Below are 57,671 nucleotides of genomic sequence, written 5' to 3' on the forward strand. Positions count from 1 at the left end.
ATGTGGACCTCAACGATGACGACACTATCGGCCATGTGACGACTCCGATCGAATCTGATGGTGCGACCACGTTGGCGGTTTCGACCGCAAGCGGCTATCTGATCAATGGCAGTGTTGGCGTGACCGAAGGGGGCAGCGCTGTTGGACCAGACAGGATTGAAGGCTGGAGCGCGATCCATGTCGAAGAGACCAATGAGGGCGGATATCGTCTGCTGTGGAAAACTGATGTAGGTGAAACGTACTATGAGTGGATCCTGAACGATCAGGGGGCCGTGGTGGGCGGGAACGCCGTCGACAACGTTGCAGGTATCGAAGCGTTCTACGATGTGGACCTCAACGATGACGACACTATCGGCCATGTGACGACTCCGATCGAATCCGACGGTGCGACCACGTTGGCGGTTTCGACCGCAAGCGGCTATCTGATCAATGGCAGTGTTGGCGTGACCGAAGGGGGCAGCGCTGTTGGACCAGACAGGATTGAAGGCTGGAGCGCGATCCATGTCGAAGAGACCAATGAGGGCGGATATCGTCTGCTGTGGAAAACTGATGTAGGTGAAACGTATTATGAGTGGATCCTGAACGATCAGGGGGCCGTGGTGGGCGGGAACGCCGTCGACAACGTTGCCGATGTCGAAATCTTCTATGGTGACGATATCGACGGCAGCGGCACGACTGGTCCGGGCGAGCCCAGAATTGCCGCTCAGCCCCAGGAAAGCGTTGCTTTTGTCGACACCCGTGACTGGGATATGTTCGAGTTCACAGACGAAACCGATGCCGATGAGCTGACCCAAGAAGACGAAGCCGAGCTTTTGGTTTTGAACGGGGCTCAGACCGAAGCGCTGGATACAGCTGACCAGCTTTTGGATCTGACCGTCGCTGATCTGCTGGAGCATTTGCTACCGGACGACGATCAGTTCCTTCTGTAAGGCCGGTCTGACAAGTAAAATTAGGGGGCTGCCGATACCGGCGGCCCCTTTTTTGCGCCCTTCCTGAACGAAGCGTGACGTTGCCAATAGGACTGCCAAGGCCAAAAAACTGAGGCTTAAGCGGCATGGCGCTTAACCCGCTGTTCTTTCCACACGAAGACCACACCTGAACGTGAAGGCGAAAACGGATTTGTGGTGAATAATCCTCTACCCCTGCGTGTCAGCCATTTTAGGTGATTACGAAACAAGCGATTGATCAGGGGCGTTGAAGATGGCCGTCAGACATCGAGAGATCAAAGCCAACGGGCGAGGAACCGTGACTCAGCAGGCCCGGTTGTGGTCGGGGCTGGTGCTGTTGGCCTATGCAACGGGGCATTTTATCAACCACGGTCTGGGGCTGGTATCGCTGGAGTGGATGGACCGGATGCTGGCCGTTATGTCCGCGATCTGGAGCTCGGTCCCCGGAACGGTTCTGCTCTATGGCGCCCTGGCGGTGCATGTGCTGTTGGGCGCGGTCACGATCCTCAGCATCCGAAGCTTGAAAATGCCGTTCTGGCGCTGGTTTCAGATCATTCTGGGGCTGGCCATTCCCTATTGGCTTGTCAGCCATATCATCGTCACCCGCGGGTCCGAGTTGCTGACCGGCGTGCCCGTCAGCTATTTGCAGGAACTGTCGCTGCTATGGCCGGTTGCGGCGATCAAACAGAATGCGCTGATGTTGCTGGTCTGGGGGCACGGGCTGATTGGCGTGCATTTCTGGCTTCGACCGAAGCATTGGTACAAGGACGGCTTGTTGGTGCTTTTGCCGCTGGCGGTGGCCGTACCGATCGTGGCGATGGCCGGATGGATGACAGCGGCCAAGCGCGAGGTGTTGCGCCTCAGCCTTGATCCGGACGGGGCAGAGGCGACAGAACTGGCCTTGCGCTTGACCGAGGTGCGCGCTGCCGTTTCCGAATATCAGGCGATTGCGCAGGGCTGGGTGGTGATCATTCTGTGCGCGCTGCTGTCCCTGTTCGTTCTGTTTTTGCTGGGCCAGAACCTGCGCCGCAAGGTGCGCGTGACTTATGGCGAAGGGCTGACCGTGGATGCGGCCCCAGGAAAGACTATTCTGGATGTAAGCCGCGACAACGGGATTGATCACCTGTCGGTCTGTGGCGGGCGGGCGCGGTGTTCAACCTGCCGGGTAGTGGTTCTGTCCGAGCAGGATGGCCTCAGCCCGATCGGCCCGGCCGAACGCAAACTTCTCGACAAAATCAACGCGGAACCGAACATGCGCCTTGCCTGTCAGGCGCGCGTGAACGGAGATGTCAGCCTCCGCCCAATCATCCAGCCTCAGCGCGCCGCATCGACGCCGTTGAAATCCGATCCGTTCGGCTGGGGGGTCGAGCGTGAGGTCAGCGTGTTGAACCTCAAGATCAAGGATTTCCGCCCATTCGTGGACAAGTCACTGCCCTATGACGTCATTTTTGTTCTCAACCAGCTTTTGGACATGGTGGTCGAACAGATCGAAGAGCAGAATGGCCATATCGACAAGTTCACCAATGACGGGCTGACGGCTGTTTTCGGACTTGAGACGCACAAAACCCAGGCCGCGCGCTCTGCGCTTTATGCAGCGGCCAAGTGCCAGTTGCTGGTTCAAGAGACGCAAGGCAGCCTTAGTCAGCATCTTGTTGAGCCGCTGAAGATCGGGATTGGGGTGCACTCGGGCCGGGCCATTATCGGACGGGTGGGCAAGACCTCGGACCAAGCAGCACCCAGCCCGGTGACGGCGATTGGCAATGTGTCGATCATTGCCGAGGCTTTCGAGACTGTCACCAATAAAATCGAGGCCGGGATCGTCTATTCAACCTATATGCATGAAATGTGCGGCCTGGGTATTCCTGACATGCTGGGTAAGACCGGCGGCATCACGATCCAGGGCGTGTCCGAACCGGTGCAGGCCGTCATTGTCAAAAACAGTGGCCCGTTGAAGAAAAAACTGGAACTGACCTGAGGGGGCGATCACATCCATCGCTCCACATACCCGTTAAAAAGTGGGCCGAGATGGTGCGGGAGCGGGTGTTTTTGCCCATGCGGGAACCAATTGATTCGGGAGTGAGTCATCGTTTCCAAAAAGCGAACAATAAGTTTCCCCAAGAATCGTGGACACAATTTTGCCACAATGTCATCCTGCTTGGGTGGGCGGCATGTTTATTTTAGCACATACTGGTTTTTCTGACTGGCTTTGAAGGGGTATTGAGTGCCACATGCCGCCCCACGAACTTTCCCATCTACCGACAAACAAGGGCCTAGGCCGTTTGGACTGTGTCTCCGCTCAATAAGATTTCAGACACATCGGACAGCACTTGCCGTCTGTGTGCCATCCCATCTGATTCCGGCAGGCCCAGCTTTTCAAGAATTTGCGCCCAACGGTGCAGCCAATCGTGTTTGTTCAGGGCTTGGGCCATGTTAACCCGCCGCATCTGATCGAGCTTACCCGGCGTTTCTAACAACCCGACGATCTGGTCAATGGCCTCGTCGGGATCCTCGGACAGGCGGAACACGGATTCCGGCCAATCGAAAAACTGTCGGTAGTCTTCCGAGTCCGGCGCATAGCCGATCTGAGCGGCCCCGCCAGCAATGCCCTCAACATGGCGGGGCCCCCAGGCAATATTGCCTTTTTTTTGATCGGCATGGCCGATCTTGGCGATATCCACCATGAACAGTTTGGAATGCTGAACCAGATTAGCCAGCAAATCCCGATGCACTGCATGTTGTGCCGTGGTCGGAGGTTTTGTAGCGGAATCATATAGATAGAACCCCGCGCGATCCTTGATGACCTTGAGCAAACGGTCATGCAGCTCGGGCCGTCTGCGTCCCATGCAATAGATATCTATTGGTCGCTCTGCGGAAAGAGAGGTTGGCGCAAACCGGACCATATCCGCAGCACCAGGCAGGTGAATCACCGGTTTGCCGGTGATGCTGTGCAGGGTGTCACAAGCCTCGGCAAAAGCGCAGGCGATCAGGTCGAACTTAGCCAGAGATCGGATCAGAGGCAGGTGGACGTGCAGGTCCTTGCTCCAGACCTCTTCCAGCACACAGACGGCCAGACCGCAGTGTTCGCGCCAGTTCGGGATCGCATCCAGCGTCAGCAGCTCCTGCGGTTTCTGGACGTCGCAAACAAAGATGTCATAGTCCTTTTGCAGCGTCACTTTCTGCGCACCAGACGGCCAGTGCCGGAACAGATCTGTTCGTTTGGACAGCCAGCGTTTGGGATCATAAGGCAGCGACCGGTCCCGTTTTCGGGCTGGGGCCACGATGTCGACCGCTTCTATTTCGGTCAGAACGTCTTCGAATTCGAACCCCGAACAGCGCGAAACGTTGTCGTTCAATCTGCGTTGAGAGAAGATCAGCACATCGCGCGAGGCGGTGGTGGAAACTGAGGAACTGGTCAACCGCTTGATCCTTTAACACAAAATAAGGCCAAACTATCTCATATGGCGGCCAAGCTTCCAAAGGTTTTTTCCGAACCTGCGCTTGCACACTTGTTCAGCGTCACCGGCAAACACCCCAAGGAAAGTCTGAAAATTGTGGAAAATCAGGCTGTCTGTGTTTAAGTTTTTGGGGGCCGGCCTAGGTTGCAGAATCCCAGGCAAGGTGGATTTTGTTTGATTTCTGACCACGTGTCGTGCGGGTTTTTTTTTGTTTGGGTGCCGTTGATGAAGGCGGGTGTTTAATGATTTTCACGGATTGTCCCTTGCGGCCTGCCGGCGTTGTTTCCCACAGGACGATTTGGCTTTGCGTGCGGGGTCCAATACTGACGTTTGCGCAGGCGTTTAGTTCCTCCACCACATTCAAAAGCACGGAGCTTGGCCGAGGGATTCGAATTGACGCCCCTGCACCGGGTGCACAATGTCCATTTTTTGCATTTACTGTTTCTGAAACAGATGCGACCCGGCCGCTCAATCCAGTCTGATTTCCTGAAAGCTCCGCAAGATAGTATCCCCAGCCATGATGAGTTCGAAACAGCAAAAACCAACGGTTCTGGTCACGGGTGCAGCGGGATTTATCGGACGCGCTTGCGTTCGTCAGCTCGCCACCGCCGGGTGCCGAGTCATCGCCACATATCGAAGTGGTCCACCCCCGCAAGTCTCCGGCGACGTGACCTGGATTAACGCAGATACGACTGACGCCGCGGAGATCCAAGCGGTGTTGGACCAGCACCGACCCAGCCATCTATTAGCGTTGGCCTGGTATATGGGGCCGGGAAACCAGCAAGCGTTGGAGAATTTCCTCTGGGTGCAGCACTCGATCGACCTGTTATTCGCCTTTGCACAGGCGGGCGGGCAGCGGGTTACATTTTGCGGGTCGAGCATGGAATATGACTGGTCCAAGCCGATCAAGCTGCATGAGCGCGAGACACCCCTGACACCGGCAACTGAATACGGCGCGGCCAAGGCGGGGTTGGCTACCGCTTTTGAAAAGATGTGTGGCGCGCTGGATCTGTCGGGGGCCTGGGCGCGACCCTTCTTTCTGTACGGGCCGGGTGAGAATCCACGGCGATTGGCGGCGGATGTAGTGATCTCATTGTTGCAAGGGCGCGAAGCCCTGTGCACTCATGGGCGGCAGAAACGAGATTTCCTGCATGTCGACGATGTTGCCAGCGCGATAGTGGCCCTGCTGAACAGCGACCTTGAAGGTCCGGTCAATATCGGCAGCGGCACGGCCATCCCGCTGTCTGATCTGATCCTTGAAATCGCCCGTCAGATTGGTGCCGAAGACCTGGTGCGTCTTGGTGCGCGCGAGGCCCGGCCGGGCGACCCGCCTCTGGTCGAGGCCGACAATACCCGATTGCGGACCGAGCTAGGCTGGTCCCCGAAATTCACTTTGGAAACCGGAGTTGCGGACACCATAGCCTGGTGGCGCCGCGAGATTGCGAAAGAAACCTGATATGAGTGACGAGAACATCATTATCCTTGGGTCCGGCATGGCTGGTCTGGGCGCGGCCCATCATCTGCATGGCGCGGGCGTTTCAAGCCGGATGTACGACAAAAACGCTTTTCCCGGCGGTCATACGGCAACCTTTGCCCATGACAGCGGCTTCATCTTCGACGACGGTCCGCATATTTCCTTCTCGAAAGACCCGCGTATTCAAGATCTGTTTGCCAGTAACGTGGATGGCAAATACGAAAAACTGCAGGCTTACGTGAACAACTATTACCACGGGGCCTGGGTCAAGCACCCGGCGCAGGCCAATCTGCACAACTTGCCTGATGAGCTGAAAACCCAGTGCATTCTGGATTTCATCGAGGCGTCCAAACAGGAAGTGGTCGAGAAGCCTGCGAATTATCTGGAATGGCTGATCTCGGTCTTTGGGGAAACCTTCGGTACGCATTTCCCGGCGGTTTACGGCAAGAAATATCACACCGTGGACGCCGATCAGATGAGCACCGTCTGGATGGGCCCGCGCCTATATCGCCCCTCGATGGAAGAAGTGATTCGAGGCGCGGTTTTCGCCGAAACGCCGGATGTCCACTATATCACCGACTTCCGGTATCCGACCGAGGGGGGCTTTATCTCATACCTCAAGCCCTTCATGGAAAAAACCGATCTGCATCTGGATCACAAGGTGGTGGCGATTGATCCGGTGGCCAAAACGGTTCGGTTCGAAAATGGTGTGACCGAGAGTTATGACAAGCTGATCTCCTCCATCCCGTTGCCGGACCTGATCCCGATGGTCAAAGGCGCCCCGCAATCGGTTCTGGACGCGGCTGCCAAGCTGGCCTGCACCACTTGTGTGACGGTGAATATCGGCCTTGCGCGCGATGATTTTACTCCCGCTACCTGGACCTATATCTACGACGAGGACATCGTCTTTACCCGCCTCAGCTTCCCGCACAAAATGTCCACCAAGACCTGCCCGCCGGGATGTGGTTCCGTTCAGGCAGAATGCTATTATTCCAACAAATACAGACCGCTGGATGTCGCGCCCGAGGATCTGATTCAGCCGGTGATTGACGATCTGGTCAAGATCGGGTTGATCACCGAGGATGAAGAAATCCTGCACAAGGATGCGCGTCTGATTACGCACGCCAACATCATCTTCGATCTGGACCGGGAAGAGGCGCTGCCGATCGTCCACAAATGGCTGGACGAGGTCGGCATCACCTATGTCGGACGGTTCGGCGAGTGGGGTTATCAGTGGACAGATGAGGCGTTCAAATCCGGTGAACGCGGTGCCCGGACCGTTCTTGAGACGCTCCAGGCAGTTTAATTCGAAACGCTTACAGGGACTTGTAGCGGACCCAGTCCCCCGGATTTCCGCCTCGGCCAATGCCGGGGCGATGACCGTCGCCGGTCAGGCGGGTCGAGCCGTTCGTCGGCCCGTTGCCTTGTTCCCACGTGGCCCAGGGGCGATTGCCGTTCTTCCACATATCTTCCAAACGGCGTTTGTCGGCGAGGTGGTCCATGCAGTACCAGAAGCCGGGATGGCGATAGGCCATCAGCTCTCCCAGCTCCATCAGCTTGGGCAAGGGGCCTTCTTCCCACATGATTTCGTCGCCATTTACACTGGCGACGGCGTCGAACACTTCCGGCTCTAGAACAAAGAAGCCGCCATTGATCCAATCTGCGGCGGTTTCGGGCTTTTCCATGAACCCTTCGACCAGACCATCCTCGCGCACCTGAAGATGCCCGAACGTGGTCAGGGGACGCACCATAGTGATCGTAGCCAGCTTGCCGTGCGACCGGTGAAAGGCCAGCAGCGCGTCCAGATCTACGTTTGACACGCCGTCCCCATAGGTCAGCATGAAGGTCTCGTTCCCCAGATAGGGCTGTAGCCGAGCCAGACGCCCGCCTGTCATCGTGTCGACGCCAGTGTCGATCAAATCCACGGTCCAAGGCGGCATTTGAGCGTCCAGCGCGGGGTTCCGGTATTCAGGTTCGCCAAACAACTCGCGCTTGGCAAAGTCGATCCTCAGGTTCCCGTCATGTTGACACAGATCGGACATGTACTGCTTGATCAGATCGCCCATATACCCAAGGGCCAGCACGAATTCATGATGACCATAGGTCGAATAATGCTGCATGATGTGCCAGAGGATTGGCCGGTTGGCGATTTCCACCAATGGCTTGGGACGAATGCGGGTTTCTTCTATCAGGCGAGAGCCCTTACCGCCTGCGAATATTGCTGTCTTCAACTGGGCCTCCCCCAAATACCTTTGAATCGAAATTGATCTCGATACGCGAATGGCCAGAGTCCACACCACCCACCGTGCGCCTGTCAATCTTTCTGCAACTGCATAGGGTCCGAAATTACCCTTTGCTTAGAAAAAAGTCGCAACATTCACGTGGGTTTTGACACGAATTGGGAAGCGCGGCGCGTTCTGTTCCGGAGCTCATAGTGGGCCCGTGCATCGGCCCGCAGCGCGCGGGCGACCAGATTCATTTTGGTCGTGTAGGCCAGGAAGAAAATCCAACTGGAACTCATCCGACTAAGAAGCGTGCTCTCGGTGATGTTCGAGAACAGGTACATCATACCCAGAACAAACACGAATACGAACGGATCGCGCTGCGGGATGTGGCGCATGCAGTAGAAAACCGAGAAAAAGAACCTCATTAGACCCAAAAATAGAAGGGCCACGCCGATAAAACCGGCATTCAAGAAGGTCTCAAGCAACCCGTTATGCGAATAATGCGGCAGGAACCCCAGCTCTCCCTTGCTGGCGTAGAACCGCAGGTGTGGTGCGTTTTCATTCCAATGGGCTAGATAACCCCAGCCCAACCAGAACCGCTCTTTAACATTGGGCCAGACCAGCTCCCAGATCGGGATGCGTTCGGACAGGGTGGGCTTGCGTCCGATCAGCGCAAACAAAGGCTCGGCAACCGGTGAGGCCAATAGGAAGGCAATCGTACCGACAAAGAGAATTGCAAACAAAATGAAGCCTATGGCCCAAATTGTTTCCAATCGCGGAACGATCTGACTGATCAAAAGCGCCGACATCGTGATCAGCCCGATGACCTGAGAGGTGCGCGATTCTGAGGCGATCAGCAAAAAGACACCCAGCAGGGCGCCGATCATAAAGACGGTTTTCAGCCGCCCTGTGAATTGTCGCGACGCATAGTAGCACGTCAGCATCGCCGTCATTGCCGCCAGTCCCAGCCCGTTTTTGTGGGCATAGATCCCGTTCCAGGTGTCCCCCCAGGGCGGGATACCACGTGCTTGCGGCAGGGTCATGATTGCGCCCATCGACAGGACCATCGAGCTCCCGAAATAGATGGCGAGAAAGATCAAAAGCCCACGCATGGACATCATGCTACCCAAAGCGATGGCAAACCCGGACGTCACGATCAAGGGAACGAGACGCTCGATTGAATAGGCGGGAAAATCGCTCCAGGTGATTGATAAGACAGTCAAACAGATCAACAGCGTGATCTCGGGTGAGGCCGTCATGCCCCGGATCAAGTGGCGATAATACAGCAACGTGATGCCCATGATCGGTATCAGCAGAACGATTTCAATCTTCTTGGCCAGCCCCATTTGCCACAGCACGATCGAGACCACATCGGTGCCAACCAACAGCATGATCACCAGACAGGCGGCCAGAATCCAATGATGGAAGGCTGCGCCGGATTGTTGCTGGTATTGTGTCTGTCGGGTCAGGGGCGTCATCGCTGCGTAAGGTTTATCCAAAGAATTTGCGGTAGGAATTGGCGCGCCTCATCGGGTCGACAGCTTGAATCTTTCCACCGGCTTTAATCACTCGGTAAAGTTTGCCACGGCCGCGGTGGACCCGGCAAATGAATTATGTGCGCGGCGTATGATCCAAAAACCATCTGTACATTCGACGGGCGGGTGTCACAGTAGCCAGACAGGCGAAAGGTCGGCGGATGTGCGGCGTGTCGACCGGGCGATTGGGATTGTTTATGAGTTTTCATCTGTCGTTTCTAAGGTCCGACCTGCGATGACGTGGTTTTTCGTGCCCAGAATGATGTCTGCGGTGATTGCGATTGCGATCCTTGTCGTGATGACCCGCGTTCTGGGGCCTGCGGATTTCGGACGTTATACGCTGACCCTGTTGCTTGGGAATCTGATGTTTTCGTTCACCTTCCATTGGTTGGCGATTGCGATCGGACGATTCCACCACACGCCGGAATTCGAAGGCAAAACCATCGCCATGTCCCTGTCGACGGCTGCTATCCTGGCTGTGGTGCTGTTCGTTCTGGCAGCTCTGGTGTCGGTCATCCTGCCTGGTGGATGGATCGACGGCCTTTTCTTTGCGGCGATCTATTGCATCAGCCACGCGATGCACGAACTGGGAACCGCCTGCCTGCGCCAGTACCACGAGGGGCCGAAATACGCAGCCGTTACCTTGCTGCGCCATGGGCTGGGCGTTTCGCTTGCGGTCGGATTTGTTCTGACCGGTGGCGGTTACAAAAGCGCGCTGATTGGCATGTCCCTGGGCGCAGCACTGACCGGGGCCTATGCACTGGCGGTAACGCTGCGCCGCTCGGGCGTGGCGCGGCCAAAAGGGGCGGTGCTGAAAACCTATCTTCTATTCGGGTTTCCCGTGGCTGTCGTCTCCTCCACCGCCACATTCTTTGCGATGTCAACGCAATCCTTGCTGGCCGTCTTTGCGGGGATGGACTACGCGGGCTATTTCGCGGCGGCGCAAACCTTGGCCTCCCGAACTGTGCGCCTTCCGATGGAGACCCTGTCCCGCGTATGGGGTCCTTCGATATTCGAGGCGCTAGAAAAACGCGGCGCGCAATCGTCAGACGCGGTGCTAGAGCGGTATTTCTCGTTTCTGATGCTGATTGCGGTGCCCATCGTGGCCGCGCTGATCTGTGCGGCAAGCGTTTTTGCCAATCTGCTGTTCGACCCTGAATTTGCGGACCGAACCACAGGGTATCTGCGGGTTCTGGCGATAGCCTCATTTACGTTCGGGTTGCAGGGGGCGTATTTTAGCTTTGCCTTCTCGCGCGCCAAAAAGACTGGGCTGCAATTGACCATTACCTTGTGTTCGCTGGCTGTGCATGTCGCGCTATCTTTCGTCTTCATCTACCTTCTGGGCCCACCGGGTGCCGCCGTTGCCTTTTTGATCAGCGGATTGCTGAGTTTTCTGGCCTACTACCATATTGGCCGCCGCATCGACCCCATTGCGGTGCCCGTGCCAGAGATATTCAAAGCCGTTGCTGGAGCTGTTGCTTTCGCGCCTCTGGCGGTTCTCGCAGCTGAGTCGGGTGGAATCGTGTTACAATTTGCGCTGCTTTCGCTTTCAGCTGTCGTGATGTTCGTGGTTTTCGCATGCCTGCATCAGACGGCAGCTGCTGCAGCATGGCGGAAGATACGTGGCTGGGCGTCCGCAAGCGGATTTCCCTCTTCGAAGTAATTCAGCGTTAACAACTTCTTAACTGAAGACCGACAAATTCGAGTGGGCGGGGTGGCGCAAATTTGCCCACTGGCACAATGAATTTTGAATCCTGGCTAAAGGGATATCGTGGTCCTGAAAATATGATGATATGATGAACTTGAGATCAATTTGATGTGTTACCCCGCGACTGTTTTACTTTGGGAAACTATATTTTCCAACAGTTGCCCCAAAAAACACACATTCTGGTTTCAGGGTAGGCAGACGCAGAAACGACGCATAAACCAAGAGCAAAACCGATGGTCATATTGTATTTACTGTCAGGTCCGCTGGTTGCCGCAATGTGTTTTGTGGCATTTCTTCTAACGGGCACAGGCCTAATTCAGGCCGTGATCTTCAGCTTGCTGATCGGATGCAGTGCTCCGGCTCTGATCGCCGGACTTCATTTTCTATTCAACGGAAGGTTGCGCGTGAAGATCGCTGAGAAATCCGCCGTTAAAACTGGAAACTGACAAAATCCCTGCTCAGCGCAGGGACAATACGCGAAGGGTGGCAAGGCTTGTTTGGACTGGCCTCAGCGGTTTGTTTTGGGTCAAGTTCAGCCCATTTTTAAGGCAGCGTGTCAATTTACTTAGCATGTTCACGAAATTGTGGTCGTTTTGTTAACAGGTGGTTAACAAAATCGTTGTCACATCAGACCATTAGTGCGAGTATCTAGCGGGGTAAAAATCCTGACCGCACATCATGTGTGAGTCGGGAGAAAACAAAGGGTGGGTTGTCGCGTTCGTGTGCGGCGTTCCCCAAATCTATTGAGCGGATAGTAGTCAATCGTTGGGTCTTTGCCTTGTTTTTTGGGGCAGATTCCCAAGCGGGTGTGTTGCGCGGCTGGAAGACTTGTTGGCGTGATTTTAGTCCGTTGTGTTAGTTTTTGGGGGTTATTATGAACCAAATACGAGGTTCTTTCCAATTAGAAGAATCGGAAATTTATAAACCAAACCAAAGTTCTATTAAGGTCTGTGACGAGTTCTCCAATTTGCGGAGCTTCTACGCCGTCAAAGGCAAGCGTTTGCTGGATATTTTGTTGGTTCTAATCGGTCTGCCGTTTGTGCTGCCGGTCATGTTGGTGATTGCCGTCTTGGTGAAGTTGGATGGCGGACCTGCCATCTATCGCCAAAGCCGTGTTGGAATCGGCGGTCGCGAGTTCGACTTCCTCAAGTTCCGGTCGATGGTTTCTGACGCAGAGTTTCAACTTCAGAAACATTTGGCCGAAAATCCAATCGCTGCGTCCGAATGGGAAACAAAACAAAAGCTGGACAACGATCCGAGGGTCACAAAATTCGGTCGTTTCATCCGTATGACCTCGTTGGATGAGTTGCCTCAGCTTTGGAATGTTCTGATCGGCGACATGAGCCTTGTCGGCCCACGTCCGATGATGCCTCAGCAGCAGGAATTGTATCCGGGGCGCGAATACACGCTGATGAAGCCAGGGATCACCGGCTTGTGGCAGGTGTCCGAACGTAACGAGGTTGAGTTCTCGCATAGGGCGATCTTCGACAGCGATTATGCGCGAAATCTGGGCTTCTGGTACGATCTGAAAATCCTGTTCCGCACGATCGGTGCCGTTTGCAACGGAACCGGCTGCTGATCCCGAACTGACCGACGATAGGATGATGGCTTATGAAACGCAGATTTAGAAACCCAGCGTTGCGCCTGTCCACCGCGTACCGCGCGCTCGGATTGTGCACCCTGCTAGCGATGCCAATGTCGGCGGCGGCGGATTTCAACCTTGAGCCAGGTGACAAGGTCCGTGTGACTTTGACGGGTTTGCAAGATCTGTCCTTCGAAGCGGCGATTGATGCCCATGGCGAGGTCAACCTGCAATGGCTGGGCCAGTTCCAAGCGCAAGGTCTGTCGACGGATGCGCTGGAGCAGTTGGTACGTCAGGACGCAGCGGGCAAGATCGTCAAGCAATATGACCAGAATGGCGAGATCTATATCATCCAGTTGGACGGAGATGAGATCGAGATCGCCCGCAATGGATACCGCCCGATTATCATCGGCGGCGATGTTGCACGCACCGGTCAGATCGACTTTCGCCCCGCCATCACTGCGCGCGAGGCGGTTGCCTTGGCCGGGGGGGTTAGGAGCCGGCTACTGGCCGATGATGTCACCATTGACCCGATCCAACTGCTGCGCTGGCAGACCACCTATGGTCAGGCTGCGTTGCAACACGCACAGGGGCTGGTGACTGCATGGCGCGCCTCATCCGAGTTGGCGCAAGATATGGATCTGGCGCCGCCCAGTCAGACCAGTGTTTCTATATCTCCCAGGGTCTTGAAGGAATTGGTGGCAGAACATGTCCGGATTCGCACCATCAATCAGGAAAACGAAGCAGGTGAGCGCGCCTATTTCGAAGATGCCCAATTTCAGGCGGCCGAGCGGATCCGGATTCTTGAAGAACAGAAAGTAGAGCTTGCCAAGGCTGTCGCGGCCGATGAAGAGGAAGAGGCGCGGGTCGTCGCGCTGGTCCAAAAGGGCCTCGCGCCGGGGTCCCGTATGGCTGATACGCGCCGTACAACCGTTTTGTCTGCAACCCGTTTGCTGGAGGTTGAAGAGGATCTGGCAGCCACAAGCCTGATCCTGACCCGCTTGAAACGCGATCAAGAACAATATGATCAAGAACGGTCGCTGCGGTTGTTGCAAGAGCGTCGCGCCGCCAGCCTGTCCGTCCGTGATGCGCGGCATCAGATGGATACGATCTCGAAATATCTGGCGGGCGCGTCGGATGAGATCGGAACCGAAAACCTGATTACGGATATTGACTACTCGGTCACGATCTTTCGGGTGGTAGACGGACAACTGCAACAGTTGGGTGCAGACAAACTGACCCAGTTGTTGCCCGGTGACAGCGTAGAAGTCTCGGTGCAGGAGATCACGCAAGAGGTCCCTCTGACCGAATAACACCAAAATGCAGCTGGCTTACAACGGGCGCGAGGTCTTTGACCCGCGCCCGCTTCGTTTTGCGAGGTCGGAGTGCCGCCCCTTTGCTTTGGACTGGTCTTTTATCCTAGGATCGGGTCGCCGTAGTGTCGGACCTGTTTCATATCGACCCGCGTCGCCACCAGGGCCGAGGGGCGAACGCCCGCATTTTCCAATTCGCGCATTGCCTGCAGGACCGTGTTCTTATGCGTGCTGTTCCAGCGCGCAAAAAGGATCACCCGGTGCGAGATTTGCGACAGGTAAGCCGACTCGACCGCGCGCAACAACGGCGGTGTATCCAGAAGGATCACTTCATACATGTCGGACAGCGAATAGAGCAGGTTCAGGAAGGCCGGAGAACACAGGAACTCACCCACTTCTTTGGCCTGAGCCTCGTCTTCCAACGGTCCGATCAACGGCAGGATATCCAGTCCGTCTTGCGGGGTGCTGACAATGTTGTCCTGAAACGACGCTGGGTGCTTTGCCCCGTGTTTCAACCCTTCGACGGACAGTTGCGACAGGTCGCGATAGGTGGAAGTGACCGTGTCGCAGTCAATGATCAACGTGCGATACCCGGCTTGCGCGCAGACCGACCCGATCAGCAGTAGGCCGGACGTTTTCCCCTCATCTGGTACCGCTGACGCGCCAGAGAAGATCATGCACCCATTCTCGGCAAAGCGCTGGCCGTGTTTGCTATCGACATTCTTGGTAAAGAACTCGGCCGCTTGAGAGGTGGTCAGCTCACTCTCGTTGCGTAGGGTGCGCAGACCAATATCGCTGCTGGCCAGAAGCTTACGCCCGAAATGCAGCAACTCTGGGTCCAGCTTTCCGTCATTGGTAAAGAAGGTTTCAAAGGGGGGGTCCTTTCGAACTTCGGGAATGATTGCCGAAAGTTTGACGCCCGTGGTGTTTTCAAGTTCATAGGTGGTTCTGAGGCGCGTTTGGAACAGTTCGCGGATCACGGCAAAACCCAGGCCGCCAAAGATCATTGCAATCATGACCCCGATCGCCATTTGCGCCCGTTTCGGCTCTGATGGATCGACCGAAGCGCGTGCAGTTTCGATAATGTGGGCCCCTGCATCCAGGTAATCACCCTGTTCGGCCCGACGCCCCAGTTGCGAAACAAAGTCACGATAGATTGCTTCTGCCACAAGAATCTCATTCTCGATCCGCTTGGTGACCGAGTCATGCTGAACCTGGCGTACCTGCTGGTCCTTGAACGTGTTGATGCTGATATTCAGCGTGGCTAGCTGTCCGTTCAGAATTTCCGTTTTGCGCTGTGCTGCTTCCAACGCACTGTCCAGAACCGCTTGCGCGTCATCTGAATTATTGGCCGTGCTCTGCGGTACCAGCGCCGATTGAACGGCGAATTCTACCGCTTCGGCGACATTGCCATTGTCCCTGAGCAGTTGGATGGTGTTGGTCTGTTCATCCAGCACAAACAGTTCTTCATTCACCAGCCGGGCGCGTTTCTCGGCCTTGATGCGCTGTGCCTTGATGGTGGCGTATTCCTCCGGTGAATACGGCGTTTCGACCGAATGTGCCTCAAGATCCGAGATGAGCTTGTTCAGGTCTTCGCGAATCTGACCGATCCGCGTTGCCAACCATTCCTGCGACTGGCTTAGATCATCGCGTTTCATGCGCGTCAGGACAAATAGGTACTCATTGGCCAGGCTGTTGGCGATGACGGCTGCTTTTTGCGGCGTTTTCGCAGAGACGCGAATTTCGTACACGGCTGAGGTTTCGCCAATCTGTTCGATGCGGCGTGCCTCCAGCAATTTCTCGATGGTCGCTTCGCGCTGCATCTCTTCCAGGGTTTGACCACTGTCGCCACCCTCGTCCGCGTCATCCCCCCCGCTGAGTGCACTGACCAGCCCGTTTTTCAAACGGCGCGCCAAGGCAATAGGAGAAAGGGTAAAGCCAGTTTCAGCACCCGAGAATTCCGGATCCGTATGCAGTTCAAGACGATCCACGACATTTTCGATCAGATCGGTCGAGCGCAGAAGTTGCAACTCACTCTCAAGCGATGTCAGGGAAAGGGGCAGGCCCGATACCTGCGGCGTAAACTGAGTTTCGGTCTGAACGCGGGTCTCGATCATGACCTTCGCGCTTGAGGTGTATTTCGTGTCCGACAGGTAGGACAGCAGATAGGCGGTCACCCCGCCCAGAAATCCGATCAGCAATATCCACAGGATCGAACGTCGGATCGCCCACGCGATATTCGACAACACCCTAAGTTCGGGATCGCCGGCCGGAGCCTGGCCGAAACCCGTCAATTCAACATCCAATCCTCGGCGATACTGATCAGTCATAACTAATTAACAATCTGAAACACGGACTACAGAAAACATAGGCCCACAAACCTGTATTCAACAGAGAAAACCGCATATGTCGTAAACAATGTGCTAAGTTTCGGAGGATTGATGACTAATTCGGTGCGGCTTGCCTGCAATTGGTGCGAAGTAGGGTCAATTTCCAAGATGAACGGAAGATAAACTCTAATTTAATAGTAAGAATCGCTGCGGCTGTTACTTTGAGTCCAGCGTCGAGTGTTACCTGGTGAATTTGGAACGAGTATTGATGAACAAGACGGTCGAAATGCGCTTGCCGCACATATTGGTCGGAGGGGTACCCGTCGCGCAAGCCGGGGATGAAGACCTGACCAAAGCAATGGCGGAAGATGTGCTCAAACGGCGATCTGGCGCGTTGACACGTGCGGTGACTGTGTTCAGCTCGAATGCGCATGCCATATCCACCTATGCCACGGACGAAGGATTTGCCCGTGTGATGGATTCGGCCGATATCATCCATGCGGATGGCCAGATCGTCGTCTGGGCGTCTCGTATGGCGCACGGAGAGGGCGGGGTGCCCGAACGTACCGCAACCACAGATTTTATCCACTCGGCGGCTAAGGTCGCTGCTAAAAACGGTCTCAGCTTTTACCTGCTGGGCGCGACCGAAGAGATCAACCGAGATTGCGCAGCGCGCCTGCAAGAGATGTATCCCGGTCTTGTCATTGCCGGGCGCCGCAACGGGTATTTTGATCCCGCCGATGAAGAGGCGGTGATTGCCGATATCAATGCGAGCGGTGCGGATATCTTGTGGGTGGGGCTCGGCAAGCCGAAAGAACAGTATTTTGCCGCCCGTATCGCGCCGAAGCTGACGCAATGCGCCTGGGTGGTGACCTGTGGAGGGTGCTATCACTACGTGGTTGGGGACTACGCCCGAGCACCGCGATGGATGCAGTCCATGGGATTGGAGTGGTTGCACCGTATCGCGACAGGTCCGGGCTACCTGCTCAAGCGATACTTGCATACACTACCGCATGCGTTGAGTATCGTTGTCAGGAAGGACGTGTTTACAAAGTTTTTACGCCGGTGACGGCATGGGTAAAGTTGTCAAGCCATAGGGCCTGTTTTTCGAAGGTATGAGTAAGTGACGAAGACAAATTTCATCGGGATTGGTGTCCAAAAAGCAGCCACCACGTGGTTGCATCACGTGCTTTCCGAGCACCCTTCGGTGCGGACCAGCGAAACGAAAGAGCTCAATTTTTTCAATGCCCGTTACGATTTGGGGTTTCAATGGTATGAATCCCGCTTCGACCCGGCTGAGCCGGGCGTTATCCGGGGCGAATGCTCGCCCAATTACTTCTACAGCCGTGATGCCGCACAACGGGCGTGGGATTATAACCCCGACTTCAAGTTGATCTGTATTCTGCGGGATCCGGTCGAGCGGGCGTTTTCAAATCATCTGCACGAGATCCGCAAAGGTCACATTCCGCCCGATACGTCGTTTGAAGATGCGCTGCCGCTGAACCCAGCCTACACGCTGCAAAGCCACTACAAGGCAAACCTGCAAAACTGGTTGGACCACTTCAACAAAGGCGCACTGCTTGTCCTGCTGTCCGAAGACGTGGCGAAAGATCCTCAGGGAACCTATCGGCGCATTTGCGCACATTTGGGTGTCGCGCCCGAGGAAAACCCCTCTGCGATCACTGAACGTCATCACGAAACTATCGTATACAAAAACCAGGCCGTTCAGAATGCATTGCGCAAGGGTGGTTCAGTTCTGCGTTCGCTTGGGTTGGCAGATTTGGTCAAAGGGTTGAAGAAGGCACCTGGCTTGAAGCAGGCTCTGGCTATGAATAAACAACATCTGAAAACAAAAGTGTCGCCGCCCACACCCGAAACTCGCGTGATGTTGGCCGAGCAATTCCGCGACGACATGGAGTTTGTCGCGCAGTTTCTCGGGCGCGACAATCTACCTTGGCCCACTTGGCAACTTTTGCCACCGATCAAGACGGGAACGCACGGGTAAGATATGGGCGTCCGGGATACAGCACGGATTTTTGGGGACCTGCGCATCAACCAGATCACGCGTATGACCCGCCGCATTTTGGGGGCCCGGTTTCTGGATGGCCGGGATTTCATGCCGCAAGTCTCTGCCGAACAGGGCGCACATCTTGCCGCCCTTGCGCGCAGGGCGCGCGGTGACATCCGTACTCCGATCCTGATTTTTGGCGTTTTGCCCCGTTCGGGGACGAATTTTGTGCATGATCTGGTGGGAATGCACCCTGACGTCACCGCCGATCCCGGCAGGCTCTATGAGTTTCCGCTGCTTCACGCGGCTGGCGACGCAGCGGCCTTTTCGCGTGATTTCCTGCGGTACTTCCCGCGCAATGAGGAAGTGCTGGGGCATTATGACATGCTGGCCATGCTGGCTGGGGCATGGTTCCGCGAGTTGCAGGCGCAGGCCGAGGGGCAGCACATACTACTAAAATGCCCGCATGTGCAGGACCTGTCGCTGGCACGCTATATCTTTCCCGACGCCAAGATAATTCTGTGTCTCAGGGACGGGCGGGACGTGCTGGACTCCTCGCTCAGAACGTTCTCGCGGTTTTCCCTGCGCAGCAAAAATTTCCGCCAATTGGCCGATGAATGGCGTTTGGGGGCCGAGGCGATTCTGAGTTTCAGCAGCGGCGGCCCTAATGAAAACGCTGATACGATGGTTGTCCGATACGAGGATATCGTCGGCAATACGCCCAGCCACGTGCAGCAGATGCTGGACCATATCGGGCTGGAGGCCCCGCGCTTTCCTTGGGCCGAGATCGACAAGATGCCGGTGCGGGGGTCCTCGCGTTCAACCGCTGCGAACGAACAGCGTTGGCAACCGCAGGCAAAGACCGCGGATTTCAACCCGGTAAAGCGCTGGGCCGAGTGGCCGGACAGCAAGAAAGCCCGGTTCGACAAGTTGGCCGGACAGGCGCTGGAGCAGGCGGGTTATGAGCGCTGATGCCTACCATAGCACGCGACCTCATGTTGCCATTTGTATCGCAACCTACCTGCGGCCTCATGGGCTGAAGGCGCTGATCGACAGTCTGAACGCGCAAAAGCTTGAGGATCGGGATGTGCGCGTGACGCTCGTGATTGCCGACAACGCGCCCGAAGCCACGGCGCAAGCAGAGTTAGGGGATATTCACGCCCTTTCGCGTTGGCCGGTTATCTATGTGATTGAACCCGCACGCGGCATTGTTTCGGCCCGGAACCGGACGCTGGCCGAGGCGCCGTCCGACGCGGACTATGTCGCGTTTCTGGATGATGATGAGGCGGTCTCGGACCAATGGCTTCTGCAGATGCTGGACACGATGCAACTGCCGGACACGATTGCTGCGCAGGGCCCGGTCGAGCCGAGGTTCAGAACCCCTCCGCCGGGCTGGGTCGAAGCGCTGAACCTGTTTCGAATGGGGCCGTATGAGCAGGGCGCTGCGCTGGTGTCAGCGGCGACGAATAACTCGATGGCCGATGCACGCGTCATTCGCGACCGCAACATGCGCTTTGATCCCCGGTTCAATATCACCGGCGGCGAGGACGAAGAGTTTTTTTCGCGCATGCGCCAATCAGGCGGTGTGATCCGGGCGGCGGCGCAGGCAATGGTCTGGGACGACGTGCCTGAAAACCGCGCGACGCTGAAATGGCTGGGACGGCGCTGGTTTCGCAAGGGCAACACGCTGGGGCGCATAGCCCTGATCCGGCGCAAAGGCGTCGCAATGCGTGCGGTCAAAGGGGTGGGTGCCATCGGATGGGGCTGTGTGATGTGTCTGTGCCTGGGGTTCGGCTCGAAACCCAGATGGTATCGGGGCTTGTTGGAGATCTGTCGTGGCGCCGGGATGCTGGCTGCCCTGATGCGGGTGGAGTTTGCCGAATACAGCGCTTCAGCCGTGCAGGTCGACCGGGTCGGAGGCGGCTAAAATGACCGACCCCGTGCCCGAGTTTTCAATCATCATCCCCGCCCGCAACATGGAACGGTTCGTGACGCCGACGCTCGACAGCGTCAGCAGCCAAACCCTAACCGCGTTCGAGGTGATCTGTATCGACGACGGCTCAACCGACGGCACACGACGCATCTTCGATGCTTACGCACAGAAGGATGCCCGGTTTCGGCCAGTGTCAGGCCCGGCAAAGGGCGTCAGCGCCGCCCGCAATCTAGGGCTCGAACAAGCCAGTGGCGCGTTTGTTCTGTTTCTGGATGCGGATGATCTGCTGCATTCTGAGGCGTTGCAGCGGTTCCACGCATCGCTATCGAACAGCGACGCCGTTGGTGCCGTTGCGGGCGTTCAGCGGATCAACGTCGACGGCGAAGATTTGCGCGGCGCGGATAATCGCGCGCTGATCCCCGAACAGGATCAATTGGCGGCACTGTTGCGCAAGAACTATGTGGTCAATGGTGGCGCGCTGGCTCTCAGAACGCAAGCAGCGCGACAGGCCGGGGGCTATGACACCAGCCTAAAAAACGGCGAGGATTGGGAGTTCTGGAGTCGCGTCGCGCTGGAAGGTCGGTTTGAGGTGGTGCCGGGCCCTGCGCTGTTGCTGTATCGGCAGGTGGCCACCGGGGCGAATTTTCAGACCCGCGACACGGGGTTTACCCAGATGGCGCCTTGCATCGAAAAGATCGCCAAGAATCCCGCAATGCAGCAGAAATTCGGCGCGCAGCTGCGGCGTCTGCTGCGCGCGCGTGAGATTGACCGCTATTGGTCCAATGTCCGCAATCAGTTCCAATATGGCCGCAAACCTGTGGCCTTGTTGGAAGGGCTGCGCGGAGTGATTATGTATCCTGACAGCCTGTTTCGCCCAAAATTGATCTGGCGCTTTGTTCGCAGTCTTGATCGTAGGGTGTAAAACAGTCGCATCGAAGCAAGGAATACAGCCAATGGGACTCACACGGCGCGCAGTATTGCTGCAAGGAACGGCTCTGGCCTTGTCTGCGCCCTTTGCCCACACGCTGGTTTCCAGTGTCGCAGCAGGCGAGCTACCAGACCCTGTTGTGGGTTTTTTGGGCGATAGCGTGGTCCAACTGACGGTGATGGATACGATGTTCGACCTGCCGCAACCCATTGTCGTGACGGCGCAGGACCGGGCTAATTGGACCCTAGATACGGGCAATGCCTTTGGCGCGCGTGGTAAGCTGAACGGGGAAAAGGGCAATTTCTCGGGTCGTCAAAGCGAAACACAGCCGCAGTTTTTTACTCCATGGCCACAGATAACCAAGGGCAGCCGCAAAGGCGGTTTTCGCCAAGGCCCTCAAGAGGCGCCGACCGCCGCCTTGGCCGACCAGCCCGCGCAATGGCAGGTTCAGGTCGACGGCCAGCCCGCGACGATCCGGTCGCTTTTTCGAAAAACCACCCCTGTTGCGACGCGCGCCATTGGTGTCAGGCGATGGGAAAGCACCAAGCGGCACCAACTGACCTTTGTGCTGGACCGCGTTATTCCCGACGGTGCGACGGTCTCGTTGAACGGGCCGTCTGTGACCAAAACCGCGGCGCGAAAACAGGCCGAGACTTTCAGCGAATCCATCCATCTCTGCCAGCAAGGCTATCCAATACTAGGCCCTAAAAAGGCCTATGTCGGAAGCTGGTGGGGTCATGACATGAACAATCAGGGCGGCAATACCGATGCGCTGTTGTCTGAACAGACGGTTTGGCGCCTGATCTCGACTGAGGACGGGGCCGAACTGCGATCGGGGCGATTGCGACTGGCCAAACCGGGGTCCGAGCCGCATGGGCAGGACCTTAACTATAATGGCTGCGATGTATATGAGGCCGATTTCTCGGACCTTGATCACATCGGATCGTACTACATTCAGGTCGACGGGGTCGGGCAGTCGTTTCCGTTCAATGTGACGCAAAGGGTTTATGACGGGGCGTTGCGGCTGGCGGCGCGGTGGTATTTCCACCAAAGATCAGGCTGCGCGATCACAGATCCATATGGCGAAGGCCGCACCCGCCCGCGCAACGGTCATCCCGAAGATGGGCTGACCGTCTGGCAGACCGGCGTCAAACTGGGTGACACGCGCGAAGGGTATGGCAAGGCCTCGGCCGCGAAATCCCTGGCGCAACAGGCCGAGGCCTTGGGGGTCGAAGACTACCCCGACGCGTCCCAGATGACTGCGAACCCGGAGGCGTGGGGCGGTTGGCACGATGCGGGTGACTGGGATCGCCGTATCCAGCATATGAACGTGGTCTATCACATGGCCGATCTGGTCGAGACCTACCCCCATATCCGCGCTTTGGCACTGAACCTGCCAGAAAGCGGAAAACCTTTCGCGCATGGTGATGTTGCAGCTCGAAAGAATGACCTGGACCGGGGGGATGGCGAAACCGTACTGCCAGATCTGATCCACGAAGCGCTGTGGGGGGCCTCGATCTGGCGGCGCACGCAGCAGCCGGATGGCGGGATCATCGGTGGCGTTGAATATTCCAGCAGCGGGATTTTGGGCTCGGTCTCGTGGAACCCGGTTCAGGTGACGTATGCCTATGCGCCAGAGGACTGGGCTGCGTATCGGTTTGCCCATGGGGCCGCTAAGCTGGGCCATGTGATCAAGACGGTTTGCGGGGACGCAGCCCTTGGAGATGCGCTGATCGACGAAGCACTTCGCGCCTGGCTATGGGCAGAACAACAGCCGGTGCCTGAAAATGAGGACGGGCAGGGCGATCCGCGCGCCGATGTCTCGCGGGCGCGCATCGCCTCGGCCTCGGTCTTATACCGTGCAACAGGCCATGCCGCCACGCGGCAGGTTTTCGAGGATTTCAACCCGTTCGAACCCCGTGCAGAGACCCCGCTGGAGGGCGTGCGACCCGAGTTTTTTGCCAATTCTTTTCTGGACTACGTCAAGGCGGGGCGCGAAGGGCGGGCCACGGATGCCAAGCTGGTTGCCGCGATCGAAAACTGGATCAAATACCGCGCCCTGAACGGCAAGCGGATGGGTCAGGATTTCGGGCTTCACAACACGGATTCGTATGTTTGGGGGCGGGGATGGCTGCGGTTTGGCCCCGGCTCGAACTGGCGGGCGGGGCAGATTGCGCTGCAATACGCGGCAACGGGCAAAATCCCTGCGGAATTATACGAAGCGGCTGTCGAGGGGATGTGGTTCGGGATGGGTTGCAACCCGGCCAATGTCAGTTTCGTGCAGGGGCTGGGTCAGCGCAGCTTTGCCGACCCTTTGCTGACTGACCACTATGGTGATGAAACCATTCCCGGTCAGATCAGCTTTGGCGTGGCGGGTGGCAAGCTTAACGAATGGGAACTTAAAAAGGTCGAGGGTGCAATTTATCCATTCAATCAGGACGACTGGCCAATATATGGGCAGATATTCGAAAGCCGCAGCATCGCCATAACGGCTGAACACGGGATGAAATCCAATGCGCTGGAATGGCTGCTGGCTTGCGCCCTGGTCACATCGCAGTAACTCGAGCGGCGCGGTGGCGGAACTTTGCGTCAAATCACAAAGCTGTCGGGATGGCTTTCACCTACGGACTGTGTTGGATATGTGTAACTGAATGTCGGCGGAACGTCGCAGGCCTTCGGACCGCAAGAAACAAATCAGGAGCACGCGCATGTTGTTTCTCCGTCGGACAGTTGCCGCTGTTCTGATCGGCACTTTGCCTTTTGCAGCGATGGCGCAATCTGATCAGGCCCAAACGGGCGGATTGCAGATCGAACTCAACACTATGCAAGATACTGGTGAGGCCTGTCGGCTGACCTTTGTGGTGCAAAACGACACCGGCACCGCGATTGAGACGGCCAGCTTTCAGACCGTGATCTTCGATGCGGAAGGTACGGTCGAGCGTCTGACGCTGTTTTCATTCCGCGATATGCCAAAGGATCGCGTGCGGGTGCGTCAGTTCGATCTGACCGGTATCACCTGCGCCGGGGTGGGGCAGGTGCTGTTCAATGGCACAAGCTCTTGTCTTGTAGATGGTGCCGACAGCCCGATCTGTGACGCGGCCCTGACGCTGAGCAGCCGGACCGATACAGAGGTGTTGGGATGATACAGGCAATAGAACAGATCCTTGAACTCGGCGGGCCGGTTGTTGCGATCCTGATTGCGATGTCCGTGGTGACGCTGGCGGTGACCCTTTACAAACTCTGGCAATTTGCAGCCTCGGGCGTGGGGCGGCACCGGGTGTTGTCGCAGGCGCTGGCGGCATGGGATGATGGCGACATACAAACCGCCCGCGCGCGTCTGGCCAAAAGCCGCAGCTATCTGGCCCCGCTGGTCGAGGTGGCCATGGACGCGCCAGAAACCCCCGGCCTGGATCAGCGTCTGGATGCCGAGGCCGGTCTGGCCCTGGCCGGGTTGGAACGTGGGTTTCGCTTGCTGGACACCGTGGCGCAGTTGGCTCCGCTTTTGGGTCTGTTTGGGACGGTTCTGGGCATGATCGAAGCGTTTCAGAGCCTGCAATCTGCGGGCTCGTCCGTTGACCCGTCGTTGCTTGCAGGCGGGATCTGGGTGGCGCTGATTACCACTGCTGTCGGCCTGGCGGTGGCGATGCCCACCTCGATGGTGCTGTCCTGGTTCGAAAGCCGCACCGCGCGGGAACGGGTGTTTGCCGACAAGGCGCTGCGGACCATTCTTGTGCCTGGTCAAGCAATTCCACTGCCTGACGCACCTCAGACCATGGCTGCCGCGCCCGGACATGCGTAACCGCGCGCCCTTTGTCCGGCGGCCCCTGTCGATGACCCCCCTCATCGACGTGATCTTTCTGTTGCTGCTGTTCTTCATGCTGACCTCGACCTTTTCGAAATTTGCCGAGGTCGAGCTGAGCAATGCGACTGGCGGCAGCCAGCCCTCGGACACACAGACCGAGCGGTTGTTCGTTCAGCTTGGCCCCGACCGTCTGACGCTGAACGGGGCCGAGGTCACGTTGGACCAACTGACCGAACAGATTGAGACCGGGCAGGTGCTGGTCAGCCTTGATCCCGACACCACTTCGCAACGTTTGGTCGATTTGCTGGTGCGTCTGCGCGGGCGCGAAGACCTCAGCGTGTTGGTGCTGGAATGATCCGCTCAGGTACTCCGCGTCGCAAGCGCGACTCCACGATTCCTTTGATCAATGTCGTGTTCCTGATGTTGATCTTCTTTCTGATCACGGGAACGATCGCTACGCCTCTGGACCCCGACCTAGAACTTGTGAACACCTCGGAACTGGAAGGGCGAGAGCCGCCGGATGCACTGGTGCTGCATAAGGACGGAACGCTCAGCTTTCGCGGCAACGCCATTCTGCCCGAGCTTTATATGGAAGGGCGCGAACCCGGTGCCGTCCGCATCGTACCGGACCGCGAGGCCCCCGGCGCGCGGCTTATTGAAATCACCGGCCAGCTTCGCCGCCTTGGGGCAAGTTCTGTCTTTGTCGTGACGGAAAAGGCGCTGCAATGATCCGGGGTTCGGTGGTCATCGCCGTCGTAGCCATTCTGGTGTCGTTGATCCTGCACCTGATGGGGTTGCTCTATACTGCGCCGCGACTGGCCGAAGACGGCAGCGAAGCGGCTGCGCAGAACTCAGTTGAGCTGGGCAGTAGTTTCGAAGACCTCGCCGAGGAGGCTGAAGAAGCCGTTGAGCCGGAACAGGCTGAAGCGCCGGAGCCCCCCGCCGAGGAAGAGCCGGTCGAAGAAGAGATTCCCGAAACCCCCGAGGTTCCCATCAGCGAGGCGCTGGTCGCGTCGGACAACCCCGAAGAAAGTTTTGCCCCTGATCTGGGAGAGGCCGAAGTCGTGCAGCCCGAGGCCACTGAACCAGTCGAGCCAAACGTGGCTGAAAGTGTAGACGGGACCGATGGCGATCAGTCCGCCAGCGAAGAGGCCGACGAAACTCCGCCTGTTGAGGTGGCCGAACGTGCCGAAACGCCCGAGGGCGATCCGGATGCTGCGGCAGAATCGACTGAATCTCTGGAAGAGGCGCAGCCTGTCGAGCCGGCGCAGGAACAACTGGCTGCTTTGCCCCCGACTGAAGCTGCGCCAGTTCCCGAGGCGACGGCGATTCCGGTTGTTCCGTTGGAAAGTGAGGCGATTGAACCTGACTTGCCCGAAACGGCGCTGGAGCCGGTTGAAAACGACGCGCCGACCGAATTGGCTGTCACAACCTCGATCCGCCCGCAGCGCCCGGAACGTCAGCCTGTTCCTCAACGACGGGGTATCGCCAACGGCGCACGTGATTTCAGCAACCTGCGCTTCCCTGCACAAGAGATCGAGTCGCCTTTGACGGCCTATCGTCGCCGGGGCGTCGACGCGTTCACATCCGGCAATAGCGGTACGCGATCAGGCGGTCGCGGGCCGGGCAATGCGAATGAAACCAATTACGAAGGGCAGGTACTGGTGCATCTGAACCGAGCACCGCTTGTCTTTGTGTCGGCCCGAGGGTTCGCGCAGGTGTTTTTCCAGATCAACCCCGACGGCACGCTGGAATTTGTCGAAGTGGTCGACAGCTCGGGCTCGCGCGAAGTGGACCGCGCTGCCCGCGAACAGGTACGCGCCGCTGAACCTTTCCCCCGACCGCCGGGAGGCGTAAGCCGTAAGCTGTCTTTCTTCTACACCAGCAATTGACGCCTTGCCCAATCGTCGATTCGGATTTCCGTCGCAAGGCAGGTCAAACATCCAAGGTGCCAGGTTGATTTTTCCAACATGGGTGACGCGATTGATTTGCAAGAAGTCAGGAAGATTTTTGTGGATCACAGCTGCGTTATCAGTCTGGAGAATGCGCAAAACCATCATAAATAGGGGACACCCGCTGCATCGCCAGAAGCAGATGGATGCATAGATGCAACAGAGCACGATATGCTGGTATTTGGACAAAAATTACATATTGCGTATTTTTTGTAAATCCACGAAAGGAGCGTCGGGCGCAGCTTTGCGGCCATCCTCCTCTCGAAATTTATGGATTTACCATGAAAAAACTCCTCATCGCATCGACTGCACTGATTGCGGCCACAGGTGCCGCCTCGGCGGAAATAAAGTTCAGCGGCTTCGCCCGCTTTGGTATCGGCTACGAAGAAGATCGCTCTGGCGACGTTACCAATTTCAACACCGCTGGTGGCGTCGTTACCTCGACGGACACTGCAAATGTTGACACTGACGACACGATCCTGATCTCGCGGTTCCGTCTGAACATCGACGGGATTGTCGAAACGGACAGCGGCGTTGAATTTCAGGCACGCGTCCGGTTGCAAGCCGACGAAGACAACGGCAATGGCGAAGCCACTGAGGCGGGCCTGAACGGCGCGCGTTTCTCAGTTCTCTACGGTGGGCTGCGTGTCGATGCCGGAAACGTGGCAGGTTCGTTTGACAACCTGGATGACTACTTCGGCAATGAACCGGGCCTAGAAGAATTCCTGGGTCAGTATGTTGGCGTCAACTACGAGTTCCTCGAATACAGTTCGACGGGTTCGGGCGCGAACGCGGTGTTCGCTCAGTACCAGCTTGGCGACCTGAGCTTTGGCGGTTCATATGATCAGGAAACTGTTGCTCTGAACGGGTCTGATGAAAGCACCGACCGCTGGGATATTTTTGCGTCATACTCGTTTGACGCCTTTACCGCTTCGGTCGCCTATGGTGAAAAAGATCTGGCGAATGGCGACGACGAAAGCCTTACTGTTCTGACACTTGGTGCAGAATTGGGTGATTTCTACGGTACTTTGTTCCTGGCTGACGATGACGTCGCGGACGATGCCGAGAATGGCACCGCCTATGGTTTCTCGGCCTCGTATAACGTTGGAGCCGCGACAACGCTGTTGGTCGCTTATGGTGACGGCAACGCGGATGATGACGAGCGCAACATCGGTGTTGGCGCAATCTACGATCTGGGCAACGGCGCATCGCTGCGCGGCGGTATCGGCGAGATCAAAGAAGGCGACGAAGATGGCTTTATCCGTGCCGATTTTGGTGCGCGCTTCAACTTCTAAGTCGACCTAGGCAATTCTGATTTTGGGGCGGGCCCTTGCGCCTGCCCTTTTTCTATTTCTTTTCGAAGAACAGTACGACTTCGCCCAGGCGCACACCATAGCGCGAGACATAGGCGCGGTTCAGCAACCGGTCATCGGTCAGCAACCACATCCAGTCGTTGAAATTCACCCGCATGGTGCCGTCCTTGATCGGCAGATCGATCTTGTATTTCCAATTGAACGTATCGCCGCGTTCAATCCCGCTAGCCGTACCCAGCACACCCGGAGCCGTGCCCGTCCAAGTATCCTCGCCGGTTTTGGTCAGGGTCCAGATGCGCTGCTCGGTCGCGCCGTCATCATAGACGAAATCTTCGACCAGAGTCAGGGTTGTGCCGTCCCATGTTCCGTCGATATCCACCGTGAATCGGCGTGGGACATTGCCCAGAACATCCTGAAATTGGCCATAGGCGACGGTTTTACCCTCAAAGAACTCTTCCAGGTTCAACTGTCGGTCTGACAGGAACGACTTGGGCACGCGCGGTTTGGCCGAGCATGACGCCAGCGCAGCGACGCCAGCGATGGCAAGTAAGGTGATCAGAAACCGGCGCAGGGTCATTGCAGGGGCCTTGCTTCGCTGTCTGAGTCATACCCGTTGGCCCCGTTCAGATGCGCGGCTTTGACCTCAGGCGCGGGGCGCATTGTGGCGACGAGTTCAGCGACTTTGATGCCAAATTTGCGCATTTCCGAGCGATTCATTATCACGCCGCTTTCGGTCAGGTACATCCAATCTGTAACGTCCAGTGTATGCCCGCCCGAGTCCTCGGGCAGGATAATCCGATAGGTCAGTTTGACGGTCGAACCCGAAATCGTGCCTTGCCCTTCGCCTACGATATCGTCGGCTGTGGCCGTGAATGTGTTGCCGGCACCCAGTGTTAGATACCATTTACGTGTCATCTGTTTGCCGTTGGAATAGGTAAAGTACTCGGTCAGCGTCCCGGTGTTGCCGTCCCATTCCCCAATCATGCGGGCGACGAAGCTGTTGGTCATCTTGCCGTTGGGGCCATAGATCAGACCTTCGGACAGGATCTCTCCGTTCAGGTTCTCTTTCATTTTGAATGCAGGGCCGGTTCCAGCGTAATCGGCGGGGGATTGCGATCGGAAGCTCAGAAATCGACCCTTTGCGACGAACAGAGCCAAGACGGCTAAAAGCAGAACAACAAGCAGTTTCATTTGGCAGAGACCTCAGTAGGCAGCGTCAGAACCAGTCCGAACGCGCCGAGTTTCAGGATGCAGGGAAGAACGGCATAGGCGAGGGTGAGCGTTTTCAGCGCCTCGGTCGTGTTCTCCTGACCAGGAGTGAACCCGCTGCGTTCCAGCAGCGGCAGGGTGAAAAAAGCAGCCAGCGCAAGGCCCAGCTTGCCCGCAAAGGACCAGATGCCAAAGGCGGTTGAGGCATTCAGCCCTGCACGCGTCAGCACAACCGAGAACATGGCAGGCAGCACCACCATATCGGCACCCAACGCCGCGCCCGAAGCTATGCAGATCGCAGCGAAACCAGTTAGGTTTCCAGCCGACAGCATGGCCGCCCCAATAAAGCCCGCGATAGACAGGGGCATGGCTATGATCAGAGTCTGTTTCGGGCCAATTCGCTTGCTCAGTCGCGCCCAAAGCGGAACGCTGACGCCTGCGCTGAGGAAAAACAGGATCAGCAGTGGGCCCGCTTTGCCCGGCAGTTGCAGCTTGTCTTCAACAAAGAACAGAAACAGGGTCGAGGTGATGGCCACAGGAAGGCTGTTCACCAGCGCCAGAACCAAAAGACGCAACGCACCAGCTTGTCCAAGCCCCGCCAGAGATATCCCTTGTCCGGTGATCGGCGCGCGCCGCCAGATTGGAATGGTCATCGCAAGGGCGAGAAGGGCCAGCACCCCCAGAAACAGCCCAAAAGCGGGATAGCCTTGCGCCCCGGCGCCAAGCGCTACGAACACAGCCGGGGCGATGGCTGCCAGAATGACGCCCGTCAGTTGCCCGCCCTCGCGCCACGCAGCCAGGGTCATCAATTCCTGGGCGTCGGCTCGCTTGGCAAGCGTAGCGCTGCGCCCATAGAGGAGAATCGTGCCTAGGCTGTAGGCAGAGAATAGAAGGATTAACACAGACACTAATGCAGGGATACTTGCCCCTTCGGGTAGACCGAACAGCAAGGGAAACCCGATGGCCAACCCAAGCGCGGCGGCAGCGGCGAATGCAAGCTGCGCCCCCGGCCAGCGGTCGATGGCCCATCCGATCAGCGGATCCTGCACCAGATCAATCAGGCGGATCAGCAATAGAACCGTCCCGATCACCCCCAACCCTATACCCAGATTGACGGCAGCAAAGCGCGGCAGGTGGATGTAAAGCGGGATGCCCGCCGCCGCGAGCATCAGCGCATAGAGGCTGACCCTCGGATACAGCATTACTGACCTTTGAGCTTCTGCGTGAACGCGGCCGAGCGGCTTTTCTCGCCCAGAAACACCGACATGAAACTGCGCTTGATGCCCGGATGGCGCATGGTGCAGGTTTTTGCGCCGTTCAGCCAGAAGGACACCTCATTTGGCCCATCCGAAACTGCCAGATACCGATCGCCCTTTTTTACGGCCTTGAAGCAGACCTCAAGCTGATCACGCACAGGGGCGGGACGCCCGATGCGGTCCATCTCGTCCAGGGTCGAGTTGATCAGCACCTTTTTCGACACGTTACGACGGTATTGCAGTTCCAGCGCGAAGTCCTTGTTCCAGTCGAACGCCCCGCCGCCCGGCGTGAAAAGCCGCCCGTTGTAAAGCGGCAGCCCAAGATAGCGATAGGTAGCCGTGCCGCGCAGTTGCGGATCGTCAAGCTCATTCAGTCCGGTAGCGGCCAGCAGGCCGCCCGGCACCAGCAGGGCCAAGGACAAGAGCGTCGCCCGACAGAAGTCAGACGCTTGCCGAGGCCACGATGGCTGCGTTTTCTGCATCAGTCTCATTGTCAGCTCCGAAAGTGTGTTGGGTGCCGTTCAAGCGCTCGACCACATGCATCGCGCTGGCAATCCCATCTTCGTGAAAGCCGTGCCTGTTATAGGCGCCGGCAAACCAAGTTCGGTTCTGTCCCTGCATCGCGCGGATTTGCCCTTGTGCCTTAAGGGCCGCTTTGTCGAAGACCGGGTGCGCAAATTCCACCTGATCATAGATTTTATCCGCGGGAATTTCCGATGAAGCGTTCAGCGACACGAACAGCGGATCGCTGTCGGGAATGTTCTGCAGACGGTTCATCCAATAGGTTACGCCTACGTTTCCGGCTTGCGACCGATAGGTCCAACTGGACCAGCAGGCACGGCGACGGGGCATCTGGCGTTCGTCGCAATGCAGGATCGCTGTGTTCGGTTGATACCGGATTGCACCAAGTGCGGCGCGTTCGCCTTCGGTCGCGCTGTCACCCAGAATAGCCAGCGATTGATCGGAGTGGGTCGCCAGGATGATCTCGTCAAACTGGTCCGCATGCCCTTGGCTGTGGACGGTAACGCCGTCGCCATCGCGTTTCACGTGATCCACCGGCGCGGCCAGTCGGATCTCGCACCCGCGCGCGCGCAGCGCGGCGTCGATGCGACGCACGTATTCGATGCTGCCGCCTTTTACGGTATACCATTGATGTTGCTTGGCGCGGCCACTGGCCAGCAGCGCATGGTTGCGAAAGAACTGTACCAGCGAGCGGGCGGGGAACTGATCCACAAACTCAACCGGAGTCGACCAGATCGCGCCGCACATGGGCATCAGGTAATTGTGGCGGAACCAATGGCCAAGGCGCAGCTGATCCACCAGCTCTCCGATCGTGGTGTCGTCGTCTTGTGCGGCCTCGGGGGCCTCTTTGCCGAACCGCAGAATGTCGGCGATCATCTTGTAATATGCGGGGCGCGCAAGATTGCGTTTCTGCGCGGTCAGGGTGCGCAGATTGTTCAGCCCGTATTCGATGCGGCCATTGTCGATGGTGGCTCCAAAGCTCATTTCCGACTTGATAACCGGCACGTTCAGTTCATCAAACAAGGCGGTCAGATAAGGATAGGTCACGTAGTTGAATACGATGAAACCCGTATCGACCGGCTGATCGCCGTTCTTTCCCGCCATAACCGTGCGCGCGTGACCGCCCAGCCGGGGTTCGGCCTCAAACACGGTTACGTCATTGTTTTCTGACAGGTAGTAAGCTGCGGAGAGACCCGAGATGCCTGCGCCTATTACTGCGATTTTTTTCCGACCGCTCCGGGTTTCGTCGAACATTCAAGCCTCGTTCTGTAACGTATTACAATAAGATACGCAGAATAGGCTTGGGTGGATCAATCGGGTTAGAAGAATTTCGAAAATGCACTAGGTTGTGACATCGGGTTACAAGATGCGTTATCTGTCCCGCCTGTGATCCGGCACCCCTCGGCGGTCGTAAAACAGAAAAGCATATGAAACGGTCCCGGAATGAGCAGCTTTGACGGAAAGACATATTGGATCATCGGCGCCAGTGAAGGGCTGGGGCGGGCTCTGGCCGAGACCCTCAGCCGCCAGGGCGCGCATCTGATCCTGTCCGCCCGCAACGCAGAGCGTCTGGCCGAGATTTGCGATACCCTGCCCAACGCCCGCGCGATTGCGATGGATGTGACTGATTTAGAGTCTGTTTGTGCGGCAGCGGCCGAGGCCGGCTCAGTCGATGGGCTGGTCTATAACGCTGGTGCCTATGATCCCATGCGGAGTGGTGACTGGAATACGGAACGCGCGCTGAGGATGGTCGATGTTAACTATCTTGGGGCCATGCGGGTGCTGGGGGAAACCGTGCCGGGGTTCGTCCAGACAGGGCGCGGGGATATCACCCTGATCGGGTCTTTGGCTGGTTATCACGGTCTGCCAGCGGCGATTGGGTATGCGTCCAGCAAGGCGGCGCTGGTGTCGCTGGCCGAGACGATGCGACATGATTTGGCCGGATCGGGTGTAACCGTACGGATCGTCAATCCGGGGTTCATCAAGACCCGGCTGACCGAGAAGAACAGTTTCAAAATGCCCATGCTGATGACGCCCGAGGACGCGGCGGATCGCGTGGCCAAAGCCATGGCGCGTCGCCGGTTCCGCACCGATTTCCCTGCGCCGTTTTCCTGGGTGATCCGGCTGATTGATTACCTGCCGGATTTGTTGGTGTATCGCGGTAAGTAGACTCTAATCAGGGGTTTATCCAAACTGACCATGGCAAAACCAGCCCGCCGACATGGTGCCGCCGTGGCCGTAAAACAGCCACAGCCGCTCGCCCTGTTCGGTCACAACCACCCAGTAATCGCGCACGCCGCTGCGCCAGTTAGGGTCATCCAGCCACCATTCCGGTGCGATCCGTTCCGGCCCGGTGGCTTGTGTCAGTTGCCAGTTTCGCCCGCGCCAGCGAAATGTGTCTGGCACGTCTGGGGTATCTGGAGCGGCTACTGGCTCGGGTTGCCACATCTGCAAGGGACGCGGACGCGGTGGTGCAGGCCAGTCTTGCGCGGGTTCGGACCACGCAGCAGCCAGCACCTGTGCGGTTTTCTCGGGGATATGCGAGGCCGCCGGGTGCCGCCTTGTGATCGCCTCCAGCCCGACCCGCGCACCTAGTTTTCCGATCAGGTCTTCGACAGCGGTGTTACCGTCCAATCGGTTGCGGGCGACGCGGCGCGCCTCGGCATGACCGGCCATGGTGCGGGCGTGGATGGGTTCCGTCTGCACCGCCTCAAGTCGTAGCATGTCGATGCCATAGCCCGCATCGATTTGGTCGATTTTCATCTCTAACAAAGGGCGAATGCGGTGTTTATCATAGGTTGGACGGGCCAGCCCGACCTCGATGATCTCAGCCGCCTGATCGGCGCGATGGGCTTCCAGCCGCAGAGTCCGCACCCCGCGCGCTTTCTCCTCTAGCTTGGTGCAGAGCGTCGGTAGAACGCGGTCGATGGCGGCCATGACGTCTTCGGTCAGACCGATCGGGTTGGGCAGGGTCATCCGCACCGCAAAGTGATGCGGCGGTCGGGCGGGCGAGACCGGCTCGGGCGCGCTGCCCATCGCCTGATCCAGCCGTAGCACCAGTCCCCGCCCAAATCGCCGCGCCAGCGACGCGCGCGGCTGCCCCAGTAGGTCGCCGATCCTGCGCAGGCCCAGACGGTTCAGCTGTGCGACCACCTGATCCTCAAGCCGCAGCGCTGCAATGGGAAGCGAGCTGAGCGCGCCATAGGATTGCCCCGGCGCTGTGATCCGCGCGCCACTGCCCACAGCCACCATTTGCGGTGCGGCCCCGCCCTTGGTCCAGTGCCGCCGCTTGGTGGCGCGGGCGCGGGTGGCGCGGGCCTCTTGGCTGATGGCGTCGCCATTGCGGTCGGAGGTGGCCTCTTGCCCCGCGTAGCGTGCCAGCGCCCAGGCCGCACCCAGCGTGTCGGCGATGCCCATCTGCACGCTGAGCCCCATATCGGCGCAGTCGGTTTCGATCACGTTCAACAACGCTTCTTCCCCGCCGAACAGATGCGCGCAGCCTGACAGGTCCACGATCAATCCGTCTGGCGCTTCTTCAGCCACCCATGGGCTGAATTTGCCCACCCACCGGCGCAGGGCGGTCAGAAACGCAGCCTCGGCCGGGGCGTTGCGGGGGCGTGTCACCAGATTGGCGCACATGGCATGAGCGTCGCGCACTGGTTGGCCCACGCGCAGACCAGCGGTCTGCGCATCCGCGTTCAGGGATGTGATCACCTGCATGTTCGACTGCTCAGTCACCACAGCCAAAGGCCCATCTTGCAGCCCCCGCGCAGCGCGGATCAGCCGTTCAGCCCCCAGACGGGGAAACCAGAGCGAGAGTATTCGGCGTTTTGGCATTGGCAGGCATCAAAATGTTCCCATTTTGTTCTTATCGTAGAATCGCCCGCCGAGTCCACGCTTACCCGCAGGTCAGGCGTTGGATGATCCCGGTCTCATCTACAAAAACATTCAGCCGGTCGATGCGGTAATCCTGCGTGGCCAGATCACCCGGCCCCAGAACGCGGGACCGTTCGGGCAACTGGGCCTGAATGGTCGAAACCGGTTGACCGACAGAGCCTGCAACAGCTTCGCCCTGACAAAAGGCCAGATCGACCGGGGCGGGTTCGGGCGACAGGGGCGCATCCTCGGGCGCGGGGGGCTGGGCACAGGCGGTCAGCAGGGCCAGCGTGGGAATAAAACGGTGCATTGGCGTTCCTCTTTCCGGCAATGTCGTTTCTGCAATATCAGATGTTTAGCAAAGCTGGCATCAAAGCGCAGTTGAAAACGCCCGGCAATTGACGCAGGGTCGAGGCAAAAGTGACAGGGAGACACCGAATATGCGCACCCGTGCCGCCGTCGCCGTTCAGGCAGGCAAACCTTTGGAAGTGATGGATGTGAACCTCGAAGGCCCCAAGGCGGGTGAGGTTCTGGTGGAAATCAAGGCCACCGGCATCTGCCACACCGATGAATTCACCCTGTCGGGCGCGGATCCCGAGGGGCTGTTCCCCGCGATTCTGGGCCATGAAGGCGCAGGCATCGTGGTCGAGGTCGGCCCCGGTGTGACCAGCCTGAAACCGGGCGACCACGTGATCCCGCTCTACACCCCGGAATGCCGGGAGTGCGAATACTGTCTGCACCCCAAGACCAATCTGTGCCAGGCGATCCGTGAAACGCAGGGGCAGGGCCTGATGCCGGATGGGACCTCGCGCTTTTCGACTTTGGATGGTGATCCAATCCTGCACTACATGGGCTGCTCGACTTTCTCGAACCACACGGTTCTGCCGGAAATTGCGCTGGCCAAGGTGCGTGAGGATGCGCCCTTCGACAAGATCTGTTATATCGGATGCGGTGTGACCACAGGGATCGGCGCTGTGATCAACACTGCCAAGGTGGAAATCGGCAGCCGCGCCATCGTGTTCGGTCTGGGCGGTATCGGGTTGAACGTCATTCAGGGCCTGCGTCTGGCCGGGGCCGATCAAATCGTTGGCGTTGACCTGAACCCCGCCAAGGTCGAGATGGCGACCAAGTTTGGCATGACCGATTTCGTGAACCCGACCGAAGTTGAAGGCGACCTGGTGCCTTATCTGGTCAACCTGACCAAAGGTGGCGCGGATTACACCTTTGACGCCACTGGCAATGTGGGCGTGATGCGTGCCGCATTGGAATCGGCGCATAAGGGCTGGGGTGAATCGATCATCATCGGCGTGGCGCCTGCGGGAGCCGAAATCTCGACCCGTCCGTTCCAGCTGGTCACGGGCCGCTCGTGGCGCGGTACGGCCTTTGGCGGTGCGCGGGGCCGGACCGATGTGCCGAAAATTGTCGACTGGTACATGGAAGGCAAGATCGAGATCGACCCGATGATCACCCACACCATGGGTCTGGACGACATTAACCACGGTTTCGACCTGATGCATAAGGGCGAAAGCATCCGCTCGGTCGTGGTTTACTAAGGCCCTCAACCTGCGATTTTGAGGACGGCGCGCTGTGAACGGCGCGCCGTTTTTATTTGCCGGGACGGCTTGCGCCGGTGTCAGAGCGTGGCGAGCGGACCCGCAGAACCGGGGTATTGACCGACGAGGTGTTCGCCCGGCTTTCGCGCCAGACCACATAGACGCCTGAGGCGATGATGATGCTGGCCCCAACGGCGACCCAGCCATCGGGCCGCTCGTTGAAAAAGACCATGCCGAACAATGTGGCCCAGATGATCTGACTGTATTGGCTGGGGGCGACGACCCCAGCGGGCGCGGCTCGATAGGCAAGGATGATCAAGTGTTGTGCGACGACCGAGAACACGCCCACCAGCGCCATCATCGCCAGATGCAGCAGCGAGGGAGGTTGGTAAACGGCGGGTTGCATCAAGCTCATGACCACAATGGCCAGCAGCATCGGATATAGGATCAGCACGGCCGAGCGTTCCTCATTCCCGATCTTGCGCACCAAAACAGACCCTAACGCGCTGGAAAACGCTGCAGTCAGGGCCGCGAGGTGGCCCAGAGTGATGTCCGTTGCACCGGGGCGCAGGACGATCAGAACTCCGATCAGGCCACAGCCGACGGCGGCCCAACGCTGTGCGCGCACGACTTCCCCCAGGATTGGGATCGACAGGACAGTGACGAACAGAGGGAAGGCGAATAGCAGCGAATAGACCTCGGCCAGCGGCAGCGCCGAGAAAGCGTAGAAGGCGCAGACCATGGACGTCACCATCAGGGCCGAGCGCAGCAGGACCAGCCACGGATGATGTGGTCGGAAATTGCCCGTGGTCCGGTCGGTCAGGATCGTCACCGCCATCGGCACAAAGGAAAACAGCGTTGCGAAAAAGATGATCTGCATCACCGAATAGGTGCTACCCAGCACTTTGATCAGCACATCATGGCTGGCAAAAACCGCAAAGCCCGCAAACGCATAGCCAAGCCCCCGAAGGGTGGTGTTCTGAGTGCTCATGAGGCGGCCTCGGGTGATGTGTCGGTGTAGGGGCGCAGCGCATTGGGGCTGTCGTACCCCTGAGTAAACCCATTTGGCCGACCCGCATAGCCCCTATTTTACCGCTAACATGGCAAAACCGCCATGTCCTGGGATCAACGCAGGATGGGAGGTGCGTCTTTGGGTTGGCGTGCAGATTGCACACCGGCCTTCATCCCCACACCGATCCGCCGGGCCAGAGCAACCCAAGGAGTCGCGGTTTCAGACGGCAAGGTCTGGATTGCGACCTCTTCGAACAGGTCCAGCCAATGCGCGAACATGTCGGGCTGCACGTCGGGCCGTTCAATATGGACCCGCTGCGGATTGCCGTCATAGCTGCGCTCATACAGGATGGCGTTGCGCCAGAAGGCGGCGATCTTTTCCTCATGCGTGGACCAGTCTTGGACATGTGTGTTGAAGACCGGCCCCAGCACGGCGTCCTCGCGCACGCGGGCGTAAAAGGCGGCGACCTGAGCATTGATCTGATCTGGGGTCGCGGGAAAGCGCGGCGGCAGCGTGGGGCGGGTCATGTTTGGTCCGTTTTCGACTCTGTTCTGGGCCGATACCCGGTTTGGGCGTCACGCAACAGGTGTGGTTTTGTCGCGCGGCTCGGGCGTCAGCAGATGCCGGATCAGGGCCACTGGATGCGCCTTGAGGCTGAGGCGGGTGGCCACGTAATCTTCGACTACCTGCTCGCCTAGCGTCATCTGTGGCAGATAGGCTGCGGGCTCGTCCAGCGCCTCGCCCTCCAGATCCTGCGAGAACAGCGGCAAGGGCTTCGCGGTGGCAATCGCTTTGGCCTGCCACAACGCCTCGCGCCTTGTCAGATCGCAGGCGGAGAAGGCATCGGCCTCAGCCAACCGTTCGATTACCGAGGGGCCAAGTCCGGCACGACGCCACACATCATCCACCTGATGGTAGCCATTACCGCGCGCGGCGGTCAGCCAGCTGGCATCTTCCTCGCTCAGGCCCTTGATCTGGCGGAACCCCAGCCGCAGAGCCAACCCGCCGTGACCGTCGGGTTCCATCACATTGTCCCAGAAACTGGCATTGATACAGACGGGGTGCACCTGAACCCCATGTTCACGCGCGTCGCGCACGATTTGCGCTGGGGCATAAAATCCCATGGGCTGTGAATTCAGCAGCGCGCAGGCGAAAATCCCCGGATGGTGGCATTTGATCCAGGCCGAGGCATAGACCAGCAGCGCAAAGCTGGCCGCGTGACTTTCGGGGAAACCGTAAGAGCCGAAGCCTTCGATCTGCGAAAAACAGCGTTCGGCGAAATCCTGTTCATAGCCGTTCCGCTCCATCCCGCGCAGGAACAAGGACCGGAATTCGCTGACATTACCATGTTTCTTGAACGTCGCCAGCGACCGCCGCAGCCGGTCCGCCTGTTCGGGGGTGAAGCCCGCGCCGACGATGGCGATCTGCATCGCCTGTTCCTGAAACAGCGGCACGCCCAGCGTTTTGCCCAGCACCTCACCCAGCGCGTCCGAAGGGAAGCTGACCTCCTCCTCGCCATTCCGGCGGCGGATGTACGGATGAACCATGTCGCCCTGAATGGGGCCGGGGCGGATGATGGCGACCTCGATCACCAGATCATAGAAATTGCGCGGACGCATTCGTGGCAGAAAGTTCATCTGCGCGCGCGATTCCACCTGAAACACCCCGACCGAGTCCGCCTTGCACAGCATGTCATACACCGCCGGGTCCTCGGGCGGCAGGGTGGCAAGGGTATAGCCGGTTTGGTGGTGCTGCGTGATCAGGTCGAACGCCTTGCGGATGCACGTCAGCATGCCAAGGCTGAGGACATCGACCTTCAGAATACCAAGACTGTCGATATCGTCCTTGTCCCAGCAGATGACCGTACGGTCCTCCATCGTGGCGTTTTCGATGGGGACGAGTTCATCCAGCCGCCCCTCGGTAATGATGAATCCGCCGACGTGTTGCGAGAGGTGGCGGGGGAAGCCGTCGATCTCATAAACCAATGTTAGAGTCTGTTTTAAGCGGCGATCTTCGGGATCAAGGCCGATTTCGCGCATCCGTTCCGCCTCGAGCCCCTTGGCCGAGAAGAACCCCCATAGCTGTGAGGACAGAGCCGAGATCGTGTCTTCGGTCAGGCCCATCGCCCGGCCCACTTCGCGGATGGCGCGCTTGCCGCGATAGTGGATCACGGTTGCGCAGAGGCCCGCGCGGTGGCGGCCATAGCGGTCATAGATGTGCTGGATCACCTCTTCGCGGCGTTCATGTTCGAAATCGACATCGATATCGGGCGGCTCGTCCCGCGCCTCGGACACAAAGCGCTCAAAGACCATCGTGCCCAGTTCTGGACTGACCTCGGTGATGCCAAGGCAGTAGCAGACCACCGAATTGGCCGCCGAGCCGCGCCCCTGACACAGGATATCGCGGGATCGGGCGAAGGTGACGATGTCACGGACGGTCAGGAAATAGGGTTCATATTTCAGCTTGCCGATCAGGGTCAGTTCATGCGCCAGCATTTTCTTGGCCTTCTCGGACGCGCCCGCCGGATAACGCCAGTTCAACCCCTCATGGGCCAGACGGTGCAGGCGCTGGGTCGGGGTTTCCTGGTCGCTGCCTTCGTTGGGGTATTCATAGCGTAGCTCATCCAGCGAGAATTGTAGCTGCTCGCTGACCATATGGGCGCGGGTGACAGCGCCTTCATGGCCTTTGAAAATGCGCAGCATCTCGGTTTCCGAGCGCAGGCGCTGCTCTCCATTGGCCAGAGCGTCGCGGCCCAGATCGTCGACCTTGCGGCGCAGTCGGATGGCGGTCAGTACATCGGCCAGTTTGCGACGGGTACCATGGTGCATTATCGGCGCAGCGCTGGCGAGGGTGGGGAGGTTGAGTTGTTGTGATTCAGTCTCTAATACAGAGAAATACTCACTGTCTGCGCCATCATATCTGGGGTGCATCACCAGATGCATCCGCCCGGAAAAGCGGCGCGTCAGCTTTTGCGCCTGTGTCCGCCAAGCACTCGCGCCGCCCTGCGGCCGGGTCGCTTGTGGCCAGAGCAGCAGGTGCAGACCGTCGGAGAATTCCATCAGGTCGGACAGGTGCAGGATACAGTCACCTTTCTCGGCCCGTAGGCGACCCGCCGACAGGATACGGCACAGGTTGCCCCAGCCCTGCCGGTTGAGAGGCAGGGCGGTGACGGTGGGCGCGTCGGTGAAGATCAGCCGTGCCGCAGGGATCAGGCGTGGCACCGCGTGGATTGGGTAGGAGGGCGGTTTGGGAATGTGATCGGGGCAGGGCGGGCCGATGGGCGTGTTCTGCCCCTCCCATTCCACACGTTCGCGCACCTTTCGGGCGATCTCGCGCGCCTGGGTATGGGCGCGCACGATCCCGGCGACCGAGTTGTGATCGGCAATCGCGATGGCGGGCAGGCCAAGGGTGACGGCACGCTGCATGTATTCCTCGGGGTGCGAGGCCCCGGTGAGAAAGGTGAAATTCGACGTGATCGACAGCTCGGCATACATGGCGATTCCACATTATATTCACCTTTTGTTCTTTTTCGAGTCCTTTGCGCAGGAAACGGGTCGATTGCAGTTTCCCCTCTGGGCAGGGTGGCAGAAAAAGGAGACCCGAGATGTTCAAGATCACTGCCCTTCCCACCCCCCAAGTCCGCGCGCTTCAGGCCGGAGGGCCGGACGCATATGGCGACTCACCCGAGCACGCCGTTTCCAAAGGTGCGGGCAATCCCTGCCGACATTGCCTACAAAACATACCAGAAGGCCAAGAAATGCTGATATTGGCGCATCGCCCTTTTCCAGAGGCACAACCTTACGCGGAAACGGGTCCGATCTTTCTATGTGCCAGCCCGTGTAAGCGATATGAGGGCACGGAGCTGCCCGAGATTTTGACCACCTCTCCGGACTATCTGATCAAGGGGTATGGATTGGATGACCGGATCGTCTATGGCACCGGGGTGATCGCCCCGACAGATCAGATTGGTGCGGCGGTAAAGGACATCTTTGCCCGTGCGGACATCGCCTATGTCCACGTGCGATCCGCCCGAAACAACTGCTATCAGGCGCGAATCGACCGGTCTTAAAGCTTGACCCGGTGCATCCCCCGGCGCGGCTGATCCAGATCATCCGCTGGGCCATCATCGGCACGGGATGAGGTCAGGGCGAGGAACACATCCTCGAGATCGGCCTCTTCGGTGCGCACGTCGCGGATGCGGATGCCTGCGGCGCGCACGGCCTCCAGCACCTGTTCAGCGCTGGTCTGGGAGCTGCGATATTGCAGGACAAGGCTGCCATCATCGCGCAAAGCGGCTTCGACACCATCGGTTGTGGGCAGATCCACCACGGGGCTGTCGGGAAGGATCACCATCGTCCGGCTGTCCATCCGACCCAGCAGGTTGGCGGTGCTGTCCTGCGCAATCTTTTCGCCGTGGTTGATGATGGCGATCTCGTCACACATCTCTTGCGCTTCTTCCAGATAATGCGTGGTCAGGATGATCGTCATGCCCTGTTCGTTCAGCTTGCGTACATTGGTCCAGAGCATCTGGCGCAGTTCGATATCCACGCCTGCCGTGGGTTCATCCAGAACCAGAATCTTGGGGTGGTGCACCAGTGCCTTGGCCAGCAAAAGCCGTCGTCGCATGCCGCCCGATAGCGTGCGGGCATAGGCCTCGGCCTTGTCGCTGAGGCCGACAAGTTCGAGAATTTCATCGCTGCGGCGCTGCGACTTGGGTACGCCATAGAGCCCGGCCTGCACCTCCAATGCGCCGCGCGGGGTGAAGAACGGGTCCAAGTTCAGTTCTTGCGGCATCACGCCAATGGCAGCGCGGGACTGACGGGGGTGTTGGTCCTGGTCAAACCCCCAGATCGACACTGAACCCGCCGATTTCACCACCAGACCGGCCAGAATGTTGATCAGAGTCGATTTCCCGGCCCCGTTCGGCCCCAATAGCCCAAAGACCGAGCCGTGCGGGACGGTCAGATCAATGCCCTTCAGCGCGTGCTTTTCAGGCTGGCCCTTACCACCGCGATAGGTCTTGCGCAGCCCTTCGATCCTGATTGCCGCATCGCTCATGTGGCTCTTGCCCCCGGTTTGCTCATCGCTCATAAACGCACCTAAACCATGCCCGCGAGGCCGACAACCGAAGAAGGATCGCCAGCCGTGACCATCGAAGCGCCGGAAACCAAGATCGTCGAAACCTCTCGTGTTGCCTGCGACGGCGGCGAGGGTGCGCTGGGCCATCCGCGGGTCTGGCTGCAGATCCCCGAGGATACCGGCTGGGTTGAGTGCCCCTATTGCGATTGCAAATATGTGCTGGCGGATCAGGATCAGTAGGCCCGTCACAAAACTGTTACGCGTCCTATTTCCGCCCGAGTGAAGACTCTATATCCTGACGAAATAGCTTTATGATTCCAGGGCGCGAAGATGCTCTTTTCCGTGCAGGTCATGCACCTTTCAGACCGGGATATTGTGGCCAAGGGCGGCCACCGGAACGTTTATGCCTGCCCCAACCAGCCAGAGTTGCTGGTCAAAGTGACGCGTCCCAGAACCCGCCGCAACAGATCCATCATGAAACGCGCTGTGCGTCGTCTGCTGCCCGATTCAGCATTCCGAAACGCCTTGAAAGAGCTGGAGTGCGAGATGAAGGCGGCGCTGAAAAGTGGTCTGGACATTTCCAGACTGCCACTGGCGCGGTCCTTTGGTGTCGTGCAGACAGATGTCGGGCCCGGCGTCGTGGTCGAGAGGATCAGCACCGAAGATGGCGCATTAGCGCAGAACTTGCTGTCGATGTGCGCGCGGCAGGAAATGACGGCTGAGACATTGGATGATCTGAACATCTTTGTCCGAAAGCTTTTTGAGTTCCAAATTGTGGGTCGGGACATCCATGGGAAAAACATCGTCTATGGATTGCGTGACGACATACGTATGTTCTTTCTGATCGATGGGTACGGGGAACGAAACCTTGTGCCGTTACGCTCGTTAAGTCGCAGGCTGAATGATCGGTCATTGAACAAGCAGATGCAGCACATTGCGCAGCAATCCGGGATGAACTGGGACAAGACGAACCGCGCCTTCAGTATCGCGTGATTTATCCTGAGCGGGTGTCTTGTGCATCTATGTTTTTTTAAACACAGATCGGCTTCAACTGCTCCAATAGTCATTTTTTCCCAAAATGCGCCCATATTTGCGTGATACGCTGTGCCGCATTCGTCTTAGGTGAGTGTGATGACTGAGATTACTCAAACGGACAGCGCAAGCCCGGTTTTTGGCTGGGTCGGATTCTGTTTCGCTGCTATGGCGTTGTTCGCCGCCTTGTTTGTGTTTTGGGCGGGACCGTTTGCGCCTCAGCAATCTACAGGCGTCACGCTTGGCGAACTGGCGGCCGAGATCGGGAAATCGACCCTGCGTGCCGCTACGGGGGCAGAGCAACCCGAGCCTGTAGCCCGAACCCGCGATCTGGATGATTTTTTGCAAATCGGTGTGGCGATGCTTGGCGGGCTGGCGATTGTTGTTTCGGTCATTGGCCTTCTGCGTCACGAAAGGCGTCGCCCGGCCATCGCCGGAATGGTTATCGGTGTTGGTGCCATTCTGTTTCAGTTTTTCGCATTTGCGTTTTTTGCGTTCCTCGGTGTGCTGGTCATAATGGCTCTGGTGCATAGTTTTTCGGACTTTTTCAGCGGCCTCTTTGGGGGTTAGGGCACGTTCCTGACTGGTCACCCGTCTGCCCCTGTGGCAGAACGATCCCTGACCGACAGGGAGAGCGCGCATGAGCAATTTCGGAAAAGGGTGTCATCTGCATCTGATCGACGGATCAGCCTTTATTTTTCGGGCCTATCACGCGCTTCCCCCGCTGACGCGCAAATCCGATGGGCTGCCCATCGGCGCTGTATCGGGCTTCTGCAACATGCTGCAGAAATATGTCGAAGGGAACGCGGGACCGGATGCGCCGACCCACGTGGCGGTGATCTTTGACAAGGGCTCGCACACGTTCCGCAATGATCTCTATGACCTCTACAAGGCCAACCGCGAGGCCATGCCCGAGGACCTGCGCCCCCAGATGCCCCTGACTCGCGAAGCGACCCGCGCTTTCAACATCGCCTGCAAAGAGTTGGAAGGCTATGAAGCCGACGATATCATCGCCACGCTGGCCGTCCAGGCGCGTGAGGCAGGCGGGCGCGTGACCATTGTCAGCTCGGACAAAGACCTGATGCAGCTGGTGGGCGGCGGCGTCGAAATGCTGGACGCGATGAAGAACAAGCGTATCGACCGCGACGGCGTGGTTGAGAAGTTCGGCGTGGGGCCTGAACGGGTGGTGGATGTGCAGGCGCTTGCGGGGGATTCTGTCGATAACGTACCCGGTGCGCCGGGGATTGGGGTGAAAACGGCGGCCCTGTTGATCAATGAATACGGTGATCTGGAAACCCTGCTGGACCGCGCGGAAGAGATCAAACAGCCCAAACGCCGCCAGACCCTGATCGAAAAGCGCGACCAGATTGAGCTGTCGAAAAAACTGGTGCAGTTGGACGAAAACACCCCGCTGGATTTCACGCTGGATGATCTTGAGGTTCAGGACCCCGACGCTGAGACCCTGCTGGGGTTCTTGGCGGATATGGAGTTCCGCACCCTCACCAAGCGAATTGCCGACAAGCTGGGGGCCGAGGCCCCGGTGATTGCTGATGCGCCTGCGCCCGAAGTTGTGACCGAGGCTGAGGATATCTCTTTCGACGCCTCGAAATACGAATGCGTGCGCGATGCAACCGCGCTGCAGGCGTGGATCGACCGCGCTTATCAGACCGGCTGGGTGGCCGTCGATACCGAGACCACCGGATTGAACGAAATGATCGCCGATCTGGTGGGTATTTCGCTAAGTGTTGAGGCGGGTTCGGCCTGTTACATCCCGCTGACTCACCGCGATGGGGCATCGGATGACTTGTTCGGCTCAGACGCGCTGGCCGAGGGGCAGATGCAGCTGGATGAGGCTCTAACTTTGCTCAAACCGATGCTTCAGGACGCCTCGATCCTGAAAATCGGCCAGAACATGAAATACGACGCCAAGATTTTCGCGCGCTATGGCGTGGACGTGGCGCCAATCGACGACACGATGCTGATGTCTTACGCCATGCATGGCGGCGAACACGGGCATGGGATGGATACGCTGTCCGAGCGTTACCTGAACCACACGCCCATTCCGATCAAACCGCTGCTGGGGTCCGGCAAATCCGCAATCACTTTCGACAAGGTGCCGATTGACGAGGCCACTGCCTATGCCGCTGAGGATGCGGATATCACGCTGCGCCTTTGGAAACTGTTCAAGCCGCAACTGCATCAGGTGCAGGTGACGACGGTGTACGAGACACTCGAACGCCCTCTGGTGCCGGTCCTCAAGGAAATGGAGATGCACGGCATCAAGGTGGACCGCGATGTCCTGAGCCGCATGTCCAACGCCTTCGCGCAAAAAATGGCCGGGTTAGAGGCTGAAATTCACGAATTGGCCGGTGAGAATTTCAATGTGGGATCGCCCGCGCAACTGGGTGAGATTCTGTTCGACAAGATGGGGCTTGAGGGCGGTAAGAAAGGCAAGACTGGGAAGTATTCGACCGGGGCTGACATTCTGGAAGACCTTGCCACCGAACACGAACTGCCCCGCCGGGTGTTGGACTGGCGGCAGCTTTCCAAGCTGAAATCGACCTATACCGATGCGCTGCAAACCCATATCAACCCGGATACAGGCCGGGTGCATACGTCTTACTCGATCACGGGGGCGAATACCGGGCGTCTGGCCTCGACCGATCCGAACCTGCAGAACATCCCGGTGCGCACCGAAGAAGGGCGTCGCATTCGTGAGGCGTTTATTGCCGAGCCGGGCAATGTGATGGTTAGCCTCGACTATAGCCAGATTGAATTGCGGATTTTGGCTCATATCGCTGACATTTCGACCCTGAAACAGGCGTTTTCGGATGGGTTGGACATTCACGCCATGACCGCCTCCGAGATGTTTGACGTGCCGCTGGATGAGATGACACCTGAAATCCGCCGCCAGGCTAAGGCGATCAATTTTGGTGTGATTTACGGGATTTCGGGCTTTGGTCTGGCGCGCAATCTGCGCATTCCTCGGTCCGAGGCGCAGGGGTTCATTGACCGCTATTTCGAACGCTTTCCGGGTATACGGACATATATGGACGACACCATCGCTTTTGCGAAAGAGAACGGATACGTGCAGACGCTGTTCGGCCGCAAAATCCATACGCCTGAGATCAATGCCAAGGGGCCGCATGCCGGGTTCTCGCGTCGGGCGGCGATCAACGCGCCGATTCAGGGCACGGCAGCAGATGTAATCCGGCGCGCGATGGTGCGGATGCCGGATGCGATCAACGGGCTGCCTGCCAAGATGCTATTGCAGGTGCATGACGAATTGCTGTTCGAAGTGGCTGAGGATGCAGTGGATCAGGTGATTCGTGTGGCGCGCGATGTGATGGAGGGAGCATCGGACCCCGCGGTGAAGCTGGACGTGAAGCTAAGCGTGGATGCAGGGCAAGGCGCGAATTGGGCCGAGGCGCACTAAGAAGCGCTGCTCATCAGGCCCGGCGGGCCCTCTTCGCAGCGGGTCAATCCTGCGTCTTGACCAGACGGTTCACCAACTGTTGTACGGTGGGTCCCAGGATAAAGATGACCGTAAAGGCGATGGGCCAGCAAAACCCCCAAGCAGACATCCAATCGCCGAATGTGGTGGGCCCAAATCCTATGGCCTTGACAGTGGCAATTCCTGTGACGATGCAGGACATCAGCCCCGACATGATCAGACAGAACACAATGCGCGAAAAGCGGGCAGGGATCATCACAGTTCCTTCAAGTCATTGTGGTGATGTCTGCGCGATTTTTTTTGAAAAGGCCAGATATCAGAACTCTACCCAGTCCAGACTGTTGAAAGTTTGCGCTGTTGAGGGGGTATATTCGGCACTGACCCAGCCGGAATAGCCCATTTCGTCAAAGGCCTCGAAAAGCGCAGCAAAGTCTGTTGGCCCGCGTCCGGGCTCGGACCGGTCTGGGGCGGCACCGATCTGAGCATGGGTGACAATGTGGTGAAAGCGGTGCCAGACGTCCAGCGCGTCACCGTGGATCATATGAGCGTGGAAGCTGTCATATTGCAGGCCGATATTGGGCCGGTCCACCAAGGCCAGAACTTTGGCAGCCAGATAATAATCGTTCAGGAAGTAGTTGGGTTGTGAGACAGGGTTCAGCGGCTCGATCGTAAAGTGCTGTTTAGGGGCGAAATCGGCGGCCCATTTCAGGTTCTCAACCATGGTTTTTAGTGCATCTGGTCCCGCGCAATACCCCGACATGATATGGATCAGCCCTGGTTTCAAAACATCGGCGTAGCGCATGACGCGGCGGATATCGGACTGAAACCGCGCTTCGCCACCTGGGACCGCAGCATAGCCTGGCTCGCCACCGGTGTAGTTGGGCGGAGGGGCGTTGATCAGCACCAGGTCTAGCCCGTTGGCCAGCAGTGCGCGGCGGGTTTCCTTGGCAGCCGGCTCATAGGGAAACAGGATCTCGACTGCCTGAAACCCGGCCTCCGCCGCGGCCTGAAACCGGTCGAGATAGGGCAGCTCGGTAAAGAGCAGCGAGATGTTGGCGGCGAATTTCGGCATAAGAGGTCCCACGTGATGCTGGCCGGACCTTAGCCTTGGGGCGATTTCAACGAAAGAGACTGAAAACGACAGTTTGTCGAAAACCGGCCAGAACCATCGGCCCGAATCAGCCAGCCTTCAGCCATCACGGTGGATCATTTTCGGCCACCGTTCCAACAGAAGGTCTGACACCATGGCGATGAGCCCTGACCCCGTGCGCGGGAACACTCTTTCTGTGTCTGCGGGGCGCCGCTCGGCTGTATCCGGCAATGGTCTGGCAGTGGCGTCCATGCTGACATGGGCAGCCGGGTTTCCTGCGGCCGAGGTTTTGCTGCAAACTTGGCCTCCGATTACGTTGCTGTTGGCGCGGTTGGCGTTGGCAGTGCTGGTGATGGTGCCGGTCTGGGTGTTGATGGATGGGCCCGCGCGGGTGTTGCGCGCGCGTTGGGGGCACGCGATGTTTGTCGGCGCTGCGCTGGGGTCGGGGATGTTCCTGATCATTCTGGCGCAAAAGCTGACTGACCCGGTGACGGTTGCGATTATTGCGTCCGGCGCGCCCTTGTTTGCAACTCTGCTGGAACTGGCGACAGGTACGCGGCGCTTGCGGTGGAATTTTGCACTGGGCGTGGTCGTGTCGATCATCGGAGGGCTGATTGCAACCAGCGCGCTGGCCCCGGCGCAATTAGGTTTGGGTGCGGCCTGCGCCATTGCGTCCACGGCCCTGTTTTGCTGGGCCAGTATGGCGACGGCGCGGGATTTCCCGGCGCTTAGCCAGACAGGGCGCAGTACGATCACTTTTGTCGGCGGGCTGGTAACGGCCTCGGTTCTGTTTTTCTGCGCCGCGCAAATGGGTGTCAGCGTTGCACCGACAGCGCCGGTCGATATGCAACAGATGGGCATGCTTGTGATGTATGCGCTGATCTCAATGGGGTTGAGTCAGGTCTTTTTCATCGCATCCGTTGGCAAAATCGGCGTGGCGCTGGCCGCATTCCACATCAACATTGCGCCGTTTTACGTGATGTTGATCATGCTGGTAATGGGCGAGGACTGGAACTGGACCCGCGCGCTGGGCGCGGGGATCGTTGCAATCGCCGTGCTGTTGGCGCAGGACCGTCGCGTGATGCGCCGGGTCTAATCCGGCAACTCCTCGGACCGGATTAAGGGAAAAAACTGCCCGCCCGACCAGACGCCGAACCACCCGTCGCTATGTTCGGCGATATCGACCATCCGGTAAAAGCTCTTGCGGTCGATCCGCGCCTCAAGATTTGCGCGGATCAGGATGTAGGGCGCGGGTTCCTCGGATTCGGGGTCGATGACAATGCGGATTGGATGGTCGGGCCCTGCGACGGCTTCATCCCCCACATGGGTGGTGAAACATAGCGTCTGCGCCGTGCCCTTGCCCGTCGCATCGAAATCGACCGCCACGAAAGGTGCGTCCTCGACAGTGATTCCCACCTTCTCGACCGGGGTAACGAGGTAATATTTCCCGTCTTCCTTCTTAAGAATTGACGAAAATAGCTTCACAAGCTCGAACCGGTTGATCGGCGACCCTAGATAAGTCCAAGAGCCATCTTTGGCGATATGGATGTCCAGATCGCCACAAAACGGAGGATTCCACAGATGAACCGGGGGTAGGCCCTTGGTTTTGGCGGCATTGACTGATGCCGCAATGCCATCAGGGGAAGGTGTCACAGGTTTTTGTCCGCTCATTACTTTTGCCATTTCCTTTTCGCGCGATACACTTCAACCATATTAGTCCACGGAAGGGAAAGTCATGACCGAACCTGCCGACCTCGTGTCCGAGATCGAAGCGCTGGAAACCAAACTGCAAGAGGCCAAGTCCTCGATCACCCGTCGCTTTATCGGACAGGAGAGGGTCGTGGACCTGACCCTGACCGCTCTGCTGTGCGGCGGGCATGCGTTGCTGATCGGTCTGCCCGGTCTGGGTAAGACGCGATTGGTCGAGACGCTGTCGACAGTGATGGGCCTGCACGGCAACCGCATCCAGTTCACGCCGGACCTGATGCCTGCCGATATTCTGGGGTCCGAGGTTCTGGATACCGCCGAAGATGGCAGCCGCCATTTCCGCTTTATTTCGGGCCCGATCTTTTGCCAGCTGCTGATGGCGGATGAGATCAACCGCGCCAGCCCCCGGACGCAATCGGCGCTGCTGCAAGCGATGCAGGAACGCACTGTGACAGTGGCGGGCGAGGATCGCTCGCTGGGGACGCCATTTCACGTATTGGCGACGCAGAACCCGATTGAGCAGGAAGGCACCTATCCGCTGCCCGAGGCGCAGTTGGACCGCTTCCTTGTGCAGATCGACGTGGAATACCCCGATCGCCAGACCGAGCGGGATATTCTGCTGGCCACAACAGGCGTCGAAGAAGATGACGCGCATGAGATTTTCACCAAAGAGGAATTGCTGGCCGCTCAGGTTCTGTTGCGGCGCATGCCCGTCGGAGATTCGGTGGTTGAGCTGATCCTCGATCTGGTGCGCGCCTTCCGCCCGGATGAGGCTGGCGTGTCCGAACGAGTGGCGGAAACGGTCGCTTGGGGGCCGGGTCCTCGTGCGGCGCAGGCGTTGATGATGACAGTGCGCGCGCGCGCAATGCTGCAGGGGCGGTTGGCCCCGAATGCCGAGGACGTCTTGGATATGGCGCGCCCTGTGCTCAGCCACCGGATGGCGCTGAACTTCGCGGCGCGCGCGCGCGGGGACAGCCTTGCTGATCTGATCGAAAGCACCGCTGCCGGGTTGATCCGCACCGAGGCTGCGGCGTGAATGCCGCGCTGACCCTTCGTGAAAGATCCGAGGCCGAGGCGTCCCGGCTGCCGCCCCTTTTGGCGCGAGCTGAACATCTGGCCGGAACGGTTCTGCTGGGCGATCACGGGCGCAGGCGGTCGGGTCTGGGTGATGATTTCTGGCAGTACCGCCCGGCGCAGATCGGTGACAGTCGTCGGATGATCGACCATCGCCGCTCGGCGCGCGGGGATCAGCAATTTGTGCGCGAGCGCGAATGGCAGATCGCGCAATCGGTGATGCTGTGGGTCGATCAGGGCGCCTCGATGCGGTTTGCGTCTGACAAGAACCACCCGACCAAGGCCGACCGGGCGCGCTTGCTGGGTCTGGCCACGGCCATCCTGCTGGTACGGGGTGGCGAACGTGTTGGCCTGACAGGAACAGCACTACCGCCTCGGCGCGGCAACGCTCAGATCGTGCGGCTGGCGCAAGCCTGGTCCGAGGATGCCGAGGCCGACTATGCTCCACCCGAGCACCGCGCCATGATCCCGCATGCGCGGGCCGTTTTCATTTCCGATTTTCTGGGGCCCATGGACGAGGTCGAACTGGCCCTGACCAAAGCTGCGGACCGGGGCGTTCGCGGCGTTCTGTTGCAGGTGCTGGACCCGACTGAGGAAAGTTTTCCCTATCGCGGTCGGACCATTTTCGAAAGCGTCGGCGGCACGACCCGCCACGAGACATTGAAGGCCGGAGAGCTGCGCGATCGCTATCTGGACCGGCTTGCCAAACGCAAGGATGCGCTGACGCAGTTGTGCCGCGCGACCGGTTGGCAACTTGGGCTGCATCATACGGGTGACAGCGCGCAGGCGGCTCTGTTGTGGCTTTATCGTGCGTTGGATCGGGGGTCTGTATGACGATTTTGGCAGGCATCGGTTTTACCGCGCCATGGGTGTTGCTGGGTCTGCTGACCCTGCCGATCCTGTGGCTGATCCTGCGCGCCGTGCCGCCAGCGCCGATCCGGCGGCTGTTTCCGGCTGTGACTCTGTTGCTGGGGCTGAAGGATGAAGAAAGCGTCTCGGACCGCACGCCGTGGTGGCTGCTTTTGTTGCGGATGCTGGCGGCGGCGGCGATCATCATCGGACTTGCAGGGCCGGTTTTGAACCCCTCGCGTGATCAAGCGGGGTCCGGCCCGCTGATGCTGGTGCTGGATGCCAGTTGGGCCGGGGCCACCCGCTGGTCCGCAACGCTGGATCAGATTGACGCGCAACTGGCCGAGGCCGGACGCGCCGGGCGCACCGTTGCGATCCTGAGCCTGACGGAACCCGAAGCACCGGTGTTCCAATCCGCCGAAGACTGGCGTGGCAGGTTGCCGGGGCTGGCGCCGACACCCTGGCAACCGACCGAGGTGCAGATAGAACAGACCCTGGCTGCGCTTGATCAGTTGGACGGGGGCTTCGACACGCATTGGTTCAGTGATCGTCTCGACTTTGATGGCCAGGAAACGATCCTAGCGACATTGCAAGGGCGGGGTGAGGTCACGGTGTATCAGGCGGCCTCAGCGGTTGTTGCCCTTTTGCCTGCCACATATCAGGACGGGCTGATCCAACTGACAGCGCAGCGGACCGAACCTGGCCCAGCCCAGCAGATCACTGTTTTGGCGCAGGGCCGTGACCCGGCTGGAGTGATGCGCGTTCTGCAATCCGCGGCGATGGAATTTGCCAGCGGCGAAACGCAGGCGCAGGTCGAACTGGCCTTGCCGTCCGAGCTGCGCGCACGGATCACTCGGTTTGAAATTCAGGGCCAGCGCTCGGCGGGCGCGATGACCTTGACTGATGACAGCCTGCGCAGGCGCGAGGTTGCGCTGATCGCGGGAACCCTGAACCGCGAAGGGCTGGAGCTGTTGTCGCCGCTGCATTACTTGACGCAGGTTTTGACCCCTACGGCGGATTTTGTCGAAGGCGGGTTGATGAATGTTCTGCCCGCGAACCCAGATGTGATCGTGCTGGCCGATGTGGCGAAACTTTCTGCGGGTGAGCAAGAAGCTGTTGTCGAATGGGTGGAACAAGGCGGGTTGCTGTTGCGCTTTGCCGGACCGCGTATGGCTGCCAGCGATCTGGGCCGCGATGCCGAGGATACACTGTTGCCGGTACGGCTGCGCAGCGGTGGCCGCTCGGTCGGTGGTGCGATGAGCTGGGGTGAGGCCAAGGGGCTTGCCCCCTTCCCCGAAGGCTCGCCCTTTTATGGCTTACGGGTGCCGTCGGACGTTTCCGTTACGACGCAGGTGATGGCGCAACCTGACCCTAATCTGGCGGATCGAGTGATTGCATCGCTGTCGGATGGGACGCCACTGGTCACGCGCAAAGCGCTGGGTCTGGGGCAGGTGGTGCTGTTTCACGTAACGGCAGATGCGGAATGGTCCAGCTTGCCTCTGTCCGGTTTGTTCGTCGAAATGTTGGATCGTCTGGCTGTCGCCTCGGCAGCTAAGTCGCGGCAAGAGTCTCAGTTGCAGGGCACCACCTGGGCGCCAGTGCAAGTCATGGACGGTTTTGGCGGTTTGATGGATGCAGGGAATCTTGCCGGTGTCGACGGGGTTGATCTGGTGACGGGCACGATCGGTCCTGACTTGCGCCCCGGTCTCTATGAAAGCGGCAAACAGAAGCTGGCGTTGAACGTCTTGGCTGAAGATACCGTTCTGACGCCGGCCTCTTGGCCTTCGGATGTGCCGATCAAAGGGCAGGAAATCAGCACTGAAACCCCGATTGGAGGCATATTGCTCAGTCTTGCGCTGCTGTTGTTGACCGTGGACGTGATCGCCTCGTTGGCGTTGTCGGGGCGGCTTGGTCTTGCGCGCGCGGTGGCGATTGCGCTGGGCGCAGTGCTGATCGCACCCGAGGTGCAGGCGCAAACGCCCGACGAGACCGAGTTTGCCCTGAACGCAACGACTGAACTGGTGTTGGCCCATGTGCTGACCGGAAATGCCGACGTGGATGAGATCGCAGAGGCCGGGATGCGCGGGTTGGCGCAGACCCTGTTCTACCGCACGTCGGTGGAACCGGCCGGGCCTGTGGGCGTTGATCTGGAGCGTGATGAACTGGCGTTTTTCCCGCTGCTCTACTGGCCGATCACGCCGGATCAACCGCAACCCTCGGTCGAGGCGTATTCCAAGCTGAACGCCTATCTGCGCTCGGGTGGCATGATCCTGTTTGACACGCGCGATTCCAACGTGGCGCGGTTCGGGGCTGCCAGCCCCAATGGACGCAAGCTACAGCAACTGGCCGCGCCGCTGAATATCCCTTCGTTAGAGCCGATCCCGCGTGACCATGTGCTGACGCGGACATTCTACCTGTTGCAGGATTTTCCGGGTCGCCATGCCGGAGCGGATGTGTGGGTTGAAGCCGCCCCACTGGATGCGGAACAGATCGAGGGGATGCCCTTCCGCAACCTCAATGACAATGTGACACCGGTGGTGATTGGTGGCAATGACTGGGCCGCAGCCTGGGCGGTGGATCGCAATGGTCAGGCACTTCTGCCCGTCGGGCGCGGATATGCCGGAGAGCGACAGCGCGAATTGGCCAATCGTTTCGGGGTCAATCTGGTGATGCATGTGCTGACCGGGAATTACAAATCGGATCAGGTGCATGTGCCTGCTCTGCTGGACAGGTTGGGACAATGACGGGAACCGTACTTTTTGATCCGCTGATCCCGTGGCCTGTTCTGGCAGTGGTGGCGGCGATTGCGATAGCCGGGGTGGCTGTTGCCCTGTGGCGTGGTCTGTCCGGCTGGGCATTGCGTGGGCTGGCGGCCCTGGTGGTGATTGCGGCGTTATCCGGGCCGGTCTATCAGGTCGAGGACCGTGCGCCTCTGACCGACATCGTGCTGATGATCGAAGACGAAAGCGCCAGTCAGACCTTGTCGGACCGGGCTGAACAAACAGCGCAAGCGGCGGATGCCCTGGCGGATGAGATCGAATCCCGCGACAACACCGAGCTGCGCCGCATCAAGGTCGGCGATGGCGACGGCGACGAGGGCACCCAGGTTATGGCCGCGTTGAATGAGGCGTTGGCCGAAGAACCCCGCGCCCGGATCGCGGGTATCGTTGTCGTTTCGGACGGGATCGTGCATGACGCGGATCAGGCCCCGGACCTCTCAGCGCCGACGCATCTGTTGCAGACCGGGCGCTCCAGCGACTGGGACCGCCGCCTGATTGTCCGCAACGCCCCGGCTTTTGCCATTATCGGCGAGCCCGTGACCCTGACCCTGCGGGTCGAGGATAGCGGCGCTGCCCCTGCCGGTGCCACTACAGCGCCGCTTGAAATCTCGGTCGACGGGGCCGAGCCCGAGCAATTCACCATTCCCATTGGCACAGATGTGGAATTGCCCGTCACGCTGCCTCATGGCGGGCGCAATGTGCTGCAATTCACCGTTCCGCAGGCCGAAGGTGAGCTGACCGATCGCAACAACACCGCCTTGATCCAGATGAACGGCGTGCGGGATCGCCTGCGTGTGCTGCTGGTCTCGGGCGAGCCGCATCCCGGCGGGCGGACATGGCGGAACCTGCTGAAATCCGACAGCTCGGTCGATCTGGTGCATTTCACCATCCTGCGTCCACCCGAGAAACAGGACGGCGTGCCGGTGGATGAGCTTTCGCTGATCGCCTTCCCCACGCGTGAGTTGTTTTTGGAAAAGATCAACGATTTCGACTTGATCATCTTTGATCGCTACAAACGGCGCGGAATCCTGCCCGCCATCTATCTGGACAATGTCAGTAACTACATCAATGAAGGTGGTGCAGTTCTGATCGCGGCGGGGCCGGATTTTGCCAGCGCTGATAGTATTTTCCGGTCGCCTTTGGCCTCAATCCTTCCGGCGCAGCCAACTGCACGGGTGATCGAAGAACGCTTTGTCCCTATGGTGACGGATCTGGGTCAGCGCCATCCGGTGACGACCGATCTGGGTGATCCTGAAAACTGGGGCGCGTGGCTGCGGCAGATCGACGTGAACCAGCGCCGGGGTGAGATGCTGATGACCGGCGTGGACGACCGCCCCTTGCTGGTGCTGGACCGTGTGGGTGAGGGGCGCGTGGCGATGTTGGCCTCGGATCACGCGTGGCTGTGGAGCCGCGGGTTCGAAGGCGGCGGACCGCAATTGGAACTGCTGCGCCGTCTGGCGCATTGGATGATGAAAGAGCCCGAGCTAGAGGAAGAGGCGCTGTGGGCCGAAGCCAACGGTCAAATCATGCGCATCATTCGCCAGACCCTTGAAGATGAGGTCGGCCCCGTGACCGTCACGCTTCCCAACGGCGAAACGCTTGAGGTGACATTGGACGAGGTCTCGCCCGGTCGGTTCGAAGCGCAGTATTACGGGCCCGAGATTGGCCTCTATCGTTTGCAGGAGGGTGAGCACTCGGCGGTGATCGGCCTTGGCCCCGCCGCGCCAAAAGAGTTCGAGCGCACGATCGCGACCTCGGAAGTACTGGACCCTATTCTGGCGGGATTGCGCGGTGGCACCATCCGGGTCGAGGAGGGTTTGCCGTCGATCCGAAATGTGCGGGCCGGACGACCGGCCTCGGGACGAGGATGGATCGGCCTAACACCACGCGACGCTTATGAAACGCGCGATGTCACGCAGGCTGGGCTGTTGCCGCCGTGGTTGGTGCTCTTGCTGGCCGGTGGATTTCTTGTCGGCGGGTGGCTGCGCGAAGGGCGGCGCTGACTATTCGAACACAACGCTGACTGTGGGATCACCGGGCAATCCGTCATAGCTGACCGACGCGCCACCTTTACCCTTTGCAGGCGGGACCAGCGGGCCGAAAGAGCCGACCGAAATCAGATCGCCGGGTTGAAACTCGATTCCTTTCGAGATCAGCCACAACGCTGCATTGGCTGGGTGCCCCATGACTGCAGCGCCTGGAGCCTCTGCCAACACCTCCCCATCCGCCGCCCGCAAAGTGACGGTCATATCTGACAGGGCCTGGGACATCGCGGTAGGGTCGGAGACAGGAATATCAGACCCTAAAACACCCAATTTTGGCGCCACCCCAATTGCAGTCAACGTAATCGGCGTGATCGGTTCGCCTTCGGCGAGGGCCAGGTCTGGTAGTTCCAAAAATGGGCGAATGGCTGATATGTTTTGCATCACCTCCAGCGGCGTCGTGGCCATGTTGATATCAGCATCTCCCACGACCAGAACCAGATCGGCTTCGAACACCGGGCGTGCGCCCCAGTTCAGCTGAACAGTCGCGCCATCCGCGACCATCATGTCGCGGTACAAGACACCCTGCACCGGTTCATCCGCGCCAAACCGGTCCTGCGCGGGCTTGCTGGTCAGACCCGCTTTGTGGCCGATGATTGGGCCCATATAAGGCTCTAACGCAGCAGAAATT

At 58.8% G+C, this 57,671-nt stretch carries 50 protein-coding genes (1 of these 50 running past the window's edge); 31 read left to right on the forward strand and 19 right to left on the reverse strand.

All coding sequences use genetic code 11. The features are described 5' to 3' along the window. Positions 1 to 929: hypothetical protein (locus GOV79_RS08520; protein WP_214648125.1), on the forward strand; the 929-nt coding region annotated here is incomplete at its 5' end. A gap of 271 nt (positions 930 to 1,200) precedes the next feature. Beyond that, positions 1,201 to 2,922: an adenylate/guanylate cyclase domain-containing protein gene (locus tag GOV79_RS08525; protein ID WP_170789459.1), complete on the forward strand. Its 1,722-nt coding sequence runs from the start codon at positions 1,201 to 1,203 to the stop codon at positions 2,920 to 2,922. Between the two features lie 295 nt (positions 2,923 to 3,217). Here GOV79_RS08525 and GOV79_RS08530 read toward each other — a convergent pair whose 3' ends face one another. Further along, positions 3,218 to 4,363, reverse strand: a complete 1,146-nt coding sequence (locus GOV79_RS08530) for a glycosyltransferase (RefSeq protein ID WP_170789460.1) — start codon at positions 4,361 to 4,363, stop codon at positions 3,218 to 3,220. 559 nt (positions 4,364 to 4,922) lie between these two features. Between GOV79_RS08530 and GOV79_RS08535 the strand changes: the two genes are divergently transcribed. Continuing rightward, positions 4,923 to 5,858, forward strand: a complete 936-nt coding sequence (locus tag GOV79_RS08535) for an NAD-dependent epimerase/dehydratase family protein (protein WP_237217999.1) — start codon at positions 4,923 to 4,925, stop codon at positions 5,856 to 5,858. A 1-nt stretch (position 5,859) separates the two neighbouring features. Beyond that, complete coding sequence (locus GOV79_RS08540; protein WP_170789462.1) at positions 5,860 to 7,182, forward strand: protoporphyrinogen/coproporphyrinogen oxidase; 1,323 nt, start codon at positions 5,860 to 5,862, stop codon at positions 7,180 to 7,182. A 10-nt stretch (positions 7,183 to 7,192) separates the two neighbouring features. On the opposite strand, the gene GOV79_RS08545 is transcribed toward GOV79_RS08540, so the two are convergent. After that, positions 7,193 to 8,107 carry a sugar phosphate nucleotidyltransferase gene (locus GOV79_RS08545; protein ID WP_170789463.1) on the reverse strand — a complete coding sequence of 305 codons (915 nt, stop codon included), beginning with the start codon at positions 8,105 to 8,107 and terminating at the stop codon, positions 7,193 to 7,195. A 146-nt stretch (positions 8,108 to 8,253) separates the two neighbouring features. Further along, entirely contained in the window at positions 8,254 to 9,579 is a 1,326-nt protein-coding gene (locus GOV79_RS08550) for an O-antigen ligase family protein (RefSeq protein WP_170789464.1), read from the reverse strand. A gap of 292 nt (positions 9,580 to 9,871) precedes the next feature. On the opposite strand from GOV79_RS08550, the gene GOV79_RS08555 reads away from it, so the two are divergent. The 3 genes from GOV79_RS08555 to GOV79_RS08565 all read left to right on the forward strand — a co-directional run bounded on the left by GOV79_RS08555 (position 9,872) and on the right by GOV79_RS08565 (position 14,239). Continuing rightward, a complete protein-coding gene (locus GOV79_RS08555) occupies positions 9,872 to 11,299 on the forward strand; it encodes an oligosaccharide flippase family protein (RefSeq protein WP_170789465.1) in 1,428 nt (475 codons plus the stop codon). A 1,012-nt stretch (positions 11,300 to 12,311) separates the two neighbouring features. Beyond that, entirely contained in the window at positions 12,312 to 12,923 is a 612-nt protein-coding gene (locus tag GOV79_RS08560; RefSeq protein WP_237217989.1) for a sugar transferase, read from the forward strand. A 32-nt stretch (positions 12,924 to 12,955) separates the two neighbouring features. Then, complete coding sequence (locus tag GOV79_RS08565; protein WP_170773031.1) at positions 12,956 to 14,239, forward strand: polysaccharide biosynthesis/export family protein; 1,284 nt, start codon at positions 12,956 to 12,958, stop codon at positions 14,237 to 14,239. 101 nt (positions 14,240 to 14,340) lie between these two features. Here GOV79_RS08565 and GOV79_RS08570 read toward each other — a convergent pair whose 3' ends face one another. After that, on the reverse strand, positions 14,341 to 16,569 hold the full coding sequence (locus GOV79_RS08570) for a GumC family protein (RefSeq protein WP_170789467.1): 2,229 nt from the start codon (positions 16,567 to 16,569) through the stop codon (positions 14,341 to 14,343). Between the two features lie 268 nt (positions 16,570 to 16,837). On the opposite strand from GOV79_RS08570, the gene GOV79_RS08575 reads away from it, so the two are divergent. The 12 genes from GOV79_RS08575 (at position 16,838) to GOV79_RS08630 (ending at position 28,487) form a co-directional block, all read left to right on the forward strand. Next, positions 16,838 to 17,638 (forward strand): WecB/TagA/CpsF family glycosyltransferase, encoded by an 801-nt coding sequence (locus GOV79_RS08575; protein ID WP_170773028.1) that lies wholly within the window; start codon positions 16,838 to 16,840, stop codon positions 17,636 to 17,638. 54 nt (positions 17,639 to 17,692) lie between these two features. Further along, positions 17,693 to 18,574 carry a sulfotransferase family protein gene (locus GOV79_RS08580; protein WP_170789468.1) on the forward strand — a complete coding sequence of 294 codons (882 nt, stop codon included), beginning with the start codon at positions 17,693 to 17,695 and terminating at the stop codon, positions 18,572 to 18,574. 3 nt (positions 18,575 to 18,577) lie between these two features. After that, on the forward strand, positions 18,578 to 19,549 hold the full coding sequence (locus tag GOV79_RS08585; protein WP_170789469.1) for a sulfotransferase family protein: 972 nt from the start codon (positions 18,578 to 18,580) through the stop codon (positions 19,547 to 19,549). After that, positions 19,539 to 20,504 carry a glycosyltransferase family 2 protein gene (locus GOV79_RS08590; protein ID WP_170789470.1) on the forward strand — a complete coding sequence of 322 codons (966 nt, stop codon included), beginning with the start codon at positions 19,539 to 19,541 and terminating at the stop codon, positions 20,502 to 20,504. The genes GOV79_RS08585 and GOV79_RS08590 overlap by 11 nt, the downstream gene beginning before the upstream one ends. A 1-nt stretch (position 20,505) precedes the next feature. Next, positions 20,506 to 21,432 (forward strand): glycosyltransferase family 2 protein, encoded by a 927-nt coding sequence (locus GOV79_RS08595; protein WP_170789471.1) that lies wholly within the window; start codon positions 20,506 to 20,508, stop codon positions 21,430 to 21,432. Between the two features lie 31 nt (positions 21,433 to 21,463). Further along, the gene (locus GOV79_RS08600; RefSeq protein WP_170789472.1) at positions 21,464 to 23,998 is read left to right on the forward strand and encodes a glycoside hydrolase family 9 protein; all 2,535 of its coding nucleotides are present in this window, start codon (positions 21,464 to 21,466) and stop codon (positions 23,996 to 23,998) included. Positions 23,999 to 24,146: 148 nt separating this feature from the next. Then, a complete protein-coding gene (locus GOV79_RS08605; protein WP_170789473.1) occupies positions 24,147 to 24,581 on the forward strand; it encodes a hypothetical protein in 435 nt (144 codons plus the stop codon). Further along, on the forward strand, positions 24,578 to 25,237 hold the full coding sequence (locus GOV79_RS08610) for a MotA/TolQ/ExbB proton channel family protein (protein ID WP_170789474.1): 660 nt from the start codon (positions 24,578 to 24,580) through the stop codon (positions 25,235 to 25,237). The genes GOV79_RS08605 and GOV79_RS08610 overlap by 4 nt, the downstream gene beginning before the upstream one ends. Before the next feature lie 31 nt (positions 25,238 to 25,268). Beyond that, positions 25,269 to 25,595: an ExbD/TolR family protein gene (locus GOV79_RS08615; protein ID WP_170789475.1), complete on the forward strand. Its 327-nt coding sequence runs from the start codon at positions 25,269 to 25,271 to the stop codon at positions 25,593 to 25,595. Then, entirely contained in the window at positions 25,592 to 25,969 is a 378-nt protein-coding gene (locus GOV79_RS08620; RefSeq protein ID WP_170773010.1) for an ExbD/TolR family protein, read from the forward strand. The genes GOV79_RS08615 and GOV79_RS08620 overlap by 4 nt, the downstream gene beginning before the upstream one ends. After that, entirely contained in the window at positions 25,966 to 27,132 is a 1,167-nt protein-coding gene (locus tag GOV79_RS08625) for an energy transducer TonB family protein (protein WP_170789476.1), read from the forward strand. Before GOV79_RS08620 ends, GOV79_RS08625 begins: the two co-directional genes overlap by 4 nt. A 341-nt stretch (positions 27,133 to 27,473) precedes the next feature. Beyond that, positions 27,474 to 28,487, forward strand: a complete 1,014-nt coding sequence (locus GOV79_RS08630; RefSeq protein ID WP_170773006.1) for a porin — start codon at positions 27,474 to 27,476, stop codon at positions 28,485 to 28,487. Positions 28,488 to 28,539: 52 nt separating this feature from the next. Here the strand turns inward: GOV79_RS08630 and GOV79_RS08635 are convergent, their stop codons facing one another. The 5 genes from GOV79_RS08635 to GOV79_RS08655 are packed head-to-tail and all read right to left on the reverse strand — an operon-like array spanning position 28,540 to position 32,746. Continuing rightward, entirely contained in the window at positions 28,540 to 29,082 is a 543-nt protein-coding gene (locus tag GOV79_RS08635) for a DUF3833 domain-containing protein (protein ID WP_170789477.1), read from the reverse strand. Further along, positions 29,079 to 29,696, reverse strand: coding sequence for a DUF3833 domain-containing protein (locus GOV79_RS08640; protein ID WP_170789478.1), 618 nt, complete (start codon positions 29,694 to 29,696; stop codon positions 29,079 to 29,081). Before GOV79_RS08640 ends, GOV79_RS08635 begins: the two co-directional genes overlap by 4 nt. Then, entirely contained in the window at positions 29,693 to 30,916 is a 1,224-nt protein-coding gene (locus GOV79_RS08645; protein WP_170789479.1) for an MFS transporter, read from the reverse strand. Before GOV79_RS08645 ends, GOV79_RS08640 begins: the two co-directional genes overlap by 4 nt. After that, positions 30,916 to 31,461: a hypothetical protein gene (locus GOV79_RS08650; protein ID WP_170789480.1), complete on the reverse strand. Its 546-nt coding sequence runs from the start codon at positions 31,459 to 31,461 to the stop codon at positions 30,916 to 30,918. The genes GOV79_RS08645 and GOV79_RS08650 overlap by 1 nt, the downstream gene beginning before the upstream one ends. Further along, entirely contained in the window at positions 31,412 to 32,746 is a 1,335-nt protein-coding gene (locus GOV79_RS08655; RefSeq protein ID WP_170789481.1) for an NAD(P)/FAD-dependent oxidoreductase, read from the reverse strand. The genes GOV79_RS08650 and GOV79_RS08655 overlap by 50 nt, the downstream gene beginning before the upstream one ends. Positions 32,747 to 32,935: 189 nt before the next feature. Between GOV79_RS08655 and GOV79_RS08660 the strand changes: the two genes are divergently transcribed. Next, a complete protein-coding gene (locus tag GOV79_RS08660; protein ID WP_170789482.1) occupies positions 32,936 to 33,661 on the forward strand; it encodes an SDR family NAD(P)-dependent oxidoreductase in 726 nt (241 codons plus the stop codon). 15 nt (positions 33,662 to 33,676) lie between these two features. Here GOV79_RS08660 and GOV79_RS08665 read toward each other — a convergent pair whose 3' ends face one another. Both GOV79_RS08665 and GOV79_RS08670 read right to left on the reverse strand, forming a co-directional pair. Further along, positions 33,677 to 35,329, reverse strand: coding sequence for a Y-family DNA polymerase (locus GOV79_RS08665; RefSeq protein ID WP_170785297.1), 1,653 nt, complete (start codon positions 35,327 to 35,329; stop codon positions 33,677 to 33,679). Between the two features lie 61 nt (positions 35,330 to 35,390). Beyond that, on the reverse strand, positions 35,391 to 35,678 hold the full coding sequence (locus GOV79_RS08670) for an I78 family peptidase inhibitor (RefSeq protein WP_170785295.1): 288 nt from the start codon (positions 35,676 to 35,678) through the stop codon (positions 35,391 to 35,393). A 130-nt stretch (positions 35,679 to 35,808) separates the two neighbouring features. Here GOV79_RS08670 and GOV79_RS08675 point away from each other — a divergent pair, with 130 nt between their 5' ends. Further along, positions 35,809 to 36,921, forward strand: a complete 1,113-nt coding sequence (locus GOV79_RS08675; RefSeq protein WP_170789483.1) for an S-(hydroxymethyl)glutathione dehydrogenase/class III alcohol dehydrogenase — start codon at positions 35,809 to 35,811, stop codon at positions 36,919 to 36,921. 52 nt (positions 36,922 to 36,973) lie between these two features. On the opposite strand, the gene GOV79_RS08680 is transcribed toward GOV79_RS08675, so the two are convergent. From GOV79_RS08680 to GOV79_RS08690, 3 genes are all read right to left on the reverse strand, one after another. Continuing rightward, a complete protein-coding gene (locus GOV79_RS08680; RefSeq protein WP_170785291.1) occupies positions 36,974 to 37,912 on the reverse strand; it encodes a DMT family transporter in 939 nt (312 codons plus the stop codon). Positions 37,913 to 38,046: 134 nt separating this feature from the next. Beyond that, positions 38,047 to 38,460: a group III truncated hemoglobin gene (locus tag GOV79_RS08685; protein ID WP_170789484.1), complete on the reverse strand. Its 414-nt coding sequence runs from the start codon at positions 38,458 to 38,460 to the stop codon at positions 38,047 to 38,049. A gap of 48 nt (positions 38,461 to 38,508) precedes the next feature. After that, entirely contained in the window at positions 38,509 to 41,427 is a 2,919-nt protein-coding gene (locus GOV79_RS08690) for an error-prone DNA polymerase (protein ID WP_170789485.1), read from the reverse strand. A 110-nt stretch (positions 41,428 to 41,537) separates the two neighbouring features. Here GOV79_RS08690 and GOV79_RS08695 point away from each other — a divergent pair, with 110 nt between their 5' ends. After that, positions 41,538 to 42,002: a DUF1203 domain-containing protein gene (locus GOV79_RS08695; RefSeq protein ID WP_170789486.1), complete on the forward strand. Its 465-nt coding sequence runs from the start codon at positions 41,538 to 41,540 to the stop codon at positions 42,000 to 42,002. Here GOV79_RS08695 and GOV79_RS08700 read toward each other — a convergent pair. Next, positions 41,999 to 42,991, reverse strand: coding sequence for an ABC transporter ATP-binding protein (locus tag GOV79_RS08700; RefSeq protein WP_170789811.1), 993 nt, complete (start codon positions 42,989 to 42,991; stop codon positions 41,999 to 42,001). The genes GOV79_RS08695 and GOV79_RS08700 overlap by 4 nt on opposite strands. Before the next feature lie 87 nt (positions 42,992 to 43,078). On the opposite strand from GOV79_RS08700, the gene GOV79_RS08705 reads away from it, so the two are divergent. From GOV79_RS08705 to polA, 4 genes are all read left to right on the forward strand, one after another. Then, positions 43,079 to 43,252, forward strand: a complete 174-nt coding sequence (locus tag GOV79_RS08705; protein WP_170772979.1) for a zinc-finger domain-containing protein — start codon at positions 43,079 to 43,081, stop codon at positions 43,250 to 43,252. Between the two features lie 90 nt (positions 43,253 to 43,342). After that, positions 43,343 to 44,005, forward strand: a complete 663-nt coding sequence (locus tag GOV79_RS08710; RefSeq protein WP_170789487.1) for a YrbL family protein — start codon at positions 43,343 to 43,345, stop codon at positions 44,003 to 44,005. 138 nt (positions 44,006 to 44,143) lie between these two features. After that, positions 44,144 to 44,614, forward strand: a complete 471-nt coding sequence (locus GOV79_RS08715; RefSeq protein WP_170789488.1) for an inner membrane protein YidI — start codon at positions 44,144 to 44,146, stop codon at positions 44,612 to 44,614. A 70-nt stretch (positions 44,615 to 44,684) separates the two neighbouring features. Then, positions 44,685 to 47,480 (forward strand): DNA polymerase I, encoded by a 2,796-nt coding sequence (gene polA, locus GOV79_RS08720; RefSeq protein WP_170789489.1) that lies wholly within the window; start codon positions 44,685 to 44,687, stop codon positions 47,478 to 47,480. 43 nt (positions 47,481 to 47,523) lie between these two features. Here polA and GOV79_RS08725 read toward each other — a convergent pair whose 3' ends face one another. Continuing rightward, a complete protein-coding gene (locus GOV79_RS08725; RefSeq protein WP_170789490.1) occupies positions 47,524 to 47,754 on the reverse strand; it encodes a DUF2798 domain-containing protein in 231 nt (76 codons plus the stop codon). A 60-nt stretch (positions 47,755 to 47,814) separates the two neighbouring features. After that, a complete protein-coding gene (locus GOV79_RS08730; RefSeq protein ID WP_170789491.1) occupies positions 47,815 to 48,570 on the reverse strand; it encodes a hydroxypyruvate isomerase family protein in 756 nt (251 codons plus the stop codon). 172 nt (positions 48,571 to 48,742) lie between these two features. Here GOV79_RS08730 and GOV79_RS08735 point away from each other — a divergent pair, with 172 nt between their 5' ends. Then, positions 48,743 to 49,684, forward strand: a complete 942-nt coding sequence (locus GOV79_RS08735; RefSeq protein WP_237217990.1) for a DMT family transporter — start codon at positions 48,743 to 48,745, stop codon at positions 49,682 to 49,684. Here GOV79_RS08735 and GOV79_RS08740 read toward each other — a convergent pair. Further along, positions 49,681 to 50,259, reverse strand: coding sequence for a DUF1285 domain-containing protein (locus GOV79_RS08740; protein WP_170789492.1), 579 nt, complete (start codon positions 50,257 to 50,259; stop codon positions 49,681 to 49,683). The genes GOV79_RS08735 and GOV79_RS08740 overlap by 4 nt on opposite strands. Before the next feature lie 64 nt (positions 50,260 to 50,323). Between GOV79_RS08740 and GOV79_RS08745 the strand changes: the two genes are divergently transcribed. Genes GOV79_RS08745 through GOV79_RS08760 form a run of 4 tightly spaced genes read left to right on the forward strand, consistent with a single transcriptional unit; the run spans position 50,324 to position 57,001 of the window. Beyond that, positions 50,324 to 51,331, forward strand: coding sequence for an AAA family ATPase (locus GOV79_RS08745; RefSeq protein WP_170789493.1), 1,008 nt, complete (start codon positions 50,324 to 50,326; stop codon positions 51,329 to 51,331). Further along, positions 51,328 to 52,203, forward strand: a complete 876-nt coding sequence (locus GOV79_RS08750) for a DUF58 domain-containing protein (RefSeq protein ID WP_170789494.1) — start codon at positions 51,328 to 51,330, stop codon at positions 52,201 to 52,203. Before GOV79_RS08745 ends, GOV79_RS08750 begins: the two co-directional genes overlap by 4 nt. Beyond that, positions 52,200 to 54,962 carry a DUF4159 domain-containing protein gene (locus tag GOV79_RS08755; RefSeq protein ID WP_170789495.1) on the forward strand — a complete coding sequence of 921 codons (2,763 nt, stop codon included), beginning with the start codon at positions 52,200 to 52,202 and terminating at the stop codon, positions 54,960 to 54,962. Before GOV79_RS08750 ends, GOV79_RS08755 begins: the two co-directional genes overlap by 4 nt. After that, a complete protein-coding gene (locus GOV79_RS08760; RefSeq protein WP_170789496.1) occupies positions 54,959 to 57,001 on the forward strand; it encodes a DUF7408 domain-containing protein in 2,043 nt (680 codons plus the stop codon). The genes GOV79_RS08755 and GOV79_RS08760 overlap by 4 nt, the downstream gene beginning before the upstream one ends. On the opposite strand, the gene GOV79_RS08765 is transcribed toward GOV79_RS08760, so the two are convergent. Beyond that, positions 57,002 to 57,671, reverse strand: the 3' portion of a protein-coding gene (locus GOV79_RS08765; protein WP_170789497.1) for a 2-keto-4-pentenoate hydratase. The gene runs 182 nt beyond the window's last position; the window shows 670 of its 852 coding nt (coding positions 183-852); the start codon falls outside the window, past its right edge; the stop codon is at positions 57,002 to 57,004.

This window comes from Ruegeria lacuscaerulensis (assembly GCF_013034745.1).
GTDB classification, from domain to species: Bacteria; Pseudomonadota; Alphaproteobacteria; order Rhodobacterales; family Rhodobacteraceae; genus Ruegeria; species Ruegeria lacuscaerulensis_B.

Coding starts and splice junctions, on each gene's coding strand:
- GOV79_RS08715 (WP_170789488.1), top strand. CDS start 44,144: ATGACTGAGATTACTCAAACGGACAGCGCAAGCCCGGTTTTTGGCTGG.
- GOV79_RS08595 (WP_170789471.1), top strand. CDS start 20,506: ATGACCGACCCCGTGCCCGAGTTTTCAATCATCATCCCCGCCCGCAAC.
- GOV79_RS08680 (WP_170785291.1), bottom strand. CDS start 37,912: ATGAGCACTCAGAACACCACCCTTCGGGGGCTTGGCTATGCGTTTGCG.
- GOV79_RS08630 (WP_170773006.1), top strand. CDS start 27,474: ATGAAAAAACTCCTCATCGCATCGACTGCACTGATTGCGGCCACAGGT.
- GOV79_RS08760 (WP_170789496.1), top strand. CDS start 54,959: ATGACGGGAACCGTACTTTTTGATCCGCTGATCCCGTGGCCTGTTCTG.
- GOV79_RS08740 (WP_170789492.1), bottom strand. CDS start 50,259: ATGAGCGGACAAAAACCTGTGACACCTTCCCCTGATGGCATTGCGGCA.
- GOV79_RS08675 (WP_170789483.1), top strand. CDS start 35,809: ATGCGCACCCGTGCCGCCGTCGCCGTTCAGGCAGGCAAACCTTTGGAA.
- GOV79_RS08695 (WP_170789486.1), top strand. CDS start 41,538: ATGTTCAAGATCACTGCCCTTCCCACCCCCCAAGTCCGCGCGCTTCAG.
- GOV79_RS08610 (WP_170789474.1), top strand. CDS start 24,578: ATGATACAGGCAATAGAACAGATCCTTGAACTCGGCGGGCCGGTTGTT.
- GOV79_RS08635 (WP_170789477.1), bottom strand. CDS start 29,082: ATGACCCTGCGCCGGTTTCTGATCACCTTACTTGCCATCGCTGGCGTC.
- GOV79_RS08570 (WP_170789467.1), bottom strand. CDS start 16,569: ATGACTGATCAGTATCGCCGAGGATTGGATGTTGAATTGACGGGTTTC.
- GOV79_RS08590 (WP_170789470.1), top strand. CDS start 19,539: ATGAGCGCTGATGCCTACCATAGCACGCGACCTCATGTTGCCATTTGT.
- GOV79_RS08600 (WP_170789472.1), top strand. CDS start 21,464: ATGGGACTCACACGGCGCGCAGTATTGCTGCAAGGAACGGCTCTGGCC.
- GOV79_RS08735 (WP_237217990.1), top strand. CDS start 48,743: ATGGCGATGAGCCCTGACCCCGTGCGCGGGAACACTCTTTCTGTGTCT.
- GOV79_RS08565 (WP_170773031.1), top strand. CDS start 12,956: ATGAAACGCAGATTTAGAAACCCAGCGTTGCGCCTGTCCACCGCGTAC.
- GOV79_RS08725 (WP_170789490.1), bottom strand. CDS start 47,754: ATGATCCCTGCCCGCTTTTCGCGCATTGTGTTCTGTCTGATCATGTCG.
- GOV79_RS08645 (WP_170789479.1), bottom strand. CDS start 30,916: ATGCTGTATCCGAGGGTCAGCCTCTATGCGCTGATGCTCGCGGCGGCG.
- GOV79_RS08535 (WP_237217999.1), top strand. CDS start 4,923: ATGAGTTCGAAACAGCAAAAACCAACGGTTCTGGTCACGGGTGCAGCG.
- GOV79_RS08625 (WP_170789476.1), top strand. CDS start 25,966: ATGATCCGGGGTTCGGTGGTCATCGCCGTCGTAGCCATTCTGGTGTCG.
- GOV79_RS08730 (WP_170789491.1), bottom strand. CDS start 48,570: ATGCCGAAATTCGCCGCCAACATCTCGCTGCTCTTTACCGAGCTGCCC.
- GOV79_RS08555 (WP_170789465.1), top strand. CDS start 9,872: ATGACGTGGTTTTTCGTGCCCAGAATGATGTCTGCGGTGATTGCGATT.
- GOV79_RS08700 (WP_170789811.1), bottom strand. CDS start 42,991: ATGAGCGATGCGGCAATCAGGATCGAAGGGCTGCGCAAGACCTATCGC.
- GOV79_RS08605 (WP_170789473.1), top strand. CDS start 24,147: ATGTTGTTTCTCCGTCGGACAGTTGCCGCTGTTCTGATCGGCACTTTG.
- GOV79_RS08690 (WP_170789485.1), bottom strand. CDS start 41,427: ATGTATGCCGAGCTGTCGATCACGTCGAATTTCACCTTTCTCACCGGG.
- GOV79_RS08710 (WP_170789487.1), top strand. CDS start 43,343: ATGCTCTTTTCCGTGCAGGTCATGCACCTTTCAGACCGGGATATTGTG.
- GOV79_RS08655 (WP_170789481.1), bottom strand. CDS start 32,746: ATGTTCGACGAAACCCGGAGCGGTCGGAAAAAAATCGCAGTAATAGGC.
- GOV79_RS08685 (WP_170789484.1), bottom strand. CDS start 38,460: ATGACCCGCCCCACGCTGCCGCCGCGCTTTCCCGCGACCCCAGATCAG.
- GOV79_RS08670 (WP_170785295.1), bottom strand. CDS start 35,678: ATGCACCGTTTTATTCCCACGCTGGCCCTGCTGACCGCCTGTGCCCAG.
- GOV79_RS08620 (WP_170773010.1), top strand. CDS start 25,592: ATGATCCGCTCAGGTACTCCGCGTCGCAAGCGCGACTCCACGATTCCT.
- GOV79_RS08755 (WP_170789495.1), top strand. CDS start 52,200: ATGACGATTTTGGCAGGCATCGGTTTTACCGCGCCATGGGTGTTGCTG.
- GOV79_RS08660 (WP_170789482.1), top strand. CDS start 32,936: ATGAGCAGCTTTGACGGAAAGACATATTGGATCATCGGCGCCAGTGAA.
- GOV79_RS08585 (WP_170789469.1), top strand. CDS start 18,578: ATGGGCGTCCGGGATACAGCACGGATTTTTGGGGACCTGCGCATCAAC.
- GOV79_RS08640 (WP_170789478.1), bottom strand. CDS start 29,696: ATGAAACTGCTTGTTGTTCTGCTTTTAGCCGTCTTGGCTCTGTTCGTC.
- GOV79_RS08540 (WP_170789462.1), top strand. CDS start 5,860: ATGAGTGACGAGAACATCATTATCCTTGGGTCCGGCATGGCTGGTCTG.
- GOV79_RS08615 (WP_170789475.1), top strand. CDS start 25,269: ATGACCCCCCTCATCGACGTGATCTTTCTGTTGCTGCTGTTCTTCATG.
- GOV79_RS08745 (WP_170789493.1), top strand. CDS start 50,324: ATGACCGAACCTGCCGACCTCGTGTCCGAGATCGAAGCGCTGGAAACC.
- GOV79_RS08550 (WP_170789464.1), bottom strand. CDS start 9,579: ATGACGCCCCTGACCCGACAGACACAATACCAGCAACAATCCGGCGCA.
- GOV79_RS08525 (WP_170789459.1), top strand. CDS start 1,201: ATGGCCGTCAGACATCGAGAGATCAAAGCCAACGGGCGAGGAACCGTG.
- GOV79_RS08575 (WP_170773028.1), top strand. CDS start 16,838: ATGAACAAGACGGTCGAAATGCGCTTGCCGCACATATTGGTCGGAGGG.
- GOV79_RS08650 (WP_170789480.1), bottom strand. CDS start 31,461: ATGAGACTGATGCAGAAAACGCAGCCATCGTGGCCTCGGCAAGCGTCT.
- polA (WP_170789489.1), top strand. CDS start 44,685: ATGAGCAATTTCGGAAAAGGGTGTCATCTGCATCTGATCGACGGATCA.
- GOV79_RS08665 (WP_170785297.1), bottom strand. CDS start 35,329: ATGCCAAAACGCCGAATACTCTCGCTCTGGTTTCCCCGTCTGGGGGCT.